This is a genomic window from Corallococcus exercitus (assembly GCF_003611585.1).
GTDB classification, from domain to species: domain Bacteria; phylum Myxococcota; class Myxococcia; order Myxococcales; family Myxococcaceae; genus Corallococcus; species Corallococcus exercitus.
Map to the genome: position 1 here is coordinate 1 of NZ_RAVW01000014.1, position 49,800 is coordinate 49,800.

At 71.0% G+C, this 49,800-nt stretch carries 33 protein-coding genes and 1 other RNA gene; 14 read left to right on the forward strand and 20 right to left on the reverse strand.

What is annotated here, in order from left to right:
- The first annotated feature begins 223 nt into the window (after positions 1-223).
- The gene (locus tag D7W79_RS03175; RefSeq protein WP_120523843.1) at positions 224-724 is read left to right on the forward strand and encodes a hypothetical protein; all 501 of its coding nucleotides are present in this window, start codon (positions 224-226) and stop codon (positions 722-724) included.
- Positions 725-800: 76 nt separating this feature from the next.
- On the opposite strand, the gene ssrA is transcribed toward D7W79_RS03175, so the two are convergent.
- Positions 801-1,164, reverse strand: a transfer-messenger RNA (tmRNA) gene (ssrA, locus tag D7W79_RS03180).
- A gap of 155 nt (positions 1,165-1,319) precedes the next feature.
- Between ssrA and D7W79_RS03185 the strand changes: the two genes are divergently transcribed.
- The 3 genes from D7W79_RS03185 to D7W79_RS03195 all read left to right on the forward strand — a co-directional run bounded on the left by D7W79_RS03185 (position 1,320) and on the right by D7W79_RS03195 (position 5,392).
- Complete coding sequence (locus D7W79_RS03185) at positions 1,320-2,327, forward strand: zinc-dependent alcohol dehydrogenase family protein (RefSeq protein ID WP_120523844.1); 1,008 nt, start codon at positions 1,320-1,322, stop codon at positions 2,325-2,327.
- 105 nt (positions 2,328-2,432) lie between these two features.
- Positions 2,433-3,797, forward strand: coding sequence for a M16 family metallopeptidase (locus D7W79_RS03190; protein WP_120523845.1), 1,365 nt, complete (start codon positions 2,433-2,435; stop codon positions 3,795-3,797).
- Positions 3,797-5,392, forward strand: coding sequence for a M16 family metallopeptidase (locus D7W79_RS03195; RefSeq protein WP_120523846.1), 1,596 nt, complete (start codon positions 3,797-3,799; stop codon positions 5,390-5,392). The genes D7W79_RS03190 and D7W79_RS03195 overlap by 1 nt, the downstream gene beginning before the upstream one ends.
- 21 nt (positions 5,393-5,413) lie before the next feature.
- On the opposite strand, the gene D7W79_RS03200 is transcribed toward D7W79_RS03195, so the two are convergent.
- Positions 5,414-6,430 (reverse strand): DUF3616 domain-containing protein, encoded by a 1,017-nt coding sequence (locus D7W79_RS03200; protein WP_120523847.1) that lies wholly within the window; start codon positions 6,428-6,430, stop codon positions 5,414-5,416.
- 198 nt (positions 6,431-6,628) lie between these two features.
- Between D7W79_RS03200 and D7W79_RS03205 the strand changes: the two genes are divergently transcribed.
- Entirely contained in the window at positions 6,629-8,542 is a 1,914-nt protein-coding gene (locus D7W79_RS03205) for an OmpA family protein (protein ID WP_244221566.1), read from the forward strand.
- A gap of 255 nt (positions 8,543-8,797) precedes the next feature.
- Positions 8,798-22,606 (forward strand): non-ribosomal peptide synthetase, encoded by a 13,809-nt coding sequence (locus tag D7W79_RS03210; protein WP_158616876.1) that lies wholly within the window; start codon positions 8,798-8,800, stop codon positions 22,604-22,606.
- Between the two features lie 36 nt (positions 22,607-22,642).
- Here D7W79_RS03210 and D7W79_RS03215 read toward each other — a convergent pair whose 3' ends face one another.
- Complete coding sequence (locus tag D7W79_RS03215) at positions 22,643-23,113, reverse strand: FBP domain-containing protein (protein WP_120523849.1); 471 nt, start codon at positions 23,111-23,113, stop codon at positions 22,643-22,645.
- A gap of 135 nt (positions 23,114-23,248) precedes the next feature.
- Here D7W79_RS03215 and D7W79_RS03220 point away from each other — a divergent pair, with 135 nt between their 5' ends.
- The 3 genes from D7W79_RS03220 to trxA all read left to right on the forward strand — a co-directional run bounded on the left by D7W79_RS03220 (position 23,249) and on the right by trxA (position 25,612).
- Positions 23,249-24,223, forward strand: coding sequence for an Ig-like domain-containing protein (locus D7W79_RS03220; protein ID WP_120523850.1), 975 nt, complete (start codon positions 23,249-23,251; stop codon positions 24,221-24,223).
- A gap of 55 nt (positions 24,224-24,278) precedes the next feature.
- Positions 24,279-25,190 (forward strand): LysR family transcriptional regulator, encoded by a 912-nt coding sequence (locus D7W79_RS03225; RefSeq protein ID WP_120523851.1) that lies wholly within the window; start codon positions 24,279-24,281, stop codon positions 25,188-25,190.
- 95 nt (positions 25,191-25,285) lie between these two features.
- On the forward strand, positions 25,286-25,612 hold the full coding sequence (trxA, locus tag D7W79_RS03230; protein ID WP_120523852.1) for a thioredoxin: 327 nt from the start codon (positions 25,286-25,288) through the stop codon (positions 25,610-25,612).
- Between the two features lie 3 nt (positions 25,613-25,615).
- Here the strand turns inward: trxA and D7W79_RS45630 are convergent, their stop codons facing one another.
- The 3 genes from D7W79_RS45630 to D7W79_RS03245 are packed head-to-tail and all read right to left on the reverse strand — an operon-like array spanning position 25,616 to position 29,101.
- Entirely contained in the window at positions 25,616-27,454 is a 1,839-nt protein-coding gene (locus D7W79_RS45630) for a DHHA1 domain-containing protein (protein ID WP_120523853.1), read from the reverse strand.
- A 10-nt stretch (positions 27,455-27,464) separates the two neighbouring features.
- A complete protein-coding gene (locus D7W79_RS03240; protein ID WP_171432969.1) occupies positions 27,465-28,040 on the reverse strand; it encodes a TlpA family protein disulfide reductase in 576 nt (191 codons plus the stop codon).
- Positions 28,037-29,101 carry a CFI-box-CTERM domain-containing protein gene (locus tag D7W79_RS03245; RefSeq protein ID WP_120523854.1) on the reverse strand — a complete coding sequence of 355 codons (1,065 nt, stop codon included), beginning with the start codon at positions 29,099-29,101 and terminating at the stop codon, positions 28,037-28,039. Before D7W79_RS03245 ends, D7W79_RS03240 begins: the two co-directional genes overlap by 4 nt.
- Positions 29,102-29,214: 113 nt before the next feature.
- On the opposite strand from D7W79_RS03245, the gene D7W79_RS03250 reads away from it, so the two are divergent.
- From D7W79_RS03250 to D7W79_RS03260, 3 genes are all read left to right on the forward strand, one after another.
- Positions 29,215-29,514, forward strand: coding sequence for a hypothetical protein (locus tag D7W79_RS03250; RefSeq protein WP_120523855.1), 300 nt, complete (start codon positions 29,215-29,217; stop codon positions 29,512-29,514).
- Between the two features lie 116 nt (positions 29,515-29,630).
- Entirely contained in the window at positions 29,631-30,866 is a 1,236-nt protein-coding gene (locus D7W79_RS03255; protein WP_120523856.1) for a S1C family serine protease, read from the forward strand.
- Between the two features lie 151 nt (positions 30,867-31,017).
- Positions 31,018-31,287 carry a vegetative protein gene (locus D7W79_RS03260; RefSeq protein ID WP_120523857.1) on the forward strand — a complete coding sequence of 90 codons (270 nt, stop codon included), beginning with the start codon at positions 31,018-31,020 and terminating at the stop codon, positions 31,285-31,287.
- Between the two features lie 37 nt (positions 31,288-31,324).
- Here D7W79_RS03260 and D7W79_RS03265 read toward each other — a convergent pair whose 3' ends face one another.
- Entirely contained in the window at positions 31,325-32,065 is a 741-nt protein-coding gene (locus D7W79_RS03265) for an RNA methyltransferase (RefSeq protein WP_120523858.1), read from the reverse strand.
- 51 nt (positions 32,066-32,116) lie between these two features.
- Between D7W79_RS03265 and D7W79_RS03270 the strand changes: the two genes are divergently transcribed.
- On the forward strand, positions 32,117-32,707 hold the full coding sequence (locus D7W79_RS03270) for a hypothetical protein (RefSeq protein ID WP_120523859.1): 591 nt from the start codon (positions 32,117-32,119) through the stop codon (positions 32,705-32,707).
- Between the two features lie 78 nt (positions 32,708-32,785).
- Entirely contained in the window at positions 32,786-33,742 is a 957-nt protein-coding gene (locus D7W79_RS03275; RefSeq protein WP_120523860.1) for a phosphoribosylaminoimidazolesuccinocarboxamide synthase, read from the forward strand.
- Between the two features lie 31 nt (positions 33,743-33,773).
- Here the strand turns inward: D7W79_RS03275 and purB are convergent, their stop codons facing one another.
- From purB to infB, 13 genes are all read right to left on the reverse strand, one after another.
- A complete protein-coding gene (gene purB, locus D7W79_RS03280) occupies positions 33,774-35,087 on the reverse strand; it encodes an adenylosuccinate lyase (RefSeq protein ID WP_120523861.1) in 1,314 nt (437 codons plus the stop codon).
- Positions 35,084-36,043: an ABC transporter substrate-binding protein gene (locus D7W79_RS03285; RefSeq protein ID WP_208729625.1), complete on the reverse strand. Its 960-nt coding sequence runs from the start codon at positions 36,041-36,043 to the stop codon at positions 35,084-35,086. Before D7W79_RS03285 ends, purB begins: the two co-directional genes overlap by 4 nt.
- A complete protein-coding gene (locus D7W79_RS45635) occupies positions 36,040-39,033 on the reverse strand; it encodes a protein kinase domain-containing protein (protein ID WP_158616877.1) in 2,994 nt (997 codons plus the stop codon). Before D7W79_RS45635 ends, D7W79_RS03285 begins: the two co-directional genes overlap by 4 nt.
- Before the next feature lie 114 nt (positions 39,034-39,147).
- The gene (gene dut / locus D7W79_RS03305; protein ID WP_120523863.1) at positions 39,148-39,603 is read right to left on the reverse strand and encodes a dUTP diphosphatase; all 456 of its coding nucleotides are present in this window, start codon (positions 39,601-39,603) and stop codon (positions 39,148-39,150) included.
- A 76-nt stretch (positions 39,604-39,679) separates the two neighbouring features.
- Positions 39,680-40,690, reverse strand: a complete 1,011-nt coding sequence (locus D7W79_RS03310; protein WP_120523864.1) for a M23 family metallopeptidase — start codon at positions 40,688-40,690, stop codon at positions 39,680-39,682.
- A gap of 11 nt (positions 40,691-40,701) precedes the next feature.
- The gene (locus D7W79_RS03315; protein ID WP_120523865.1) at positions 40,702-41,499 is read right to left on the reverse strand and encodes a hypothetical protein; all 798 of its coding nucleotides are present in this window, start codon (positions 41,497-41,499) and stop codon (positions 40,702-40,704) included.
- 487 nt (positions 41,500-41,986) lie between these two features.
- Positions 41,987-44,143, reverse strand: coding sequence for a polyribonucleotide nucleotidyltransferase (gene pnp / locus D7W79_RS03320; RefSeq protein ID WP_120523866.1), 2,157 nt, complete (start codon positions 44,141-44,143; stop codon positions 41,987-41,989).
- Between the two features lie 409 nt (positions 44,144-44,552).
- On the reverse strand, positions 44,553-44,822 hold the full coding sequence (gene rpsO, locus D7W79_RS03325; protein ID WP_014398807.1) for a 30S ribosomal protein S15: 270 nt from the start codon (positions 44,820-44,822) through the stop codon (positions 44,553-44,555).
- Positions 44,823-44,947: 125 nt separating this feature from the next.
- Positions 44,948-45,277, reverse strand: coding sequence for a hypothetical protein (locus tag D7W79_RS03330; protein ID WP_120523867.1), 330 nt, complete (start codon positions 45,275-45,277; stop codon positions 44,948-44,950).
- Positions 45,278-46,141: a tRNA pseudouridine(55) synthase TruB gene (truB, locus tag D7W79_RS03335; protein WP_120523868.1), complete on the reverse strand. Its 864-nt coding sequence runs from the start codon at positions 46,139-46,141 to the stop codon at positions 45,278-45,280.
- 10 nt (positions 46,142-46,151) lie between these two features.
- Positions 46,152-46,511 carry a 30S ribosome-binding factor RbfA gene (rbfA, locus tag D7W79_RS03340; RefSeq protein ID WP_120523869.1) on the reverse strand — a complete coding sequence of 120 codons (360 nt, stop codon included), beginning with the start codon at positions 46,509-46,511 and terminating at the stop codon, positions 46,152-46,154.
- Positions 46,508-47,110, reverse strand: a complete 603-nt coding sequence (locus D7W79_RS03345) for a DUF503 domain-containing protein (RefSeq protein WP_120523870.1) — start codon at positions 47,108-47,110, stop codon at positions 46,508-46,510. Before D7W79_RS03345 ends, rbfA begins: the two co-directional genes overlap by 4 nt.
- A 151-nt stretch (positions 47,111-47,261) precedes the next feature.
- Positions 47,262-49,800, reverse strand: a 2,539-nt coding sequence (gene infB, locus D7W79_RS03350; protein ID WP_120523873.1) for a translation initiation factor IF-2, incomplete at its 5' end; no start/stop codon positions are given.

Below are 49,800 nucleotides of genomic sequence, written 5' to 3' on the forward strand. Positions count from 1 at the left end.
TCTTCCACGACCTCAAGCGCTTTCGCGCCGCCGCCACCCGCTACGACAAGACGGCGACCTGCTACCTCGCTGTCCTCCACGTCGCTTCCATGCTTCTCTGGCTGCGTTAATCAGGGACAGCCCCTAGCCAAGGCAGACGGGCGCTATGCATCCTGTGGGCATGGGACAGCCCACAGACAGCGCTCTCGAAGTAGGTGGCGGTGGACCTGAAATCAGTGCCCGCATGCTGGGTAGCGGCACGATGACTTTTGGCATCACCGATGAGTCCATCGCGCGTGGAAGAGCCGTGTTGGCACTCATCGAGGAGCACGCGCGCAAACTGCCGGGACGAGAGGCCGTCCGGGAGCTCGCTCGACTGGCCAAGGAATTTCCAGGTATTTCCACGAGAGCCCCCGCCTTCCACGAGGCCGTGCGCTTCCTCCGGCGGCATGAGGCGTTTTCTGCCCTCAACCAGCTGATTGGCGAAGGGCGCCGGGGGCGGAAGTTCGCCTCCCCCTTCTACCTGGTCATGCTCATGGAGCAGGTCATGGAAGAGGAGGGATGCCGGGCCCCCAAGGCAGCTCGCATCCTCGCGGAGCGGCACATGGCGGACTTCATGAAAAGCTCGCGTGCCATCGAGAACGACTACAGCCGCTACCGGGAACTGTATCGGGTCTGGCGCGGTGGCACCTACGTGGATGAAGCAGAGCTCACCCGGATGCCGCTGCAGCCGTTCTACTGGTAGCTCGCGCAAGTGGAACGGGGCTCCACACCCCAAAGAAAAAGCCTGGCAACCCGTACTGGATTGCCAGGCTCTTTCACTGTGGAGGCGGAGGGAATCGAACCCTCGTCCGAAAGCCGTCGGCTCTTCGACCCTACGTGCGTAGTCCGCGATTTGCTACGTCACCTGGACTCCCACGGACGGGATTCCCGATGCCGGTCCTGGAAAGATCTCGTCACCTCGGGCCCAGGCACCCTTGGCGACCAGTCCGCATTATGACGGCCCATCCCCACCCCACGGACCGAGAGCAGGGGGACCGCGCACTAGAGACTGCTAGTTAGGCAGCCAGCGCGAGCTCAACGTTGTCGTTGGCTTTTGTGTTGTTGTCGGAAGTTTTACGAGCACCCAACAAGCTCGGCACGCGTCTCGAACGTCATTGCCCCCGTCGAAGCCAGGTCGCCCCCGGTTCGATGTACGTCATGCGGCCACCGCTGCTCCGCACTCGACCTACATTAACCGCTGAACGCCCTCCGTCAATCCTCCTGATTGCTCGCAGGTCGCTCCGGCAACATCTCCTTCCCTGCTTGCCTCTCGGGCAAGCCCCCGGAGGCACTCCCCCATGCAGGCGTACGAGCTCCAGCACACCACCGGCTCCTCCAGCTGGTCCCTCGTGGAGAAGCCCCAGCCTCAGCCGGGCCCCGGCCAGGCGCTCGTCCGCATCCACGCCGTCTCCCTCAACTACCGCGACCTCATCATCACCCGCGGCACCTACCCCGGCCTGAAGCTCCCCCTCATCCCCTGCTCGGACGGGGCCGGCCAGGTCGTCGCCGTGGGCCCCGGCGTCACCCGCGTGAAGCCGGGCGACCGCGTGGCCCCCACCTTCTTCCAGGTCTGGACCGACGGCGAGCGCACCCCGGAGCGGGTCGCCCATGCGCTCGGCGGCAGCATCCCCGGCGTGCTCTCCGAGTACGTCTGCCTGGACGCCGAGGGGCTCGCCCTCCTGCCGGACTGGCTCTCCTACGAGGAGGGCGCCACCCTGCCCTGCGCCGCCGTCACCGCCTGGAACGCGCTCGTCCCCCAGGGCGGCCTCAAGGCCGGGCAGACCGTGCTCGCCCAGGGCACCGGCGGCGTGTCCATCTTCACCCTCCAGTTCGCCCGCCTCCTCGGCGCTCGCGTCATCATCACCTCCAGCCAGGACGACAAGCTCCAGCGCGCGAAGCAGCTGGGCGCCGACGGGCTCATCAACTACTGCCAGACGCCGGACTGGGAGCAGGCCGTCCTCACGCTCACCGGCGGCCAGGGCGTGGACCACGTGCTGGAGGTGGGCGGCGCGGGCACGCTGCCCCGCTCCGTCGCGGCCACGAAGGCGGGCGGCCACATCGCGCTCATCGGCCTGCTCACCGGGGCTCCTGGCAAGCCGGACACCCGCGCCACCAGCAGCAAACACCTGCGCGTCATCAGCACCTACGTGGGCAGTCGCGAGATGTTCGAGGACATGCTCAAGGCCATGTCGCGGGAGAAGACGCGGCCCGTCATCGACCGCGTCTTCCCCTTCGCCCAGGCTCGCGAGGCCCTGCGCCACATGGAGTCCGGTGGCCACTTCGGGAAGATCGTCATCACCGTGTGAGGCCCCGCTCTGGCGCGCAGGTGACACGCGTCCAGAAAGCCGCCCACCCCCGGCCTACCTCCGGCGTAACGTCCCTCCCTTTCCCAGCACTGAAAGGGTCCGCGCATGCGCCGCCTGTTGCCCCTCCTGCTGCTGCTCCTGATGCCGGTGCTCCCGGCGTCCGCGGAGCCGCCTCCAGACGCCTCCCGCTTCTTCCCCTACACGCTGAACACCACGCGCCTGCCCAACGGGCTCACCGTGGTGCGCGTGCCGTTCAACTCGCCCGGCATCGTCGCGTACGTCACCGCCGTGCGCGTGGGTTCGCGCAACGAGGTGGAGCCCGGCCGCACCGGCTTCGCCCACTTCTTCGAACACATGATGTTCAAGGGGACGAAGGCGAACCCGGAGGGCCAGCGCGAGCGCATCCTCGGCGGCTTCGGCTTCGACGACAACGCGTTCACCACCGACGACATCACCGTGTACCAGGTGTACGGCCCCACCGCCGGCCTGGAGAAGCTCATCGCGCTGGAGGCCGACCGCTTCCAGAACCTGGAGTACTCCGAGCCGGCCTTCCAGACGGAGGCGCTCGCCGTCCTGGGCGAGTACCACAAGAACGCCGCGGGCCCGGACCTCAAGCTGGAGGAGGCCCTGGCGAAGACGGCCTTCAAGCGCCACACGTACCAGCACACCACGCTCGGCTTCTACGAAGACATCCAGGCGATGCCCAAGGCGTATGCGTACAGCCGCTCGTTCTTCGAGCGCTGGTACACCCCCGCCAACACCACCCTCTTCATCGTCGGTGACTTCAACGACGCGCAGGTGGTCGCCCAGGTCACCAAGGCCTACGGCGGATGGCAGCGCCAGCCCACCAGCGTCATCATCCCCACCGAACCCGAGCAGACGAGTGCGCGCTCCGTCCACGTGGACTGGCCGCAGCCCACGCAGCCTCGCCACGTGCTCGCGTGGCACAGTCCCGCCGCGCGCGCGGACACGCCGGACGCCGCCATCCAGTCCATCCTCGCCGAGTACCTCGTGGGCGACACCAGCCCCGCGTACAAGGAGCTGGTGCTGGAGAAGCAGTACGTCGAATCGCTGGATGCCTCCACCACGCCCCACCGCGACCCGTACCTCTTCCTCATCGACGCCACCCTCCAGGACGAACAGCACCGCGCCGCCGTGGACGCCGTGCTGCGCCGCGAGGTGACGGCCGTGACCGGCGCCCCGGTGGACCCCGTGCGCTTGAGGGCCATCCAGGACCACCTGCGCTACGGCCTCTTGATGGACATGGAGACGCCGCGCGACGTGGCCATCGACCTGGCCCTCTACGCGGGCGTGATGGGCCGCCCCGACGCGCTCGCCAGCTATCTGAAGCAACTGGGCAGCGTGACGCCCCAGCAGCTCACCCTGTTCGCGAGGAAGTACCTCAAGGACACCAACCTCACCGTCCTCACCCTCACCCCCAAGGCCGTCGCCGCCGGAGGGACGCCGTGATGAAGACCCGCGCTACCGTGTCACTCATCCTGGCCGCCGCGCTGTCCCTCGCCAGCTGCGCCCACCACAAGCCTCCTGAAACGCCGCCGGGGAACCCGCCCGGGGAGCCCCCTCCGCCACCGCCCGAGCCTGGCGACGTGCCCGCGGTGCCACTCAAGGAGCCGCCGCCGATGCAGCTCGTCGTGCAGGCCCGGGGGGACACGCCCATCGTCAGCCTGCGGCTCGTCTTCCACACGGGCTCCATCGATGACCCGAAGGGCAAGGAGGGTCTCACCGCCCTCACCGCGAAGCTGATGGCGGAGGGCGGCACGCAGCGGCTCACCGCCGCGCAGCTGCTGGAAGCGCTCTACCCCATGGCCGCCGAGCTCAAGGTCTTCACCGACAAGGAGATGACCACCCTCTCCGGCCGCGTCCACCAGGACTTCCTGCCCGCGTTCCTGCTGCTCTTCACGGACACGCTGCTCCAGCCGCGCTTCGACCCCGCGGAGTTCGAGCGCCTGCGCGCCAACGCGCTCAATGCCGTGCGCAACGGCCTGCGCAGCGAGGACGACGAGACGCTGGGCAAGGTGGGCCTGGACGCGCTGCTCTACGCGGGACACCCCTACGCCCACTTCACCGGCGGCACCGTGCAGGGGCTCCAGTCCCTCACGCTGGAGGACGTGAAGGCGCACGCGCGCCGCGTGTTCACCCAGGACCGGCTGGTCATCGGCCTGGCGGGGCCGGTGGACGCGAACCTCCAGCAGACCCTCACCTCGCGGCTGGGCGCGCTGCCCGCCAAGGGCGCGCCCCGGGTGGAGCTGCCGACCGTGAAGTCCTCCGCGGGGCGCACGCTCATCCTCCAGAAGCCCACGCTCTCCACCGCCGTGAGCATGGGCTTCGTCACGCCCATGCGCCGGGGGAACCCGGACTTCTTCCCGGTGGCGTTCGCGCTGTCGAACCTGGGCGAGCACCGCCAGTTCATCGGCGTGCTCTTCAACGAGCTGCGCGAACAGCGCGGCCTCAACTACGGCGACTACGCCTACGCCGAGCACTTCATCGAGGACCGCGGCAACGGCACGTTCAACCGCACCAACCTGGTGCGCACGCAGCAGGACGTGTCCCTCTGGCTGCGGCCCGTGGTGCCCGCCAACGGCGTGTTCGCCACGCGCGGCGCGGTGTTCTTCCTGGAGCGGATGTCGAAGGAGCCCCTCACCCAGGAGCGCTTCGACCTGGTGCGCGGCTTCCTCCAGGGCTACACGCGCCTGTGGGAGCAGACCGACCAGCGACGGCTGGGCTACGCCATCGACTCGCTCTACTACGGCACGCCGAACTTCCTGGAGGCCTACCGCGAGGCGCTGACGCAGATGACGCCGCAGTCCGTGCAGGCCGCCGTGAAACGGCAGCTGGCGCCGGAGAAGCTGGCATTCGTGTTCGTCACGGAGGACGCGCAGGGGCTGGCGCAGAAGCTGAAGTCCGGCGAGCCGTCGCCCATCACCTACGCGTCGCCCAAGCCACCGGAGCTGCTCAAGCTGGATGAGCTCATCATCCAGCAGAAGCTCCCGGTGCGCCCGGACGCCATCCAGGTCCTCCCGGCGGCGCAGTTCATGGAGCGCTGACGTCCGCGCCCGTTCCGGCGCTCAGGGGCTTTGCGGCAACGCCGTCCACACGCCGCGGAAGCGCTTGAGCGCCGGATCCTTCTGGCGCTTGCACTCCACGCCCTCCACCTCCACGGTGCCGTCGTCGCTGAGCAGCAGGATGTCGTCGGACGTGTCCGGCGTGAAGAACGCCTCCGGGTTCACGCCCGACAGGTCCACCGACGTCACCGGCACCGGCGCGTCGTCTCCGCCCTTCCAGGTGAACAGCCGCGAGCGCGCCTCGGAAGCCGTGGCCCCCGCGATGATGAGATAGCGCCCCCGCCACGACGACAGCGAACGGATGCCCAGCCCGCCCAGCTCCAGCAACCGGGGCGGCCCGAAGCGCGCGCACGCACCGTCGCGCACCACCGCCTCCGGGTTCAGCAGCGGCACCACCAGCGCCTTGTCCTGCGTCAGCGGGCTCCGGAAGCCAATGAGCATCCCGGGCGCGTCCAGCATCGCCGTCATGCCCTCGATGTTGAGCCCTCCAGGTTCCTTGGGCGGCAGCGGCTCCGCCTGCGCGAGCCCGTACGGCGCGAGCCTTGGATCCGCGAGCAGGTCCTCCAGCAGCCGCGTGTACGGCTGGCCGATGAGCTGGACGTGCTCGGGGTCTTCCACGCTCGTGGCGAAGAAGCGCAGGCGCGCGGGCTGCTTCTTGCCGGCGCTGTTGCGGCCATGCGACGTGAGCCAGAAGGCCAGGTTGCCCAGCCGCGAGCCCGCTTCGATGTCCGTCTCCGGCGGCTTCTTCTTCACCGGCAATTCCAGCGACGGCGACAGGTCCACCGTGCGCAGCGGACGGCCGCCCTTCCGTGAATCGTAGACGCGCAGGATGTTGTCCTCGTCGTCCGCCACGACGAACAGGCCCTGGCCCAATTCCACCGCGCCGGACGCGTCACAGCTTCCCTCGAAGACGACCGTGCCTTCAGGTGCCGCGGCGGGCAGCGCGTCGCGCCGCACGTTCGCCTCGCGGGCGCCGCAGCCCGCCACCAGGACACAACCCCACAGGAGCCACCGGTTCATGGCCCTTCTTGTCGCTGCTCGAACGGCGTCACGCGCGCCGCGAAACCGGAGGCCCTCCGGAAAGTGTGTCGTAACCGACAGGACGCGGCGCGGATCCACTCACGCCCGGGGTTTGTAGAAATGGCATGAGGCTGTAGCTCGCACGCCGAGGGGTGGGTTTTCTTCCGGCGAGAGTGGGTGGGTGCTAAGAGCCTCGGTATGCAATGCCCCGACTCCGAACCTTCGTGGAGCCGGTCCGCGTGCGGCGCGGCCCTGCGACTCGCGGTCCTGGGCCTGCTGCTCACCACGGCAGCGGCCCACGCCCAACCCGACCCCTTCGCCCGAGGCTTCGACGCCGTCCCGGTGAAACCGACGGCCGCGCAGTCCAGCGGCATTGCCCTGGAAGGCGCCACCGTGGAACCGGTGGGCAGCTACCGGGGCGCGCTGCTCCTGGATTTCAACTGGCGCATCCTCGCCCTGAAGCTGGGTGACGAGAAGCTGGGGGACCTCATCCCGTACCGGCTGGACGCGCACCTGCTGTTCTCCTACCAGCTGCTGGAGCGGTTGGAGCTGGGCGTGGACCTGCCGTTCACGCTCATCCAGGGCGACAACTTCTCGCTCCTGGGGGACGCGCTGAACTCGCCGGAGTTCCCCGGCGCCGCGGGCGTCAGCGGCACCACGCTGGGCGACATCCGCGTGCTGCCGCGCGTGAGCCTGCTGAACCCGGACCGCTTCCCGCTGGGGCTCGCGCTGGTGGCGGAGGTGCGGCTGCCCACCGGCAGCGCCCAGAGCTTCACGGGTGAGCGCGGCGTGGTGTTCGCCCCGCGCCTGGCCGTGGAGAAGAAGCTGGGACCCGTGCGCGTGCTGGGCAACGCGGGTGTGCTGCTGCGCCCCGCGGCGCAGTACCTCAACCTGCGCGTGGACGACGAGCTGACGCTGGGCGCGGGCGGCATCGTGGACCTGCCGGACATCAGCCGGCTGCGCGAGGTGAAGGCCACCGCGGAAATGCACCTGCGCACGCCGCTGGCGCGCCCCTTCAACTTCGACCAGGCGGATTCGCTCAAGACGCCGTGGGAGCTGCTGGTGGGCGCCCGCGCGAAGGTGTGGGGCGACTGGGGCGTGGAGCTGGACGTGGGCCGCGGCCTCAACGTCACCACCGGCTACGGCCGTGAAGCCCTGCGCGTCATGCTGGCGCTGCGCTACGACAAGACCTTCAAGGACGAGGGGCCGGACTCGGACGGCGACGGCGTGCCCGACGTGCGCGACCGCTGCCCCACGCAGCCCGAGGACAAGGACGACTTCGAGGACCAGGACGGCTGCCCGGATCCGGACAACGACGGCGACGGCGTGGCCGACGGCGACGACGCGTGCCCCAGCAAGCCCGGCCCGAAGGAGAGCAAGGGCTGCCCGCCGGAGCCGGAGAAGGACACCGACAACGACGGCATCGTCGACCCGCTGGACAAGTGCCCCACGGTGCCCGGCCCGAAGGACTTCGACGGCTGCCCGGACACGGACTTCGACGAGATTCCAGACGGCGAGGACGACTGCCCCGACGTGGCCGGCCCGCCGGAGAACAACGGCTGCCCGTACGACGCTCCGCCCTACGTCGTCGTGGAGTCGGACCGCATCCGCATCAAGGGCAACATCCTGTTCGAGACGGGCTCCGCGGTCATCCAGAAGCAGTCGTACCCGCTGCTGGACGAGGTGGCGACGGTGCTCGCGAAGAACCCCACGCTGGGGCCGGTGCAGATTGAAGGGCACACGGACAACAAGGGTTCGCGTCAGCTCAACGTGGACCTGTCCAACCGTCGCGCGAAGTCGGTGCTCGACTACCTGGTGAAGAAGGGCATCGACCGCAAGCGCCTCACGTCGCAGGGCTTCGGGTTCGACCGGCCCATCGCCACCAACGACACGGCGCTCGGCCGCGCGAAGAACCGGCGCGTGGACTTCAAGCTGGTGAAATCGGAGATCGAAACCGGCCCGAAGGAGACCATCGTCCCCAATGGCCAGCCGCCGCCGCCCGGCACCGAGCCCGTGCCTGGACCGGGCGCGCCGCCGCCCACCCCGGGCACGGCCACGCCGCCGAAGCCCCAGGCCGCGCCGGACGCGAGCAAGCCGGCCGGCAAGAAGTAACGCGTTCCGTTGGGACGGCCCGATGCGCGGGCCGTCCCAAATCGCTGCCTTTGTTTTTTTGCGGGGTGGTTGGAGGACCGGGGCAAAATGCCCCGTTTCGAGACCTCGTCACCCTGTTTCACGACGCATCTTCTCGGGTGCGCCGCGTCGAAAGAACCGGGAATAACGCCGAGGGCGGGTTCTCCCCAGCCCCCCTCACTGACGGGTTATTCTCAATACATGGGGACATTTGAGACAGAAGGTAACGGCGCGGGGATGACGCCGGAGCAGAAGCGCGCGCGTCTGGCCGAGCTGCTGCGCACCAAGGTCCGCCCCACGCAGGCGCCGGTGTCCTTCAGCCAGGAACGCATGTGGTTCCAGGACCGGCTGAGCCCGGGCAGCGCGGCCTTCAACATCCCGGTCCGCGTGCGGTTCTCCGGCGTGCTCGACGTGGCCGTGCTGCGCGCCAGCCTCCAGGCGCTGGTGCGGCGTCACGCGCCGCTGCGCACCACCTTCATCGAGCAGGACGGCCGCCCCGTGCAGCACATCGCGCCGGCGCTGGAGCTGGCGCTGCCCGTGGTGGACCTCCAGGCGCTGCCCGCCTCCGAGCGGGAGGCCGAGCTGCAGCGCCTGCTCACGGACGAGGCGCGCCAGCCGTTCGACCTGGAGAAGGGACCGCTGCTGGTCACCGTGCTGTACCGGCTGGATGCGCTGGAGCACGTGCTGCTGCTCAAGCTGCACCACATCATCACGGACGGCTGGTCCATGGGCGTGCTGGTGCGTGAGCTGAGCGCCCTGTACCTGGCGCTCGCGGAAGGGAAGCCTTCACCGCTGTCGCCGCTGCCCATGCAGTACGCGGACTATGCCGCCTGGCAGCGGGAGTACTTGCGCGGCGAGGTGCTGGAGTCGCACCTGGGCTGGTGGCGCGAGCGGTTGGATCCGGACGCGGTGCTGGAGCTGCCCACGGACAGGCCCCGCGCCGCGGTCCTCTCCGGGCGCGGTGCGCGCATCAACGCGATGCTGCCCGTCGCGCTCGTGGAGGCAATCAAGGCGCTGGCGCTGACGGAGGGCAACACGCTCTTCGGCGTGCTGCTGTCCGCGTTCCAGGTGCTGCTGTCGCGCTACAGCGGCCAGCAGGACGTGGTGGTGGGCACCTCCGTGGCCGGCCGTGGCCGCGTGGAGCTGGAAGGGCTCATCGGCCTGTTCACCAACTACCTCGCCTTCCGCACGGACCTGTCCGGCCAGCCGTCCTTCCGGGAGCTGCTCGCCCGCGTGCGGGAGACGACGCTGGAGGCCTACGCGCACCAGGACGTGCCCTTCGAGAAGCTGGTGGACGCGCTGAAGCCGGAGCGCCAGCTGAGCGTCAATCCCCTCTTCCAGGTCGCGCTGACGCTCCAGAACGCGCCCCTGCCTCCGCTGCGACTGCCGGGGCTCGTCCTGGACGCGCAGCCGGTGGACAACCGCACCAGCAAGACGGACCTGTCGCTCATCGCCATGGAGCTGCCCCAGCAGGGCATGCGCCTCACGGCGGAGTACAGCACGGACCTCTTCGACCCCGGCTCCATCCAGCGGCTGCTCGCGCACCTGCGCACGCTGCTGGAGGGCGCGGTCGCGGATCCGGACCGGCGCGTCTCGGAGCTGCCGCTGATGGACGCGGCCGAGGCGATGCGGATCCAGCGCGAGTGGGCCGGGAACGCCGCGCCCTTCCCGGAGGACCGCTGCCTGCACTCGCTCTTCGAGACGCAGGCGCAGCGGACGCCCGGGGCGGTGGCCGTCCAGTTCCAGGGACAGGCACTCACGTACGCGCAACTGGACGCTCGGGCCAACCAGCTCGCGCATTCGCTGCGACGGCGGGGGGTGGGACCGGAGTCCCGGGTGGCCCTGAGCGTGGAGCGCTCGCTGGACGTCGCGGTGGGGCTGCTGGGCATCCTCAAGGCGGGCGGCGCGTGGGTGCCCGTGGATCCGCTGCTGCCGCGTGAGCGCCTGGCCTTCATGCTGGAGGACAGCGGGGCCTCCGTGCTGGTGACGCAGGCTCCGCTGCTGGAGCGCTTTCCGGAAGGGATGCGCGCCCGGGCGCTGTGCCTCGACGCGGAGCGGGACGGGCTCGCGGGGGAGAGCGTCCTGGCTCCGGCCTCCGGCGTGGGGCCCCGGAATCTGGCCTACGTGCTCTACACCTCCGGCAGCACGGGCACGCCCAAGGGGACCGCCATCGAGCACCGTGGCGTCTGCAACCTGGTTGCACATGAGGCCACGGCCTACGGCATCGGGCCGGGCAGCCGCGTCCTCCAGTTCGCCAGCCTGTCGTTCGACCTGTCGGTGGAGGAGATCTTCACCACGCTGTGCAATGGCGCGACGCTGGTGCTGGCGCCGCTGGAAGACCTGATGCCCGGCGAGCCGCTGCGCAAGCTGCTGCGCGACGAGGCCCTCACCGTCATCAGCCTCACGCCCGCGACGCTCGCGGCCACGGCTCCGGAAGGGCTGCCCGCGCTGCGGACCGTCATCTCGGGGGGTGAAGCGCTGCCCCCGGAGGTGGTGGCGCGATGGGCTCCGGGCCGCACGTTCCTGAACACATACGGCCCCACGGAAGCCACGGTCATGGCCACGCTCACCGAGTGCACGGCGGACGGACGCGTGCCCTCCATCGGCCGGCCGCTGGCCAACGTGCGTGCGTACGTGCTGGATGCCCGGGGCGGGCTCGTGCCCGTGGGCGTGAAGGGCGAGCTGCACCTGGGCGGCGTGGGCGTGGCTCGTGGCTACGCGGGCAGGCCCGCGCTGACGGCCGAGCGCTTCGTGCCGGATGCCTTCTCCGGCGAGGCGGGTGCGCGGCTGTACCGCACGGGCGACGTGGTGCGCTGGCGTGAGGACGGCACGCTGGAGTTCGTGGGCCGCGCGGACGCGCAGGTGAAGGTGCGTGGCTTCCGCATCGAGCTGGGTGAAGTGGAGGCCGCGCTGGCGAAGCTGCCCCCGGTGAGGGACGCGGTGGTGGTGGCGCGCGAGGACGGGCCCGGTGGCAAGCGGCTGGTGGGCTACGTCGTGCTTCGCGACGGCGTCACCGCCCAGGGCCCCGGGCTGCGGGCGGACCTCAAGAACGCGCTGCCCGAGTACATGGTCCCGTCGGCCGTGGTGGTGCTGCCCGCGCTCCCGCTCACGACCAACGGCAAGGTGGACCGCAAGGCGCTGCCCGCTCCGGACCTGGCGGGGAGTGACCCTCGGGAGTACGTCGCGCCACGCACGCCCACCGAGCAGCGGCTGGCGGGGCTGTGGCAGGAGTTGCTCGGCGTCACGCGCGTCGGAGCGCATGATCACTTCTTCGACCTGGGAGGCCATTCGCTGCTGGCCACGCAGGCGCTCAGCCGGATCCGGCAGGCGTTCACGGTGGAGCTGCCTCTCCGGCGCCTGTTCGAATCTCCCACGCTGGATGCCGTGGCCCGCCTCATCGACGAGGCACTCGCGGGGAAGGGACAACCGGTCCCGGCACCGCGTAGGTCGCAGGAGTCCCGCACGCGGTCCGTGCCAACGATTCCGCTGGAGGACGTCGCGCGTGAGTGGAAGGAGCAGCCACAAGACACCGTGGCACCCTTCACGGCCGAGCTGCGTCAGCGGGTGCTGGTGGAATGGAACGCGACGGAGGCTGAGTACCCGCGCGGCGCCACGCTGCCGGAGGTCTTCGCGCGGGTGGTGGCCCGTTTCCCGGAGAAGGTCGCCGTCGAATTTGGTGATGCACGGCTGACGTACCGGCAGCTGGAGGAGCGCGCGAATCGACTCGCGTGGCACCTGCGCTCGCTGGGCGTGGATACCGACTCCCGTGTAGCGGTGGCCCTGGAGCGCTCGCTGGAGCTGGTCGTCTCTCTCGTCGCCATCCTCAAGGCCGGTGCGGCCTACGTGCCCCTGGATCCGGCCTATCCGCGTGAGCGGCTGGCCGCCATGGTGGAAGACGCCCGTCCCCGTGTCCTCCTCACGTCTCGCGCGCTTCTGCCGAAGCTGCCTCACGCGGACCTGCTGCCCGTGGTGCTGGAGGAGGTGTCGCTCGACGCGCTGCCAGTGCATGCGCCGCCTTCCAGCGCCCTGCCCCTGAGCCTCGCGTATATCGACTTCACCTCCGGCTCCACCGGCAGGCCCAAGGGTGTCGGCACGCCTCACTCCGCCGTGCTCCGCACCGTCTTCGGAGTCGACTACGCCCGCTTCGGCCCTGACGAGACGCTGCTGCTCATGGCCCCCCTCGCCTTCGATGCCTCCACCCTCGAAGTCTGGGGCGCGCTGCTGCACGGCGCGAAGCTGGCCGTCTTCCCCGCCCACCCTCCGACGGATCCGCACGAGTTGGAGAAGGTGCTGGTGCACCACGGCGTGACGACGCTGTGGCTCACCTCGGGCCTCTTCACCCAGGTGGTGGATTCACACCTGCCTGCGCTGCGCTCGCTGCGCCAGGTGCTCACTGGCGGCGACGTCGTCTCCGCGCCTCACGTGCGCAAGGTGCTGGAACAGTTGAGCATCCCTGTCACCGCTGGCTATGGCCCGACGGAGACCACCGTCTTCGCCACCAGTCACCGCTTCACGCAGGCCTCTCAAGTGGGCGCTGCCGTTCCGCTGGGCCGCCCGCTGGGCAACACGCAGGTGTACGTGCTGGATGCTTCCGGCCAGCCCGTTCCTCCGGGCGTGCAGGGCGAAATCTTCGTGGGTGGAGATGGCCTCGCTCGCGGCTACGTGGGCCAGCCCGCGCTGACGGCCGAGCGCTTCGTGCCCGATGCTTTCTCCGGTGAGGCGGGTGCGCGCCTCTACCGCACCGGCGACCTCGGCCGTTGGCGGGACGACGGCGTGCTGGAGTTCCTCGGCCGCGCGGATGCGCAGGTGAAGGTGCGTGGCTTCCGCATCGAATTGGCTGAAATCGAAGCCGCGCTCCTGGCCCACTCCGACGTGCGTGAGGCCGTCGTCATCGCCCGGGAGGACGTGCCCGGCGACAAGCGCCTCGTCGCCTACGTTGTCGCTCCCGCGTCCCTGGACGTGACGGAGCTGCGCGCGTTCCTCAAGCAGCGGCTGCCCGATTACATGGTGCCGTCCTTGCTGGGACGGCTGGACGTGCTGCCCCTCACCTCCAACGGCAAGGTCGACCGCAAGGCCCTGCCCCATCCCTCCACGTTCCAGACCCGCACCCCGACGCGCCCGCCTCGCACGGACACGGAGCGGCTGCTCGCCACGCTCTGGGAGGAGGTCCTCCAGACCGGCACGGTCGGCGCCGAGGACCACTTCTTCGAGCTGGGCGGCAGCTCCCTGAGCGCCACGCAGGTCCTCTCTCGCATCCGGCGCACGTTCCAGACGGAGCTGTCCATCGCGGACTTCTTCGCGGCCCCCACCGTGGAAGCCATCGCGCGCCGCCTGGAGTCCCAGGGCCCGGTGCGCCCTGCCCTGTCCGTGCCCGCGCTCAAGCCGGTGCCTCGCGACGGCGACCTGCCCCTGTCCTTCGCCCAGCAGCGGCTGTGGTTCTTCTCGAAGCTGGAGCCCGAGAGCGCCGCGTACAACCTGCCGTTCGTCATGCGGCTCGAAGGGGCGCTCGACGTGCCCGCGCTCGCGGCGGGCCTGCGCGACCTGCTCCAACGCCACGAGTCCCTGCGCACCACCTTCCGTGAGCAGGCGTCCGGCCCCGTCCAGGTCATCACCGCCGCACCCACGCTGCCCGCGGCCTGGATGGACCTGAGCGCCCTGCCCGATGCCGAGCACGCCCTGCGCTCCATCCTCGACGATGAGGCACGGCAGGTCTTCGACCTGGAAGCCGGCCCGCTCTGGCGCGTCCTCGTGGTGCGCATGAGCGCTCGGCACCACCTGCTGCTGCTGACCATGCACCACGTCATCTCCGACGCCTGGTCCATGGGCGTGCTCCTCCAGGAGCTGACCACGCTGTATGCCGCCCACTCCGAGGGCCAGGCGCCTCGGCTGAAGCCGCTGCCCGTGCAGTACGCGGACTTCTCCGTGTGGCAGCGCGACTGGCTGCGCGACGCCGCACTGGAGGCCCAGCTCGGCTGGTGGCGCGCGCAGCTCCACGGCGCACCGAAGGCGCTGGAGCTGCCCACGGATCGGCCTCGCCCCGCGGCGCAGACCTTCCGGGGCGCGGTGGTGCCCTTCCAGTTCCCGCGCGAGCTGTCGGACGCGATGCAGGCGCTCTGCCGGAGCGAGGGCGTCACGCCCTCCATGGTGGTGCTGGCGACGTTCCAGGTGCTGCTCTCGCGCTACAGCGGCCAGGAGGACGTCTGCGTGGGCTCGCCCATCGCGGGCCGCCACCACGCGGAGCTGGAGGGGCTCATCGGCTTCTTCGTCAACACGCTGGTGCTGCGCACGAAGCTGGACGGCGACCCGAGCTTCCGGGAGCTGCTCTCCCGCGTGCGCGACGTGGCCCTCGGTGCGTACGCGCACCAGGACGTGCCCTTCGAGAAGCTGGTGGAGGCCCTGCGGCCGGAGCGGGATCCGCGCCGCACGCCGCTCTTCCAGGTGATGCTCGCGTACCAGAACGCGCCCATGCCGGAGACGCTGACGACGGGCCTGCGCCTCCACCCGCTGGAGCCCCGGGGCGGCACGGCGAAGTTCGACCTCACCCTGGCCCTGAACGACACCGCCGACGGGCTGAAGGGCCTGCTCGAATACAACACCGACCTCTTCGACGCCGCGACCGCGAGCCGCATGGTGGGCCACCTGCGCGCGCTGCTGGACAGCGCCGTCCACGCGCCGGAGCGCCGCCTCTCCGCGCTGCCCATGCTCACCCTCGAGGAGCGCGAGCTGCTGTCGCACTCCTGGAGCAAGCCTGGCGTCGCCACCGCGGAGGACGCGTCCCTGCACGGACTCCTCCAGGCGCAGGCCCGGCTCCATCCGGACCTCACCGCCTTCGAGCACGAGGGCACCCCGCTGACCTGGGCGGAGGCGTACCAGCGGGCCCGGGAGGTCCTCCGGGCACTGCGCGGAAGGGGCGTGGTGGCGCTGCCGCCCCCGCCGCCCCTCGTCCCCGTCGCGCGCACGGGGCCGCTGCCTTTGTCGTTCGCGCAGCAGCGGCTGTGGCTCGTCGACCAGCTGGAACCGGGCAGCGCCGCCTACAACCTCTTCCTCGCCCTGCGCGTGGAAGGCGCGCTGGACGTGGGCGCGCTGGAGAGGTCCTTCGCCGCGCTCATCGCCCGCCACGAATCCCTGCGCACCGTCTTCGTCTTGAGGGAGGGCGAGCCCGTGCAGGTCATCCTCCCCACGGTGCCCTTCGCGCTGGAGACGGTGGACCTGGGCGAAGTCTCCGACGAGGTCGTGACGCAGCGGCTGCAAGCGGAAGCCCTGCGCCCGTTCGACCTGGAGCGCGGGCCCCTGCTGCGCGCGGCACTGCTGCGCCTGGCCCCCAGGACGCACGTGCTGTGGCTGAACATGCACCACATCGTCTCCGACGGTTGGTCCATGGGCGTGCTCGTGCGGGAGTTGTCCGCGCTCTACAGCGCCCAGGTCTCGCGCCAGCCTTCGCCACTGCCTCCCCTTCCCGTCCAATACGTCGACTACGCGGCGTGGCAGCGCGCGTGGCTGAAGGACGAGGTGCTGGAGCACCACCTGGCGTACTGGCGTCGTCAGCTGGCCGGGGTGCCGCCGCTGCTGGAGCTGCCCACCGACAAGCCCCGCCCGCGCGTCCAGTCCCAGCGTGGCGCGCAGGTGCCCGTGCACCTGTCGGGTGCGCTGACGGAGGCCCTTCAGGCGCTGTGCCAGCGCGAACGCGCCACGCTCTTCATGGGACTGGTGACGGCGTGGCAGGTGCTGCTCTCGCGCTACTCCGGCCAGGAGGACATCCCCCTCGGCTCGCCCATCGCGGGCCGCACGCGCGAGGACACGGAGGGGCTCATCGGCTTCTTCGTCAACACGCTGGTCCTGCGCACGCACGTCGACGCGAGGGCCCCCTTCCGCGAGCTGCTGGGCCAGGTGCGCGCCACCACGCTCGCCGCCTATGAGCACCAGGATGCGCCCTTCGAGAAGCTGGTGGAGGAGCTGCAGCCCCGGCGCAGCCTGAGCCACTCGCCGCTGTTCCAGGTGCTGCTCGCGCTGCAGAACGCTCCGGTGCAAGCGCTGTCCCTGCCCGGCGACTCCGCGCCGCTGCGGCTGCTGCCCCTGGAGCAGGCCGAGCAGACGACCCAGTTCGACCTCACGCTCGCCCTGGCGCGGACGCCCCAGGGTCTGCAGGGCGCGCTGAGCTACCGCACGGACCTGTTCGAAGCCTCCACCGCCGCCCGGATGGTGGAGCACCTGCGCACGCTGCTGGAGGCCGCGGTGGCGAAGCCGGACGAAGCCGTGGGTCGGCTGCCCCTGCTGACGGCCAGCGAGCGTCACCACCTGCTGGTGACGTGGAACCAGACGCAGGCGGAGTACCCGCGCGACGCGACGATTCCGCGCCTCTTCGAAGCGCAGGCGCGGCGCACGCCGGAGGCCATCGCGGTCGTGAGCGGCGCGCAGCGGCTGACGTACCGGGAGCTGGACGCGAGGGCGAACCAGCTGGCCCACCGGCTGCGCAAGCTGGGCGTGGGGCCGGAGTCGCGCGTGGGCCTGTGCGTCGAGCGCACGACGGACGTGGTGGTGGGGACGCTGGGCATCCTCAAGGCGGGCGGCGCGTACGTGCCGCTGGATCCGCGCTACCCGAAGGATCGCCTGGGCTGGCTGCTGGAGGACGCGAACGGCCCGGCCCTGGTGGCGCATTCGCACCTGCTGCCGTCCCTGCCCGCCTTCACGGCGCAGGCGGTGTGCCTGGACCGGGGAGCGGACCTCGACCGTGAACCCGCGACGGCGCCCCCGGCGGGAGTGCACCCGGAGAACGTGGCGTATCTCATCTACACATCCGGGAGCACGGGCCGTCCCAAGGGCGTGGCGGTGACGCACCGGAACGCGGTGGCGTTCCTCGCGTGGGCGACGGAGACGTTCACGGAGGAAGAGACGAAGGCGGTGCTCGCGGCGACGAGCCTCAACTTCGACCTGTCGGTCTTCGAGCTGTTCGCGCCGCTGGTCCGGGGCGGCAGCGTGGTGGTGGTGCGCGACGCGCTGTCCCTGGCCGAAGCGAGGCCGGACGCGGAGGTCACGCTCATCAACACGGTGCCGTCGGCGATGGCGCAGCTGGTGAGGATGGGCGCGGTGCCGCCGTCCGTGCGCGTGGTGAACCTGGCGGGCGAAGCCCTGCCGGAGACGCTGGCGAAGGCTGTGTACGCGGTACCGACGGTGCGCAAGCTGTACAACCTGTACGGCCCGTCGGAGGACACGACGTACTCCACGGTGTCGCGGGTGGAGCGCGACGAGGTGCCGAACATCGGCCGGCCGCTGACGAACACGCGGGCGTACGTCCTGGACGCGAACCTGCAACCGGTGCCCATCGGCGTCGCGGGCGAGCTGTACCTGGCGGGAGAAGGCCAGGCCCGCGGCTACCTGGCGAGGCCGGAGCTGACGGCGGAGCGGTTCGTGCCGGAGCTCCACGGGCCCGCGGGCAGCCGGATGTACCGCACGGGGGACCGGGTCCGTTACCGGGCGGACGGGGTGCTGGAGTACCTGGGCCGCGTGGACTTCCAGGTGAAGGTGCGCGGCTTCCGCATCGAGCTGGGCGAGGTCGAATCCGCGCTGCGCCAGCATGCGGCCGTGAAGGACGCGGTGGTGGTGGCGAAGGGCGAGGGCGAGGAGAAGCGGCTCGTCGCGTACGTGGCGCCGAAGCCAGGGGCGGCGCTGGAGACGAAGGCGTTGAAGGCGGACCTGCGCCAGCGGTTGCCGGAGTACATGGTGCCGGGGACGGTGGTGGTGCTGGAGGCGCTGCCGCTCAACGCCAACGGCAAGGTGGACCGCAAGGCCCTGCCGGAGCCGGAGGCGCCCACGTCTGGCAACACGTACGAAGCACCGCGCACGCAGCTGGAAGCGACGCTGGCGGCCATCTGGGCGCAGGTGCTGCGAGTGCCCCGGGTGGGCGTGAGGGACGACTTCTTCGCGCTGGGTGGACACTCGTTGCTCGCGACGCAGGTGGTGTCGCGGGTGCGCACGGAGACGGGCGCACAGCTGCCGCTGCGCGCGTTGTTCGAGGCGCCTTCGGTGGAGTCACTGGCCTCGCGGGTCGAAGCCGCGTTGCGTTCCCGGCAAGCGGTGCCGCGTCCGCCGCTGGTGGCCGTGGCTCGCACCGGCCCGCTGCCGCTGTCCTTCGCGCAGCAGCGCCTGTGGTTCCTCGACCGGCTCCAGCCGGGAAGCGTCCATTACAACATCCCCGCCGCCTTGCGGCTCGACGGTCCGCTGGACGCCGAGGCGCTGATCCGTGGTCTGCGGGAGCTCGTCCACCGTCACGAAGCGCTGCGCACCACGTTCCATGCGCGCGAAGACGGCGAGCCCGTCCAGCACCCGCACGCGCAGGGGGAGCTGACCGTGTCGCGGGTGGAGCTGCGCCAACTGCCGGAGGCGGAGCAGGACGCGGAGGTCCGCCGGCTGGCGCTGGAGGAAGCGCGGAGGCCCTTCGACCTGACGCGTGCGCCTCTGATGCGCGCCACGCTGCTGCGCCTTTCCGAACAGCGCCACGTGCTGCTCGTCACGCTGCATCACATCGTCTCGGACGGCTGGTCCAACCGCGTCCTCGTCGAGGAACTGGGAGCGCTCTACGCGGCGTTCTCACGGGGGCAGCCGTCGCCCCTCCCGCCGCTGGCGCTCCAGTACGCGGACTTCGCGGCCTGGCAGCGGGACTGGCTGAAGGGCGAGGTGCTGGATCAGCAGGTGGGGTGGTGGAAGCGGCAGCTCGCCGGTGCGCCCCACGCGCTGGAGCTGCCCACGGACAAGCCTCGTCCCGCCGTGCAGACGTACCAGGGAGCCCAGGTGCCGGTGGTCCTTTCGCAGGAGGCTTCGCGGAGGCTCAAGGCCCTCTGCCAGCAGGAGGTCGCCACCCCGTTCATGGCACTGCTCGCGCTGTGGCAGGTGCTCCTGGCCAGCTACTCCGGGCAGGAGGACTTCGCCGTCGGCTCGCCCATCGCAGGCCGTGAGCATGGCGAGCTGGAGGGGCTCGTCGGCTTCTTCGTGAACACGTTGGTGCTGCGCGCCCAGGTGGACCGGCGGGGTTCGTTCCGCCAGTTGCTGCGCCGGGTGAAGGAGGTGGCGCTGGGGGCCTATGCCCACCAGGACCTGCCGTTCGAGCGGCTGGTGGAGGAGCTGAAGCCCGCTCGCGATCCGAGCCGTGGCCCCCTGTTCCAGGTCCTCTTCACCCTGCGGGACACCACCGCCCCACGCTCACCACGAGGGGAGGAGTTGAAGCTGCATCCCCTGGACGTAGAGGACACCACCGCCAAGTTCGACCTGGAGTTGAGCCTGGCGGAGTCGCCGGAGGGCTTCGTGGGGACCCTGGGCTACAACACCGCGCTGTTCGAGCCGCGCACGGCGGCAAGGATGGCGGAGCACTTCCGCACGTTGGCGGAAGGGCTCGTTGCCCGGCCCGAGGCACCACTGGAGTCCGTGTCCCTGCTGACGCCGACGGAGCGCCAGCAAGTGCTGGTGGAATGGAACGCGACGGAGGCTGAGTACCCGCGCGGCGCCACGCTGCCGGAGGTCTTCGCGCGGGTGGTGGCCCGCTTTCCGGAGAAGGTCGCCGTCGAGTTCGGTGATGCGCGGCTGACGTACCGGCAGCTGGAGGAGCGCGCGAATCGACTCGCGTGGCACCTGCGCTCGCTGGGCGTGGATACCGACTCGCGGGTGGCGGTGGCCCTGGAGCGCTCGCTGGAGCTGGTCGTCTCCCTCGTCGCCATCCTCAAGGCCGGTGCGGCCTACGTGCCGCTGGACCCGGCCTATCCGCGTGAGCGGCTGGCCGCCATGGTGGAAGACGCCCGTCCCCGCGTCCTCCTCACGTCTCGCGCGCTTCTGCCGAAGCTGCCTCACGCGGACCTGCTGCCCGTGGTGCTGGAGGAGGTGTCGCTCGACGCGCTGCCCGCGCATGCGCCGCCTTCCAGCGCGCTGCCCCTGAGCCTCGCGTATATCGACTTCACCTCCGGCTCCACCGGCAGGCCCAAGGGTGTCGGTACTCCTCACTCCGCCGTGCTGCGCACCGTCTTCGGCGTCGACTACGCCCGCTTCGGCCCGGACGAGACGCTGCTGCTCATGGCCCCTCTCGCCTTCGATGCCTCCACCCTCGAAGTCTGGGGCGCGCTGCTGCATGGCGCGAAGCTGGCCGTCTTCCCTGCCCACCCTCCGACGGATCCGCACGAGTTGGAGAAGGTGCTGGTGCACCACGGAGTGACGACGCTGTGGCTCACCTCCGGCCTCTTCACGCAGGTGGTGGATTCACACCTGCCTGCGCTGCGCTCGCTGCGCCAGGTGCTCACTGGCGGCGACGTCGTCTCCGCGCCCCACGTGCGCAAGGTGCTGGAGCAGTTGAGCATCCCCGTCACCGCTGGCTATGGCCCGACGGAGACCACCGTCTTCGCCACCAGTCACCGCTTCACGCAGGCCTCTCAGGTGGGGGCCTCCGTCCCGCTGGGCCGCCCGTTGGGCAACACGCAGGTGTACGTGCTGGATGCTTCCGGCCAGCCCGTTCCTCCGGGCGTGCAGGGCGAAATCTTCGTCGGTGGTGACGGCCTTGCTCGCGGCTACGTGGGCCAGCCCGCGCTCACCGCGGAGCGCTTCCTCCCCGACCCCTTCGCCACAACTCCAGGCGCGCGCCTCTACCGCACCGGAGACCTCGGCCGCTGGCGGAACGACGGCGTGCTGGAGTTCCTCGGCCGCGCGGATGTCCAGGTGAAGGTGCGTGGCTTCCGCATCGAGCTGGCTGAAATCGAAGCCGCGCTCCTGGCCCACTCCGCCGTGCGTGAGGCCGTCGTCATCGCCCGGGAGGATGTGCCCGGCGACAAGCGCCTCATCGCCTACGTCGTCGCGCCCGCATCCCTGGACGTGACGGAGCTGCGCGCGTTCCTCAAGCAGCGGCTGCCCGACTACATGGTGCCTTCCACCGTGGTCCGTCTGGACGCGCTGCCCCTCACCTCCAACGGCAAGGTCGACCGCAAGGCCCTGCCCGCTCCCGACTCCGCGACCTCGGCCGGCGACTACGTCGCGCCCCGCACGGTCCTGGAGGAACAGCTGGCGCGGTCCTTCGCGGAGGTGCTGCGCGTGCCTCGCGTCAGCGTCACCGACAGCTTCTTCGACCTCGGTGGCCACTCGCTGCTCGCCCTGCGGCTGATGGCGGCCATCCGCGAACACACGGGCCAGGTGATCCCCATGGCCGCCCTCTTCCAGCACTCCACCGTGGAGCAGCTGGCGCGCCGGGTGCGGCAGGAAGCCACCGCGCTTCCCCCCAACCTCGTGCGACTGGACGCGGGCACCTCCAGCGCTCGCGCCCTCTTCCTCGTCCATGGCGGCGGCGGCAGTGTGCTGGGCTACGCGGAGCTGGTCCGACAGCTCGGCGACGACCGGCCCGTCTACGGTCTGTCCGCATCGGGGCTGGACGGCGGCGCCTTGCCTCCCGCGTCCATCGAAGCGCTGGCACGCGACTACCTCGCCCAGGTCCGCGCCGTGCAGCCGCAAGGGCCGTACCTGCTGGGAGGCTGGTCCTTCGGTGGGCTCGTCGCGCTGGAGATGTCACGACAGCTCCAGCTCACAGGTGAGCAGGTGGAGCTGCTGGCCCTCATGGACTCCACCGTGCCCACGCCCCAGCCGCGTCCCGCGGCCGACCCGCTCGGCATGCTGGCCCTCTTCGCGCGGACGCTCGGGCTGCCCTGGCAGGAGCTGCCCCTGGAGCTGGACCGCCTGCGGCGTCTGGAGGGACGCGAGCAACTCGCCTACGTCCTGGAGCAGCTCCGGAACGCGCCGGCGAAGGACCTCGGTCTGGACCTGGATGGCGCGGAGCACCTGTTCGCCCTGCACTCGCGGCTCTACGACGCGCAGCGCGGCTACGTGCCCGGCGGTGGCTACTCGGGGCCCACGCTGCTCTTCCAGGCCGCCACGGCGCGGACCGAGTCCGGGGAGCCAGACTGGAGCACGTGGCTCACGGGGCCCCTCACCCGGTACGAGGTCCCGGGAGACCACTACACGATGCTGAGCGCCCCCCACGCCGCCACCGTGGCAGAGCGGCTCCGCCACCACCTGCGAGCGCTGTAGCGCGAACGAGCGCGGGCCCGGATGCGGGCCCGCGCATCACTCGTCCGCCCCGGGCTCGTGACCCAACGCCTCGGCCGCGAAGCGCGCCATGCGCTGAATCAGCTGGGCGTTCTCGTCCAGGGTGCTGCGCCCGGCCCGGTCCGCCAGGGCCTCCAGCCGCTCACCGCAGCGCAGGTCCAGGCAGAGGTTCACGCCCACCCGGCGCTTCGAGTCGACATCCGTGGTGAGCAGGCCGATCTCCGCGTCCGTGGACGTCCAGCACCAGTCACACATCTTGGGCGCCAGGGTGGGGTCCCCCTGTTGATCCCTGCGGAAGGCGATGCCCGTGGGGTGCTTGCTCCCGGGCGCGACGAACACGAGGAAGACGCGCACCCCATAGGGATCCACCCACGCGAGGTAGTCCCGGACGAAGAGCGGGAGCCGGGTGCCCTTGGGCAGCTCGACGTACTTGCGATCCCTGGAGCGGAATGCGCGCAGCAACTCTTTCTCTGACTCGATTCGGAACATGGCGTTCTCTTCCCTGCCTGCCTTCCAGCGCACCCTCAACGTGCGTCAGCCTGCCTTGTCCATCCCCCCAGGACACTGGGTGGAAATGACCACCGCATACCAGCTTGGAAGGCACCCGTGTTCCGAGGTTCCCCCATGCACCTTCCCTTACGACTCGTGCTGCCCGTGCTGGTCATCGGGCTGGGAGGCATCGCCTGTGGCGATGAGGCTTCCCCCATCCCCAACACCGCTCCGACCGTCAGTGGTCCCACGGTGCAAGCGGCGAGCGTGACGTCCGGCACACCCGTCGCGATGACGCTGGAGGCGTCGGACGCGGACGGAGACGCGCTCACCTACACCTGGACGCAGCTGCCTGCCTCCCCAGCGGGCACCTTCGACGACCCCTCCGCGGCCCAGCCCTCCTGGACCGCGCCTGACGTGGACAGCACCCAGAGCTTCACGCTGAAGGTGAGCGTGAGCGACGGCAGGGGCGGCTCCAGCGAGGGCGCCATCGACGTCACCGTGCGCAAGACCAACCAGCCGCCCACCGTGAGCGTCACCGCGCCCACGTCGCTGGTGGCCGGAGCGATCGGCATGTTCAGCGTCACCGCGAGCGACCCGGATGGCGACCCGCTGACCTACGCGTGGACTCAGAGCGCTCCGAGCACACCGGGTACCTGGCTGGGCAGCACCACCGGCGAGAGCGCGCAGTGGTACTCGCCCGTCGTCGCGACCCAGACCGCGTTCACCTTCTCCGTGAGCGTCTCGGATGGCGTGGGCCTGCCCGTGGTGCGGACCGTCACCCTGCCCGTGTCGGTGCCCCGCTACGGCGCGGACGTCCAGGCCCTGTGGAACTCCGTGGAGTGCACGAAGTGTCACGGCAAGGCCGGCAACCTGAGCCTCGCGGCGGGCAGCAGCCACGCAAGCCTGATCAACGTCGCCGCCAGGGCTTGCGGCAGCCTCCAGCGCGTCACGCCCGGAGACCCGGACCACTCGGCGCTCATCCAGAAGATGGAGGGCACCGGGTGCGGAGACCGCATGCCGGCCAGCAAGCCGGAGTACTTCGATCAGCACCCGGGCCTGAACATCCTGGTCCGCTCGTGGATCCTCGCGGGTGCGGCCAACGACTGACGGCCTCGCGCGAGAGGCTCGCGCCCCTTCCGGCAGGGGCATAGGCTCAGCCCTCGTGGCCGCCCACCCGCCCCTGCTGGATGACATGGTCCTCTTCGCGGAGGTGGTGGCGACGGCCAGCATCACCTCCGCGGCGGAGCGCCTGGGCCTGCGCAAGTCCACGGTGAGCCGCCGGCTGGCGGCCCTGGAGGAGCGCCTGGGCATCCGGCTGCTCGAGCGCAACACGCGCAGACTCCGCCTCACCGAGGCGGGCCGCGAGTACCACGCGCACTGCGCACGGCTCGTCGCCGAGGCCCGCGAGGTGAACGCGGCCGTCAGCGAGTCGCGCGGCACGCCCCAGGGGACGCTGCGCATCGCCACGCTGTCCCTGCTGGGCGAATTGCTCACGCCCGTCATCGCCGAGCTGCTGCTGCACCAGCCCCGGCTGCGCGTGGAGGTGTCGCTCGCGCAGACGCACGTGGACCTCATCGCGGAGGAGTACGACCTGGCGCTGCGCACCGGCCCGCTCGCGGACTCGTCGCTGATGGCGCGCAGGCTGGGACGCCTGCGCACGGGCTACTACGCCAGCCCCAGCTACCTGAGCCGCCACGGCACGCCCCGGACACCCGAGGCGCTGACGGGCCACGAGTGCATCCTCCTGGCCGAGTCCGGCACCGACGAGGTGTGGTTCTTCGGCGAGGGCAGGAGCGCGCGCACGGTGCCGGTGACGGGCCGCCTGCGCGTGCCGAGCGAGCGCGCGGGCCAGGCGGCGGCGCGCGCGGGCCTGGGCATCGTGCGGCTCGCGGCCTCGCTGGTGGCGGACGACGTGCGCACGGGGCTGCTCGTCCCGGTGCTCGCGGCGGACACGCCCCCGGGCCTGCCCATCTTCGCCGTCTACCCGAGCCGCCGGCAGCTGCCCCTCAAGGTGCGCGCCTTCCTGAAGCTCCTGTCCGCGCGCGGCGCCGCGCTCCCGTGGGAAGAGGAATAGGGCTCCTGGCGGAACAATGCGTCCCGCGCGGGGTGCTCCTCCCCGCCCCCGCCCGCGGTTACATCCCCTGGACACGCAGCGCAGGGAGGATGGACATGGCTGGCAACGTCATTGAATTGGGCGACGCGGAGTTCCAACGCGAGGTGCTGGAGTCGCAGGAGCCGGTGCTGGTGGACTTCACCGCCACCTGGTGCCCGCCGTGCCGGGTCATCGCGCCGGTCATCGACACGCTGGCCGCCGAGTACAAGGGCCGGATGAAGATGGTGAAGCTCAACGTGGATGACCACCCGAGGACGCCCGAGCAGTACGGCATCCGGGCCATGCCCACCCTGCTGTTCTTCAAGGGCGGGAAGGTGGTGAAGCAGGTCGTGGGCGCCGTGCCGAAGGCGAAGCTGGAGGAGGCCGTGCGCCAGGTGCTCTGACGCTCAGCCGACGCCGCCGGACGGCACCGGCCCGGCCAGCCGCGACTCCACGAAGCGCCGGGTCGCGGTGAGCGCCGCGTCGATGCCGTCCGCGCGCGACCCGCCACCCCAGGCCACCTCCGGGGAGCCGCCGCCCTTGCCGTCCACGCAGGGTGCCGCCTGGGCCATGAGCTGGCCCGCGTCCACGCCCCGGCCCCGGAGCGCCTCGCTCGCGGCCGTCACCAGCACCACCTTGCCGCCGCGCGTGGCGGTGAGCACCACGCCCACGCTGCCCGCCGCCTGCCGCAGCGCCTCCACCAGCGCCTTGAGGTGCGGGGCCGGAGCCTCGCCCAGGTGCGCGGCGACGAGCGACGTGTCCCCCCAGCGCGCCGCGTCCTGGAGCAGCTGGCGGGCCTGGTCCTCGGGCGGCACGCTCATGGGCGCCGCGGCCTGCACGGGCTTGCGGCGCGCCTCCTGCTCCAGCCGCGTCAGCCGCTCGCGCAGGGCCACCACGCGGGGCATGGGCTGCGGCCAGTTGTGCAGCGTCTGCGACAGCGGCGAAAGCGCCTGCAGCCGGACCTCGCCCTCCAGCCGGGCCGCGGCCTCCACCGCCGCCTCCAGCCCGTCCACCTGCTCGCGCAGGGCCCGGGCCGCTTCGCGCGGCGTCTGGCCCGTGGGCGGCGTGAAGGGCAGCGTCAGCGGGCCGAAGCCGACGGCCGCATCCCCGTCGATCTTCTTCAGCATCGCGTTCGCGGCGGGCCGCACCCCGCCGTTGACGTAGCGCTGCAGCGTGCGCCACGCGTACTGGCGGAAGCCCGACAGGTGCTTCACGTGGAAGGCCGACCACCGGGGCACCGGCTGCGAGCCGCGCAGGCTCTTGAACGGATCCGAGCCCGGCCCCAGCTCGATGGTGAGCCCCACCTCCAGCGCGTCCTGCATCAGCCGGTGCACCAGTCCGCGGTACAGCCCCAGCTCCTGTGGCAGCGCCAGGTCGTAGCCGAACATGGGGGACCAGACGACGTCCTGGCTGGTGTGGGTGGCGTAGAAGCCATCCACGCGCCCGTCCTTCACCGCGAGCTTGTACTGGAAGATCCCCTCGCGCAGCGTCCACGCGAAGAGCTCCTCCGTGTAGTCCAGCGTGGAGTGGTACTTGTCCGCGTTGAGCGACCGGTACAGCTCCCGCAGCCGCGGCGCGCAGTCCGGCATCTCCCGCCCGTCCACGATGCGGTAGCCCGCGGCCTCCAGCAGCCGCCCGTCGCGGCGCCGGTTCTCGCGCACCTGCCGGCTGACGTCCTGCGTGGGCAGCGTCATGCGCGTGTGCGCCGCGTACACGAAGCCGTAGTCCCGCGCGGCCAGCGTGTTGAGCAGGGGCGACGCGCTCGCCGGGTTGATGGCGGGGAACACGATGGCGTGTCCGGGGAACTGCTCCACCAGGAAGGCGGTGAGGCGCTCCACCTGCGCTTCATCAAGGCTCACGTGCAGGTTGCGCAGCACCAGCCAGTGGTCCACGTAGACGCACTTGTCGATGCGCGCCGCCTTCAGCATCGCGCCCAGCGTCCGCATGACCCCGCGCATCACCACCGCGCGCGCCGCGCCATACGTCTCCGCCGTCACCGCCGCCACCGGCAGGCCGATGTAGCGCACCCACGTCGAGTGCAGCGGCGAGTTGTCGTACTCCGCGTCGTTGATGGCCAGCGGGATGCGCAGGTCGTCCATCGCCACCAGCCGCAGGGTGGTGCGGTCGCTGAGGAAGGTGGTGCTGCCGCGCTTCATCAGCGGGACGAAGTAGTCGCGCGCGAGCCGCGCTTGCGGCGTCTCCGGCCAGGAGCACGCGTCGACGGTGTCCGCGTCGTAGAGGGTCATGCCCTCCAGTCTAGCGCTTGAGGGCGCGCTCGATGCGGCGGCGAAGGCCGTCCTCGGACAGCATGCCGCGCTGCGCGTCGATGACCTTGCCGTCCCGGTCCAGGAAGTAGAGCGTGGGCAGCGCGTTCACCTGGAAGGCCCGCGCCACGGTGTCGTCCGCGTACACGACGTAGGGCCGCAGCTCCGGCTGGAAGCGCTGGAGGAAGTAGTCCACCTCCTGCGGGGCCGTCGCGCCGTCGTCCCGGCTGGCCGCCACGAAGACGAGCCCCTGGGACTCGTACTCCTTGGCCAGCTTCACCAGCGAGGGCATCTCCTCGCGGCACGGCGGACACCAGGTCGCCCAGAAGTCGAGCATCACCACCCGACCCTTCAGGTCCGACAGCGCCAGCGACCCGCCCGCGTGCTTCGTCATCTCGAAGGACGGCGGCGCGGCCCCGTCCGGCACCAGCCGTGCCCGCTGCGCCTCGCGCACGCCCAGGAACGCCAGCGCCGCCAGGCCCAGCACCGCCACCACCGCCAACGCCGTCTTGGCCTTGTCCCCGCGCGCGCCCGGCGGCGTGCCTTCCGTCCCAGCCTGCAGTGTCATCCGCGTTCCCTTCGTGTCAGGCGGCCGTGCACCCGCGTCAGGGCCCAGCGCACCCCGGCCTTCACCCGCGGCCGGCGCACCACCCACGCCGCCAGCGGAGGGCCCCAGTGATAGTACCCGTCGATGAACCCCTGGCCGAGCCGGCTCTTCCTGAGCACGTCGTCCCGGAAGGCCCGGAAGGCCACCAGCTCCGGCGCCCCCTCGCCAAAGGCGGCCGTCACCACGAAGCACGACGACGCGGGGCTCACCCACATCAGCTTCCCGTTGGTGAGGTTCACCACGGCCTTCAGCTCGCGCTGCTCCGTGTAGAGGAAGGCCAGCAGGTCGCGCCGGGCCGCGGGGAACTCCTGCCCGGACGCCTCCTCGAAGTCGATGCGCGTGGTGACGGCGCTGCCCACCTCGTCCACCGTGAAGCGGTAGCGCTTGGAGCTGCGCCGGTGCTCCACCTCCAGCGCCCGCAGCTCCCCGAAGTAGGCCAGGAAGGGCACCCGGCACGCCGGGCAGACGAAGCGGTGGTAGGCGTGCGTCGGGATGAAGGCGTAGTCCCCCATGCGCTTGCAGCCCGTGTTGGGGCAGACGAGCTTCACCGTCGCCTGGGGCGCGTTGCGCGGGTCGTAGCGGGACTGGCCGCTTCCCTTGTCGAACACCGGCGGCGGCCGCGACGGCTGCCCCACCATCTGCCGGGTGGGGTGCGCGGCCCGCTCCAGTTCCTGGGCCCGGCGCCACGCCAGCTCCGCCGCCTCCAGCCGGCCGTCCGCGGTGTGCACCAGCGCCTCCGCGTGCGCGCGCAGGGCCGCCACCAGCCGGTCCACCAGCGGCGACACCGCCGGCTCCCGGGCCACCGCGAAGGCCTCCGCCAGCACCCGCTCCATCTCCGGCAGCAGCGCCTGGGCCGCCTTGCGCGACGGGTCCTCCGCGCGCCGGTACACCGGGGGCTCCGGCAGTTTCGCGAACAAGGCCGAGGCCTGGGCCCGCACGCGCTCCAGCGCCGCGTCCCCCCGCCCCACGTCCAATCCCGCCGCCCGCGTCTGGGCGGCCCTGATGAGTTCTTCGGGCTGCAAGCCCGTGGACCTTAAGGGTCCCCAGGCCCCCTGTCAGCGACTCCCGAACCCCGTGTCAGGAAACTCGCCATGCGACCGGGGTCGATGTAAGACGACGTAGGAGGATGTGAATCATGGGCGTGTTGAAGTTCCTGGTCTGGACGACCTGCGCGGTGGGTCTGGGCGTCTTCCTGGCGCGGGGCAACGTGGATGGCCGCTCCCCGCTGGAGCACCTGGAGCGCACCTGGAAGCGTTCGGTGAACCCTTCCGCGATGGACAGGGTGAAGGGCAGCGTGGAGGGCGCGCTGGAGGACGCGAAGGATGCCGTGTCCCAGAAGTCCGCCAACGCCCCGGGCAACACCCCGGGCCCGCGCGAGCGCATCACCGCCGAGGACCGGGCGGCCATCAACAACATCATCGCCAAGAAGAAGTAGGCGACGTCGCGCCACGGGGCCGGTTGCTGATCGCAGGCCTCCCCCTTCCGCCCGCCGTGCCCCGTGCCTAGGTTGCGCCGGGGCGTTGGGTTGGACGGTGGTGGAGAGGCGGGCCCATGGGTTGGACGCAGGTCGGGGGCGTCATCAGGGTGGCGGTGCTGGCGTGCGCGCTGGGAGCAGCAGGCAGCGCCGGAGCACGGACACCCGACAAGCTGTGGCTGGAGGCGCGCAACCGCGCCGTCTCCCGGCAGCACTCCAACATCAGTGACGTGGCCCGCAAGGCCATGCCGGCCGTGGTGTCCATCACCACGCGCCAGGACAGCGCGGAGGTGGCCCCCGGCGAGGAGCCCCAGCGCGGCATCGGCTCCGGGTTCATCATCCATCCGGACGGCTACATCCTCACCAGCGCGCACGTGGTGGACGGGGCCTCGGAGGTCTCCATCTCCATCCGCAGCGCGAACGGCTACGTGGAGGAGTTCCCCGCCACGGTGGTGGGTGAGGACGAGCGCACGGACTGCGCGCTCCTCAAGGTGGACGCGCCCCGGAAGCTGCCGGTGCTGAAGCTGGCGTCCGCGTCCCACGTGGGCATCGCGGACTGGGTGGTCGTCATCGGCAACCCGTTCGGGCTGGCGCACTCCGTGACGGTGGGCGTGGTGAGCTACCTGGGCCGCACGGACGTGACGCCCAACGGCCGCGACGGCGACTTCGACTACGTGCAGATTGACGCCTCCATCAACCCGGGCAACTCCGGCGGGCCGGTGCTGGACCTGCACGGCGACGTGGTGGCGGTGGCCAACGCCGTCAACGTGTCCGGCCAGGGCATCGGGTTCGCCATCCCCATCGACATCGCGAAGACGGTGATTCCGCAGCTGAAGACGCACGGGCGCATGCGCCGGGGGTGGATGGGCATCAGCGTGCAGGACTTCTCCCCGGAGGTGGCGCAGGCGTTCAACCTGAACCCGCGCGGCCGGGGCGTGGTGGTGACGGACGTGGTGGACGACGGCCCCGCGGCCCGCGCCGGCCTGCGCACGGGCGACATCATCCTGAACATGGACCGGCTGTCCGTGGAGCGGGCGCACACCCTGCGCTGGCAGGTGGCCGCGCGCGGCGTGGGCCAGCACATCCGGCTCAACCTGCGCCGGCTGGGCCGCCCCATGACGGTGAAGGTGAAGCTGGAGGACCTGCCCCTGGTGGAGGCCCCGCCCTCCACGCTGGCGGCCGGAAGCGCGCCGGGCGAGCGCGCCGCCGGGGCCCGCTCCGTCCTGGAGGAGCTGCTCTCCCCGGTGCCTCGAACCCCGGCCAGCCAGTCGGGCGGCATTCCCAAGGCCGATGACGGCCTGGCCGCCCCCTGACGGCTGGGCCCTCCGGGGCCCCGCAGGGTCTCCAGGCTCCTTGCGTTCCGCGAAACCCGGCGATACACCGTCCGCCTTCACATCGTGGCGGATCCACCCCCAGGTGGCGCCGCGGGTCTTCCAAGCATCGATTCGCAGGAGAGTCCGTACCATGGCCGAGGCCACCCAGACGACGAAGCTCACCCATTGGCCGCGTACCGCCAAGGGCAGCGGCAAGAAGGCGTGCACCGTGGAGGGCTGCAAGCGCCCCTACCGCGCGAAGAGCTACTGCTTCTTCCACTTCAAGAAGTGGCGCCAGGGCGAGCTGCCCCACTCGCGCTACCGCGTGTGCTCCAAGCCGGAGTGCCGCATCAAGGTGCTGAAGGGCGGCCTGTGCGAGAAGCACTACGCCGAGACCTACAAGAAGGACGCGGCGGCCTAAGTCGCCCCGGCTGTTCCGTGTGGCGCCGGCCCCCCGCCTACCCGCGGGAGGTCCCCGGCGCCACCGCGCGGCCCAGATGCTTGAAGGCGTTGAGCCACAGCTCCGCCTCCCGCTGGGTCAGCCGCGCACGCATCAACGTCCGCTCCAGCTCATGCAGCACGTGCTCCGGCGCCTGCGGGTTGAGGAAGTCCGCCGCCAGCATCGCCGCGCGCATGCGCCCGCTCAGCGCGTTGAGCGTCCCCAGCCGCGCGCCGGGCTCCTCCTCCGGGGGCGGCACTGGCGCGTCCGTCAGCCCCTGCCGGTGGCAGAGGTACAGGAGCACCGCGGAGGACTGCGCCAGGTTCATGGACGGCTGCACGTCCGACGTGGGGATGACCAGCAGGTCCTGGCAGTGGGTGAGGTCCTCGTCGGACAGCCCCCGCTGCTCACCGCCGAACAAGAGCGCCACCCGCCCCCGCGTGCTCTCCTCCGCCAGCCGACGCGCTGCGTCCTCCGGGGTCAGCGGGGTGCGCTTCTCCACCTGGGTGCGCGACGTGGTGCCCACCACGTACACGCAGTCCTCCAGGGCCTCCGCCAGGGTGGGGACGACGCGCATGCCCGAAAGGATGTGGCCGCCCTTCACGGCCATCTTCTCCGCGGCACTGAAGTCCTGGACCACGGGTTCCGAGAGGATGAGTCGCTCGAAACCGAAGTTCGCCATGACCCGGCAGACCGCCCCCAGGTTGTCGGGTGAACGGGTCTGATGAAGGACGACAGTCAGCTCCGCACCTGGACGCATGCCCCGGAGTTTAGCTGGTGGTGCGTCCGCGTGATCGGTATATTCCCGCTGATGCGTCGCTGGGTCCCTGGCTTGCTTCTGTCGCTGTCGCTCCTCACCACCGCGTGCGGTGGCGCGGGCACGCCCGTGCGTCCGTCGCTCACGGCGCGGCAGGCGCTGAGCAGCTCGCCGGAAGTGGTGGAGTTCGAGTCCCCGGCCGTCCGGCTGGAGCTCTTCCGGGACATCGCCCGCCAGTCGGAGCAGGAGGCCGGGCAGTCCGCGCAGGGCGTCGCCCTCTTCCCCATCATCCAGGGCAACGAGTTCGTCGCGGTGCCGGGCTTCGAGTCCCGCGCGGACCTGCTCCAGCCGCCGGACGCGGGCAGCGGCCTCCAGTTCGTCTTCGACGCGCGGACGGGTGACCGTTGGCCGGAGGACCGGCGGGAGAGCCTGCAGGGCCTGTCGGAGCGCGAGGCCGCGGAGCTGGTGGCGCGCACGCTGCTGGCGCTCTGGGACATCCAGCCGGAGGGCGCGGTGCAGGTGGACCGTGCCGCGGGCGCGCCGTACGCGGTCGCCTACGTGGACGGCATCCTGCGGATCAACCCGGCGTTCCTCTATCTGGCATCCGCCTACGGTCCTGCTTCCATGGCGGCGGGCCTCCAGTAGAGTCGCGCGCCTCATGAGCTGGCCCCGCTCCCGCCGCCTTCCGGCGGTCAGTGGCCGGGGCCGCGAGGCGCCTCCGACGTGAACACCTCCGCCCTCCACGCGCAACTCACCCACACGCTTCGCCAGACGGACCTGCCGTCGCTCGGCACGCCCTACAAGGGCAAGGTTCGCGACACGTACCGCAAGGGCGACACGCTCATCCTCGTGACGAGCGACCGCCTCTCCGCGTTCGACCACGTGCTCACCACCATCCCCTTCAAGGGCGAGGTGCTGAACCGCCTGGCGGCCTTCTGGTTCGACCGCACGAAGCACATCGTCCCCAACCACGTCCTGGACGTGCCCGACGCGAACGTCACCGTGGCGCGCGCCTGCCAGCCCTTCTCCGTGGAGGTGGTGGTGCGCGGCTACCTCACGGGCAGCCTGTGGCGCGACTACGAGAAGGGCACGCACACCGCCTACGGGGTGCCCTTCGCGCAGGGCCTGCGCAAGGACAGCGCCTTCGAAGCGCCCATCCTCACCCCGTCCACCAAGGCCGAGTACGGCAAGCACGACGAGCCCATCTCCGAGGCGGAGATCCTGTCGCGCGGGCTGGCCACGCCGTGCGACTGGGCCCGCATCACGGAGGCCGCCCGGGGCCTGTTCCTGGAGGGCCAGAAGTGGGCGCGCACGCGCGGCCTCATCCTGGTGGATACGAAGTACGAGTTCGGGAAGGTGGGCGACGAGCTCTTCGTCATCGACGAGATGCACACCCCGGACTCCAGCCGCTACTGGGTGGCGGACGAGTACGAGGCGCGCTTCGCCAAGGGCGAGGACCAGAAGATGCTGGACAAGGAGAACATCCGCCAGTGGCTCATCCGCGAGCGGAACTTCTCCGGCCACGGCGCGCTGCCCGCGATTCCCGACGACGTGCGCGTGGACCTGGCCACCAAGTACGTGGCCGCCTACGAGCGCATCACCGGCACGTCGCTCGCGCTGACGCCGGGCGACGTGCACTCGCGCATCGAACAGAACCTGCGGGCGAAGGGCTACCTCTAGCCCCCTCGCCCGTCTGAGGCCGCGCGGCGTCTCAGCTGGCGCGGCCGAAGACGCGCTGGAACACCGCGTCCATCTGGCGCGTGTGGTAGCCCGGGGAGAAGCAGTCGGAGACCTCCTCGGGCGTCATCATCTTGAGCAGGTCCGCGTCGTTGAGCAGGGCCTGCCGGAAGTCCACGCCCTCCTCGAACATCCGCATCGCGTTGCGCTGGACGACGACGTACGCGGCCTGCCGGTCCATGCCCTTGCGCGCGAGCTCCAGGAGCAGCCGCTGCGAGTTCACCACGCCGCCCAAGAGGTCCAGGTTCTTCTTCATCTGCTCCGGGTAGACGCGCATGTTCTCCACCAGGCCCGCGAAGCGGTGGAGCATGAAGTCCAGCAGGACGGTGGCGTCCGGGCCAATCACGCGCTCCACGGACGAGTGCGAGATGTCCCGCTCATGCCACAGCGCCACGTCCTCCATGGCGCTCACCGCGTAGCCGCGCAGGAGGCGCGCGAGGCCCGTGAGGTTCTCCGACAGGATGGGGTTGCGCTTGTGCGGCATGGCGCTGGAGCCCTTCTGTCCGGGCGTGAAGGGCTCCTCCGCCTCGCGCACCTCCGTGCGCTGGAGGTGGCGGATCTCCACGGCGAACTTCTCCAGGCTCGCGCCGACGAGGGCGATGGCGGTGAAGAACTCCGCGTGCCGGTCGCGCTGCACCACCTGGCTGGAGGCGGGCGCGGGCTTGAGGCCCAGCTTCTGGCAGACGTGCTCCTCCACCGACGGCGGCAGGTGCGCGAACGTGCCCACCGCGCCGGAAATCTTGCCCACGGCGATGGTGTCGCGCGCGTGCAGGAGGCGCGTGCGGCCCCGGCGCAGCTCGTCGTACCAGATGGCCAGCTTGTGCCCGAAGGTGATGGGCTCCGCGTGGATGCCGTGGCTGCGGCCCATCTGCAGCGTGTGCTTGTGCTCGAAGGCGCGCTTCTCCACCGCGGCCATCACGCGGTCCATGCCCTTCAGGAGCAGGTCCACGCTGTCGCGCAGGGTGAGCCCCAGCGACGTGTCCAGCACGTCCGAGGACGTCATGCCCAGGTGCAGCCAGCGGGCGCTGGGCCCCACGCGCTCCTCCACGAAGGTGAGGAAGGCGATGACGTCGTGCTTGGTGGTGCGCTCGATCTCCTCGATGCGCGCGGCGTCCGCCTCGGTGAAGTCACCGGCGCGGGCGAGGCAGTCCGCCAGCGCGTCCTTGGGGGCGAGGCCTTGCGCGACCATGCCCTCCAGCGCGGCGAGCTCCACGTCGCGCCAGCGGCGATAGCGGGCGACGTCGGACCAGAGGGAGGCCATTTCGGGACGGCTGTAGCGTGGAATCACTCGTAGACCTTCACGGCAAAGTCCCGGCGCGCCGCGAACCGGAGCACTTCCAGCGCGACGTCACAGGACGGACCTGACTTCTTCGCGGCGGTGAGGTTGAACGAGAGGTCCAGGCCTTCGGGCCGCGCCACCGCCAGCGCGCCGGGGTCGACCTTCTCGTGGACGATTCGATTGGCCAGCCTTCCCGCCTGCTGACCGAGCGTCAGCGGGGCCGGCGCGAGGGCCAGCGTCGCGCCCTCCTTCACCTGGCTGGCCGTGAGCGCCACCAGCGGCACCTTGCGGGAGGCACTGAAGGCGATGAGCGCCTGGACGACGGAAGCGTTGCCCACGGTCTTGTCCGCAACCATCAAGAGCCCGTCCACCTTCCCCGCCGCGCCCTCCAGCACCTCGCCCACCCGCTCCTGCGCCTCCACGGCCAGCGGGACGACGGTGAGGCCCAGGGCCGCGCCAGCGGAGCGGGCCTGCGCCACCGCGCCCGCCGAGGAGCGCGGGTCATGCAGGATGCCCACGCGCTTCGCGCCGGGAGCCACGGCCTTGAGCGCGGCCAGCTCCGGTCCGAAGTCGCTGGTGAGCGCGATGCCGGTGACGTTGGGCGCCTCCAGGCCGTACTTCTCGTGGTACGGCACCATGGCGAAGAGCACGGGCACGTCCTCGCCCAGCGAGCGTCGCGCGGCGTTGGCGGCCAGCGGTCCCAGGGCCAGCACCAGCGCGGGCTTCTGCGCGGCCAGCGACTTGAAGACGCGCGCGGCCTCCGTGGGGCTCTCCTCCAGGGTCAGCTCGGTGACATCCGCGCGGGCCTCGGACGCGAAGCCGGCGAGGAAGGAGGCGTACGGCGCCAGGCTCGAGGACTTCACGGCCACCACGCGGGGCCGCGCGGGACTTCGCGGCGTGGCCTGCGCGAGGGCGACGGCGGGCAGGAGGAGCGTGAGGAGCGCGAGCCTCCGGAGCGTCGTCATCGCAGCACGTTCTGGCAGCAGCGGAAGCCCACGTCCGGGGCCTTCAGCGACACAGCCCCCCGCCGGCGCGCGGCGCACCGGGCGGTGTCGCCGGGCGAGTTGAAGGCGCCGCCCTTGATGAGCCGGTCCTCGGTGCCTGGGTAGTTGGAGGCGGTCCACTCGGCGGCGTTGCCCGACAGGTCCAGCGCGCCGTAGCCGGAGCGGCAGGCCTGGCGGGCCCCGGAGGGCGCCAGGGCCTGCCCGCCCCCTTCAGCCGTTCCAGTGTTGCAGGCCGTCTGGGCCTGCTCGTCACCGGAGGAGAAGCGCGCGTTGCCGGGGCCCTTGCAGGACTTCTCCCACTCGTCCTCCGAGCACAGCCGCTTGCCCTTGCCTTCGCAGGCGGACTTCGCGTCGAGCCACGTCACGGAGACCTGGGGCTTGCGGCCGGCCTTGTTGGGGAACTCGAACTCGTCGACGCAGAACGAGTCCACCATGACGCTTTCCATGCGCATCTCGTCGGTGGATCCGGCCGCCTGCAGGTCCTCCGGGGACGCGCCCTTCTTGAAGCTGCCGCCGCTCACCAGCCGCATGCCGTCCGGACAGTGGTCCGCGGCCATGATGCCGCCCACCGCCGCGGATGGGCCGGGCGTGGCGGGCGTGGGGCTGTTCTTCGCGGCCTGGGCCTGACGCACGCGCAGGTAGAGGTAGCCACCGCCCGCGCCCAGCACGACGCCGGCCACCGCGAGGATGACCATCCACATCATCGAACTGGGGCCGGAACGGGCCGGCTTCGCCTGCGTGGCCCGCGTCGTGGGAAGCGTGTGCAGGCCAGAGACCGAGGGCGGCAGCCGGCGCGCAGAGGAGCGGACACCCGACACGTCGGGAGGGGGCTCGCCCTTGCGCGAGCGCCCACCCGTGGAGTTCGCATCCTGGACGCCGGAGGGACGGACCGCGCCCTGGGCCGCCGAGGCTCGCGGGGCCCGAGGAGAGGACGGCTCCGAGCCGCGACCGTTCACCGAGGACACCGCGCCCGAGGCCCGAGGGTTGCGGCCACCGCGGCTGGAGGAACGGGACTCCGAGGGCTCGTCATCGTCGGAGCCCCGGCCGGACCGTGACTCCGTGGCGGATGCATCCGCGTTGCGATTGCTGGACCGGCCGTCGGACGCGTCGGCACCGCGTCCGGAGCGTCCGTCGCTGGGTGCCGCTTCACCGCGACCATTGGAGCGAGCATCGCCCGATGAGGACTCACCGCGAGCACCCGAGCGTGCATCAGCGGAGGAGGACTCACCGCGACCCGAGCGGCCCTCGCTCAACGCGGCTTCACCGCGACCGTTCGAGCGGAGGTCGCCCGATGAGGACTCGCCGCGACCACTCGAGCGCGCATCGCTGGCCGCGGCTTCACCGCGACCATTGGAGCGCCCGTCGCTCGATGCATCACCACGGCCGGAGCGCCCGTCGCTGGACGCTTCACCACGGCCACCCGACGCCGACTCCGAAGCCCGGCCACCGCGTCCATCGCCAGCGGCATCACCGCCACGGCCCGAGGACCGGCCCTCGGCCTCCGCGGAGCGGGCCCCACGCGGATCCGCCGGGAACGACGGCTCCTCCGCCTTGGCGAAGATGCGCATCACCGGCTCGGCGGCCTTGGCCGGAGCCGCTCGCGGTTCATCCCCCGCGCGCGAGGCCGCCCGAGGCTCCTGCTGCGTCGCCGCCTCCGAGGCCTGTCCCAGCAGCCGCGGGTCCTGCGACGCCTCCGCGCCCTTGCGTCCCGTCGGGGCCACCGCGCGCATCTCCTGCATCGTCGCCGCGTCGGACACGGAGCGCGCTTCGGGGCCCGTGATGTAGTCCAGCGCCTGCGCGTTCGACCCCAGGATGGCCGCCAGCGTCGCCGCGTCCAGCGGCTGCGTCGCATCCGGCGGAGGCGAATCGTCCTGTGCCGGGATGGGCGCGGCGGGCGTGGGCGCGCTCGCCACTGGCAACATGCCCGTGGGCACCGGCGGCAGCGGCTTGCTCGCGGCCCTCGCGGCCACCACGGCCGCGGGCAACGCGCCCGACGCAGGCACCGCACGCTGCCGCGACGCCGCGGCCGGGTGCCGCTGCACCAGCGCCGCGAACTCCGCGTGCAGCTCGCCGCCCGACTTCGGACGGGCCAGCGGGTTCACATTGAGCGCGCGCCGGTAGAGGGACTCGAACGCGGGCGGCAGGTCCGGATGCCGCACCGACACCTCGGGGACCCCGCCGTCCTCCGGCAGCAACCCCGTCACCATCTCGCCCATCAACACGCCCAGCGAGTACACGTCCATGCGCGTGTCCAGCTCCGCGCCATTCACGTACTCGGGAGCGATGTACGCCGCCGCCCGGTGCCCCTTCTGCGCCTGCACGAAGGGCAGGTGCGGCACCGCGAGCCCCAGCCCGTAGTCAGACACCTTCAGCATGTCCGGCAGGACGAAGACGTTCTCCGGCTTCACGTCCGAGTGCGGCCCGAAGCGGTGCGCCCCGTCCAGCGCCGCCGCCATCTGCGCCAGCAGCGGCTCCACTTCCTTCAACGAGAACAGCTGCCCCTTCGCCGCGCGCTGCTCCATCATCCGGCGCAGCGTGAGCCCTTCCAGCAGCTGCATCGTGAAGAAGGGCCGGTCCCCGTCCACGCCCTCCTCGTACACGCGCACCAGGTTGGGGTGGTTGAGCTTCTTGCCCACCCGCATGGACAGGGCGAACTGCGTGCGCTCCTCCGGCTGCTGCACCAGCCGGGGCTGGATGACCTTCAGCGCCACCTCCACGTCGATGGCCTGGTCCTGCGCGCGGAAGACGAAGCCCAGCGGCCCCGACCCGACGACCTCCTGGATGGCGTAGCGGTCCGCGACGACGTCGCCCGGCTTGTAGGGCGCGCCCTCCGCTCCCCTCCGGCGCGCCGCCCCCACCGCCTGGCGCGCGGCCGCATCGAACTTCTGGCCACACGTGGCGCAGGTTTCACTCGTATCGGGGACATGGCTGCCGCAGCGGTAGCAGAGCAAAGCAGTGAAACTCCGGAACAGGGCCGCGGGGGGGCGGCCTTCCCGGCGGACGGCCGGGGGCCTCCATTCTGCCCGCTCCGGAGCCGTTGAGGAACGACGTTGCGCGCCGGGCCGTTAGCGACCCGTGGACCCGAAACCGCCGTCCCCCCGGGAAGTCACTTCCAGCACGTCCACCTCGCGCAGCACCGTGGCCGTCACCGGGGCCACCACCAGCTGGGCCACCCGGTCCCCCCGACGCAGGGTGAAAGGGGTGTTGGACAGGTTCACGAGCAGCACCTGCACCTCCCCCCGGTAGTCCGCGTCCACCGTTCCGGGAGAGTTGAGGCACGTCACCCCATGTCGCAGCGCCAGCCCCGAGCGGGGCCGCACCTGCCCCTCGAAGCCCGGGGGGAGCGCGAACGCCAGCCCCGTGGGCACCGCCATCCGCTCCAGGGGCTGGAGCACCCGCTCCCCGTCGATGTCGGCCCGCAGGTCCAGCCCGGCGGCCAGCTCCGTCTCGTAACGAGGCAGGGGCAGCGGGTCCGGATGCGAGCGCACCCGGCGCACGGGGACGGTCAGCGAGGGGTCCATGCCCCCTGCCGTAACACGCACCCTGCCCCCCCTCCATTTCCTGGCCCCGACGTCACGGGTCGTGTGGCCCCTGCCCTCACAGTTCGGTCGCACCGTCCGCCATGCGCAGGGCGGTGCGGAACCCGAATGGGTCCACCGGCCGCGCGGCCAGCTCCAGCTGGTAGTGCAGGTGCGGCCCGGTGGACCTGCCCGTGCTGCCCGACAGCGCGATGGCCTGTCCCTTCTCCACGCGCGTGCCCGCCTTCACCAGCAGCTCGGAGTTGTGGCAGTACGCCGTCGTCACGCCCCGCCCGTGGTCCAGCACCAGCACGCGGCCGTTGACGGAGTCCTCGCTCGCGCGGCGCACCACGCCCGCGGCCACCGCCGTCACCGTCGTGCCCGAGCGCACCGCCAGGTCCACTCCGGTGTGCATCCGGCGCGTACGCAGCGTGGGGTGGACGCGGTAGCCGAAGGGGCTCGTCACCGGAGCGCTCTCCGCCACCGGCCACCCGAGCATCAGTGCCGTGGACAAGGCCAGCGCCTGCGCCGCGCCGACGGAGGAGCCCTCGAAGCCCGGCGGAAGCTGTTTCGCCAGGCGCTCCAGGCTCAGCGCCCCACCCTCCGCGTCCACCCGCTGCAGCGCGAACCGCGCGGGCACCCGCCCCGCGAACACCGCCGTCACCCGCGCCTCTTCCGACGGGAAGTCCCCGGCGAGCGCGTCCAGCAGCCGCCGCGTCGCCGCCGGTCCGCGCACCGGATCCACCAGCGTCTCTGGGGCAATGCCCTCCTCGCGGGCCAGGGCCAGCGCGGGCTCGCGGGCCTTCGGGTCCAGGGCCTTCAGCGCCGAGTGCGTCCCCCACGCCAGCGCCTCCGCGCTCGTGGGCACGCGCGTGAGCATCGCGGCGGGCAGCGCGTCCGGCATGGGCACCGACGTGCCGCTCACGCCGTCGTAGTACGCGAGCAACGGCCGGGCCGTGGTGCGCGTATGGAAGGCCCAGGCCCCCGTGCGTCGCAGGATCGCGCCCGCGGGCGTGTGGTGGTACGCGCACCACACGCACAGGAGCGCGAAGGTGAAGTCCAAGAGGCCCCGGGCGCGTCGAGCGAACATGCGTCAGGGCCTCAGCGCAGGAAGGACAGCACCGGGGCCGCGTCCCAAACCGCCGCGAGGCCCAGGGGCGCCACCAGCAGGCACCCCACGAGTCCGCGACTCCACGCCCGCCGGGGGCCCGCCGCGTCACACGCCGCGTCCGCGTGCTGGAGGTTGCGCAGCACCGCGCGCCAGCCCAGCGACACGCTCACGCCGCACAGCGCCGCCACCGCCAGTCCCCGGGCCGCCCAGTCCGCCGGCACGTCGCCGAACAGCGGCCGCCACGACAGGTACACCGTGCCCTGGACCAACCGCGCCACCGTGCACGCGCCCGCGAGCACCACGCCCGTGGTGGCCAGGGGCCGCACCCACCGCATCGGCGTGGGCCGCCGCAGACAGCGGCGCAGCAGCGCCTTCCACGAGGAGGACGCCGAAGCGGACGCCGTCACCGGCTGCCAAGGCTCCACGGGCCGGGCGGCTTCGGTCTCGCGATAGCCGAGCGCGGGCAGTGCCAGGAGCAGGTCCGCCGCCAGCTCCCAGCACAAAGCCAGCGCCCGAGCCAAACGGGTGCGCGTCTCCAGCGATACCCAGTCCACCAGGGAGGCGGTCGCGGGGAACTGGCCCACCCACGCGTCGAACGCGGAGTCCATCCGGTCCACCGCCGTGAGTAGCCGGTCATCCAGCGTGTCCGCCGCCGCGTGCACGCCCACCGCGACGAGCGCGAGCAGCCCCAGCGGCATGAACGTCCAGCGGAAAGCCCCCAGGAACCGGGACACGTCCGTGAGGAAGCTGCTCGACGGCTCCGAGGAGCTGGATGGGTGGACCGGCATGGAGCGCCTCCGGGGCGGTCCCCCATCAACGCGGGAAGCCCTCCCAGGGTTTTAAGCCTCCAGCGCCCCAGGACGAAAACACCGCGAGCTCCGTCCGAAGCCCCGGGACAGCATCCATCCGGAGCACCTTCCACCTGAGGCGGTCCCAACCGGTCCGACTGTCGGACAGGTTTCCGCTGCGCCGATGGGGCAAGGGTCACCAGCCGCGGTTTGCCCAAACCTGTCCGACTGTCGGACAGGTTCGTGCGGTGCGCCGCTGACGGGGCGCCCCTACGAAGTTCTTACCTTCTCATCCAGGTGGACAGGGTTCTTGCCCGAGGGCTGGGTGCACGACGGCCCCTGCGGTGGTTGCCCCTCGCCGACAGCGGACGAAGTCCTTGCCCGCAACGACAACGCCCCGCCCCTTCGCGCCCGGAGGCGAGAGGAGACGGGGCGCTTTGCGGAAAGCGGCCTTCCTTCACGAAGGGCCGCTACGCGGGGGCCGGACTCAGGCCTTCGCGTCCGGCGTCGCCACCGGGGCGGCGGCCGCGGCCGGAGGCGTGCCCTGCGCGGCGGTGCGCTCGGCCATGGCCTCCTTGCGGGACAGGCGGATCTTGCCCGTCTTGTCGATGCTGACGACCTTCACCAGCACCTCGTCACCCTCGCTCAGCACGTCCGACACGCTCTTCACGCGCTTGTCGGACAGCTCGGAGATGTGGATGAGGCCGTCGGTGCCCGGGAACAGCTCCACGAAGGCGCCGAACTCGGCGATCTTCCGGACGGTGCCCGTGTAGATCTTCCCGATCTCCGCCTCGCGCGTGAGCGCCTGGATCATCGCGATGGCCGCCTTCACCGCCTCGCCGTTCGCGCTGGCGATGTCCACGCGGCCGGTGTCCTCGATGTTGATGGCCGCGCCCGTGCGCGCGATGATGTCCTTGATCACCTTGCCGCCCGGCCCGATGACGTTCTTGATGAACTCCGGACGGATCTGGATGGTGGTGATGCGCGGCGCGAACTGGCTGATCTCCTTGCGCGGAGCGCTCAGCGTCTTCGCCATCTCCGCCAGGATGTGCTCGCGGCCCTGACGCGCCTGCTCCAGCGCGCGGCTCATGATCTCCGTGGTGAGGCCGGTGATCTTGATGTCCATCTGGATGGACGTGATGCCCTTGGACGTGCCGCAGACCTTGAAGTCCATGTCGCCCAGGTGGTCCTCGTCACCCAGGATGTCGGACAGGATGGCGATCTTCTCACCCTCCTTCACCAGACCCATGGCGATGCCGGCGACCGGCGCCTTGATGGGGACGCCCGCGTCCATCAGCGCCAGCGTGCCACCGCACACGGAGGCCATGGAGGACGAGCCGTTGGACTCGAGAATCTCCGACACCAGACGCACCGTGTAGGGGAACGAGTCGCTGGCCGGAATCATGTTGCGCAGCGCGCGCTCCGCCAGGGCGCCGTGACCGACCTCGCGACGGCCGGGGCCGCGCAGGGGCTTGGTCTCGTTCACGCTGAACGGCGGGAAGTTGTAGTGCAGCATGAAGCGCTTGAAGGCCTGGCCGCTCAAGAGCTCCAGCCGCTGCTCGTCCTCGCTGGTGCCCAGCGTGACCACCACGAGCGCCTGCGTCTCGCCGCGGGTGAACACCGCGCTGCCGTGCGTGCGGGGCAGCACGCCCACTTCGTTGGTGATGGGGCGCACCACGTTGTGCGGACGATCACCGATGCGGCCACCGTTCACGGTGATTTCACGCATGTGGTCGTACTTCAGGTCCTCGATGACCTGCTTGGCGTGCTTCTCCACCTGCGGGGTGAACTCCGCGCCCATCTTCTCCTTGAGCGCCGCCACCGCCGCCTTCTTCGCCTTGGAGAGCGCGTCGTAGCGGGCCGCCTTCTCCTTGATGGCGTAGCCGGCCTTCACGCCCTCCATCGCCAGGGCGCGAACCTGGTTGCGCAGGCCCTCGTCGATGGTGGGCAGCTTCTCGTAGGAGCGGACCTGCTTCTTCAGCTCCGCGCGCATCTGGTCCTGGAGGTCCAGCACTGGCTGGGCCTGCTGACGGCCGAACTCCAGCGCCGCCACCATGTCCGCCTCGCTGACCTCCTCCGCGCCACCCTCCACCATCACGATGGCCTCGCGGCTCACCGCCATGACGAGGTCCAGGTCGCTTTGCTCGCGCTGCTTCGCGGTGGGGTTCGCCACGAACTGGCCGCCCACGCGGCCCACGCGGATGCCCGCGATGGGGCCGTTGAACGGGATGTCCGACACCCACAGCGCCGCGGAGGCGCCGGTGATGCCGTGGATGTCACCCTCGTTCTCCGGGTCCGCGGAGATGACGGACGAGATGACCTGCGTCTCGTAGGCGTAGCCTTCCGGGAACAGCGGACGGAGGGAGCGGTCCACCAGACGGGAGGCCAGCGTCTCCTTCTCCGTCAGGCGGCCCTCGCGCTTGAAGTAGCTGCCCGGGATGCGGCCCGCCGAGTACAGCTTCTCCTGGTACTCCACCGTGAGGGGCAGGAAGTCGACGTCCTTCTTCTCCCGCGCGCTCACCGCGGTGACGAGCAGCATGGTGTCGCCGTAGCGGACCACCACGGAACCGTCGGCCTGCTTGGCCAGGCGGCCCGTCTCGATGCTCAGCTCGTTCTCACCAATCTTGACGCTCTTCTTCAACATGTCGTGTGGCCTCTGTGCCTGCTTCGCGTGCGAGGACCCTTGCCAGCCGCGGCCCGCCCACGTGCGTGGGGCAGGAGCCGCCCGGAAAGGGGCCCTCTGGGATTGAGCGGTCGCCAGGGCCTGAAGCAGGCACATGCCAGACGAACGCTGCCTGTACTGCGGAAACGGGCTCCGTTGCGGAGCGCCGGAGGGATGGACCAGACCTCTTGATCCCTGATCACACCCGCCCACCCAGACTTCAGGTCGGCCGGTCTGAACGGAAACCAAAAGAGCCCGCCTCCACCTCTCCCTCGCCCACTCCTTCGCCCACGTCCGCGCTTCTGTTGTCGAACTGCTACCGCGTGAAACCGTGCTGCCCAAATGCGCGGGGCGCTGGTGGTGTGCCAGCGCCCCGGGTGCTGCTCGAGGACTACTTGCGGATGCCGAGGCCCTCAATGAGCTTCTTGTAGCGGGCCACGTCCTTGGACTTGAGGTAGTCCAGCATGCGGCGGCGCTGACCGACCAGCTTCAGCAGACCGCGGCGGGAGTGGTGGTCCTTCTTGTGGGTCTTGAAGTGCTCGGTGAGCATGTTGATGCGCTCGGACAGCAGCGCCACCTGCACCTCGGGCGAGCCGGTGTCGGACTCGTGGGTGCGGAACTTCGTGACCAGCTCGCTCTTGCGTTCCTGATGCAACGACATGGGCTTCTTCCTGAATCCCGCTCCGGGGTGACCGCTCGTGCCGCCTGGGTCCGCGGAGGGGTACAGACCCGGCCTCATGGTCCTTCTAACGAGCGGGCCGCTTATAAGCTTCACCCCCTGGGGGGTCAACCTTCGCCGCCCGTCCGTCCGCCCTTCGGGGGCCGGGACAGTGCGAAGACGTACAACCGGCAGCCGCCCGGCATTCCGCCCCCGCCCGGTGACAGCTCCCGGGCGGATGCCTCATCCATGGCCACGTGCAGGTACAGGCCCCCCGGCTCGCCGCCGTCGCCCGCCAATAGCTGCCGGGTGCGCGGGTACAGCCGCAGGAGCGCCTCCACCACGTCGCCAATGCCCGCCGCCGCGGGGACGCCCAGGGACAGCTCGCGCCGCCCGTCGAAGGCGCTCCGGAGGCCCGGGGCCACGCTCACGGCGATGTCATGGGTCCGGGTGGCCACTCAGTTGAACACCCGGAAGTAGCGCAGCCGCCCGCCCACCACCTCCGCCATGGCGAGCAGCGCGTCATCCGGGCCCAGCACCCGCACGCGGCCCGGCACGGGGGCGACCTCCACGGGGACACCGTGCAAGACGCGCCGCGCCTCGTCCGCGTTCACCCGGACGGCCGGCAGGTCCGTCAGCGAATCCGCCAGCGACACCAGCCGCCCGGCCACGGCCTCGCGCGACAGGGACGCCAGGTCCCCCAGCGGCAGCGCGCGCGCCAGGGTGAAGGGGCCGCTCATCGTGCGCCGCAGCGCCTCCAGGTGCGCTCCGCAGCCCAGCGCGCGGCCCAGGTCGTACGCCAGCGTGCGCACGTAGAAGCCCTTCGTGCACCGCACGGACAGGGTCAACCGGTCCGCGGAGAAGTCGCGCAGCACCAGCTCGTGCACGGTGACGGTGCGGCTGGCCCGCTCCACCTCTTCGCCTGCGCGCGCCAGCTCGTACAGCCGCTTCCCGGCCACCTTCACCGCCGAGTACATGGGCGGCACCTGTTCGAAGGTGCCCCGCAAGCGCGCGAGCACGGCCTCCAGCAGCGGGGCCGTCAGCGGGGGCACCGGGGCCTGGGCCGTCGGCTTGCCCTGGGCGTCCTGGGTGTCCGTCTCGATTCCAAGCCGCACCACGGCGTCGTAGGCCTTGTCGCCTTCCGTGATGATGCCGGCGACCTTGGTGGCCTCTCCCAGGCACACCGGCAGCACGCCGGTGGCCATGGGGTCCAGCGTCCCCGTGTGGCCCGCCTTCTTCACCTTCAGCAGGCCGCGCACCTGACGGACCACGTCGAAGGACGTGGGGCCCAGGGGCTTGTCGATGACGAGAACGCCGTCCATGAAGCGGGGCCTACCAGCCTTCCTTGCCGCGCACCTCGCGCAGGAGCCGGTCGATCTTATCGCCCTCGCCCACCGACGCGTCGAAGGCGAAGAAGATTTCCGGCGACACGCGCAGGTTGACCGCGGACGTCACCTCGCGGCGCACGAAGCCCTTGGCCGCCTCCAGGCCCTTCTGCGTGTCCGCCTTCTCCTGGTCCGTGCCCAGCATCGAATAGAACACCTTCGCCACCCGCAGGTCCGGCGACACCTTCACGCCGGTGATGGTGATGAAGCCGATGCGCGGGTCGCGCAACTCTCCCCGTGTCAGCAGGGCACCGATGGCCGCCTGGATTTCCTGCCCCACGCGCTCGGGTCGTGCATGCGTCGTCATTTCTTCTCCCAATCTCGCGGGTTGCGCAGCGCCCGGGCCTTCGCCCGCGCGTCGTCCAGCGTCAAGGTTCCACCGTCACCCGTGGAGCGGGACGTCCCGGGCCCGGGGCCCGCGCCCTCGTGCCGCTGGTCCCACGAGCCCAACCCCTCGGCTTCCGCCAGCGAACGGTCGCTGCGCAGGAACCGGGCGATGGCCGCCTCCGAGTGCGCGTGCGCGTCCTCGGGGGACAGGTGGGCGTCCTCGTCCTCCGGCGCCGGCACCTTCGCCGGGGCACGGAAGCCCGTCGGCCTCTTGTCGGAATAGAGCGTGTCCCCGAAGGCGAGGATCTCCGTCTCCCGGGCCATCAGCGGCGCGACGTACATCTCTTCGATGAAGTGGATGATCTTCTCCAGCTGCTCATCCACGTGCGGGCGCTCGTTGCCCACGACGGCCAGGGCCACGGACGCCTTCTGCCAGAGGTCCTGGTCGTCCACTTCCGCGACGGCCACGTTGAAGCGGGCCTTCACCCGGTCCGTCACCCGGCGGAGCACCTGCCGCTTGGACTTCAGCGAGGCGCTCTCCGGAATCTGGAGGGTGAGGCGTGCGACACCGACGAACATAAAGGTCCCCCAGGCCGGCAGCGGCCCTTGAGCGCTCCATCCGCGCCAGGGCCCCGCCGACTCGTCGTCCATCCCCCGGGAAAGGTGGGGCCTTCCCCGGGGTCCGTCGAGTGCGCCTCGCCGGATTACGAGAGGCGTTGCCTCTCCAGGATTACGAGAGGCTCTGCCGGGTCTCCTCGATCTCGTAGGCCTCGATGATGTCGCCGGCCTTGAGGTCGTTGAAGTTCTCGATGCCGATACCGCACTCGAAGCCCTGCGCGACTTCCTTCACGTCGTCCTTGAAGCGGCGCAGCGACGCCATCTTCCCGGAGAAGAGCTGCTTGTTCTCGCGCATGAGGCGCACGAACGAGCCGCGCTTCATCACGCCGTCCAGGACGGCCGCGCCGGCGATGGTGCCCAGCTTCGGCACGTTGAAGGTGTTGCGCACCTCCGCACGGCCCAGCTTGCGCTCGGTGCGGATGGGCTCCAGGAGGTTCTCCATCTCCAAGCGCACACCGTCGATGAGCTCGTAGATGATGGAGTAGCTCTGCAGCGTCACCTGCTGCGCCTTGGCGGCGGCCTCCGAGCCCGACTCCGGCTTCACGTTGAAGCCCAGCACGACGCCCTTGGAAGCGGCGGCGCGCATGACGTCGGTCTCCGTGATGGCGCCCACGCCCGCGTCGATGATGACCACCCGCACCTTGTGCGTGGTGAGCTTCTCGACCGCCTGGCGCACGGCCTCCGCGGAACCCTGCACGTCCGCCTTGATGATGACGCGCAGCTCCTTGGGCCCGCCGCCCGCCTTCGTCTTGGCGAAGAGCTGGTCCAGGGACTCGCGGCTGACCTTGCTGAGCTCGGTCTGCCGCTCCTTCATGCCGCGGTGGTCGGCGATCTGCTTGGCCGCCTTCTCGTCGGAGACGACGTTGATGGCGTCACCCGCGGTGGGCACGCCGGACAGGCCGACGACCTCCGCGCAGTAGCCCGGCTTCACTTCCTTCACCGCCTCGCCGCGGCTGTTGTTCATGGCGCGGACGCGGCCGTAGTGCGTGCCGGTGACGATGGCGTCGCCCAGCTTGAGCGTGCCCTCCTGCACCAGCACCGTGGCCACGGGACCGCGGCCACGCTCCAGCTTCGCTTCCACGATGGCGCCCACGGACGGACGGGAGGGATTCGCCGTCAGCTCGAGGACCTCCGCCTGCAGCGCCAGGTTCTCCAGGAGGAGATCCAGGTTCATCTTCGTCTTCGCGGAGACGGGCACCATGATGGTGTCGCCGCCCCACTCTTCCGGCACCAGCTCCTGGCTCGCGAGGTCCTTCTTCACGCGGTCGGGGTTGGCGCCCGGGACGTCCATCTTGTTGATGGCGACGACGATGGGCACTTCCGCCTGCTTCGCGTGCTTGATGGCCTCGATGGTCTGGGGCATCACGCCGTCGTCCGCCGCCACCACCAGCACCACGATGTCCGTCACGTTGGCGCCACGGGCGCGCATGGACGTGAAGGCCTCGTGGCCCGGGGTGTCCAGGAACGTGACGTCGCCGCGCGCGGTGGACACGCTGTACGCGCCGATGTGCTGGGTGATGCCGCCCGCCTCGCCCGCGGCCACGCTGGCCTGGCGGATGGCGTCCAGGAGGCTCGTCTTGCCGTGGTCGACGTGGCCCATGATGGTGACCACCGGCGGACGGGGACGCTCGTCCTCCGCCTTGGCCGCGACCTCCGGCAGGTAGTCCTCCACCTCGAAGCCGACGCGCTCCACCTTCCAGTGGTAGTCGGTGGCGATGAGCTCCGCGGTGTCGGCGTCCAGGATCTGGTTCGCCGTGGCCATCTTCTGCATGCCCATCAGCTTCTTGATGAGCTCCGCGGTGCGGATACCCATGCGCTGACCCAGGTCGGAGACGCTGATGCCCTCCTGGAGCTTGATGACCTTCTTCTCCTCGGCCATCTGGGTGATCTGGGTCTTGGCGCCCTTCTTCGTCGGCTTGCGCTTCTTGCCGCGGATGGGGATCTGGATGCGGCCCCAGACCATGTCCGACAGCTCCTGCTTCGAAACGCTGGTCGTCTCAGGACCCGTGCGCTTGCGCTGGCCACGCTCCTTGTTCTTGGAGACGTCCACGAGCTCGCGGCCGCGGCCCAGGTGATCCGGGACGACCTTGTACTCGCGCTTCTCCGTGCCGAGCGCCGTGCGGCCCGGGGCCATGGGGTACTGCTTGGCCTGGGTCGTGGTGGGCGTGACGCGGCGGACCTGGATGAGCGGGCGCGAAATCACCACGGCCTGGGTGGCCGTGGGGCGGGCCTGGGCACCCGGCGTGGGCGCGACCTGGGCGTGCGGGACGCCGCCGACCATGATGGTCGGGCCGCTCGGCTGCACCGGGGCACCCGTGCCACCGGCCGTGGGAGGCGAGGACGGACGCACCGGCCCCGTCTGGCCCGGACGCGCCTGCATGGGCGCTCCCGGACGGCTCTGCATGGGCGGCGAGCCCGGACGGCCCTGCATGGGCGCGCCAGGACGGCTGCCCGGCCCCGAGGGCCCACCCGGACGGCTGCCGGGACCACCCGGACCACCCGGACGGCTGCCCGGCGGCCCACCAGGGCGCCCACCCGTGGAACCCGGACGCTGCACGTAACCGGGACCTCGGGAGATGACCGTCGCGGACGTCGACGTGGAAGAAGGCGTCCGTGCGGTGGGCGGGACCGGCGAGCGCGTAGGGGGGTTG

Excerpts from the sequence above, each read along its gene's own strand:
- D7W79_RS03175 (WP_120523843.1), top strand. The coding sequence starts at position 224 with ATGCTGGGTAGCGGCACGATGACTTTTGGCATCACCGATGAGTCCATC.
- D7W79_RS03185 (WP_120523844.1), top strand. The coding sequence starts at position 1,320 with ATGCAGGCGTACGAGCTCCAGCACACCACCGGCTCCTCCAGCTGGTCC.
- D7W79_RS03190 (WP_120523845.1), top strand. The coding sequence starts at position 2,433 with ATGCGCCGCCTGTTGCCCCTCCTGCTGCTGCTCCTGATGCCGGTGCTC.
- D7W79_RS03195 (WP_120523846.1), top strand. The coding sequence starts at position 3,797 with ATGAAGACCCGCGCTACCGTGTCACTCATCCTGGCCGCCGCGCTGTCC.
- D7W79_RS03200 (WP_120523847.1), bottom strand. The coding sequence starts at position 6,430 with ATGAACCGGTGGCTCCTGTGGGGTTGTGTCCTGGTGGCGGGCTGCGGC.
- D7W79_RS03205 (WP_244221566.1), top strand. The coding sequence starts at position 6,629 with ATGCAATGCCCCGACTCCGAACCTTCGTGGAGCCGGTCCGCGTGCGGC.
- D7W79_RS03210 (WP_158616876.1), top strand. The coding sequence starts at position 8,798 with ATGACGCCGGAGCAGAAGCGCGCGCGTCTGGCCGAGCTGCTGCGCACC.
- D7W79_RS03215 (WP_120523849.1), bottom strand. The coding sequence starts at position 23,113 with ATGTTCCGAATCGAGTCAGAGAAAGAGTTGCTGCGCGCATTCCGCTCC.
- D7W79_RS03220 (WP_120523850.1), top strand. The coding sequence starts at position 23,249 with ATGCACCTTCCCTTACGACTCGTGCTGCCCGTGCTGGTCATCGGGCTG.
- trxA (WP_120523852.1), top strand. The coding sequence starts at position 25,286 with ATGGCTGGCAACGTCATTGAATTGGGCGACGCGGAGTTCCAACGCGAG.
- D7W79_RS45630 (WP_120523853.1), bottom strand. The coding sequence starts at position 27,454 with ATGACCCTCTACGACGCGGACACCGTCGACGCGTGCTCCTGGCCGGAG.
- D7W79_RS03240 (WP_171432969.1), bottom strand. The coding sequence starts at position 28,040 with ATGACACTGCAGGCTGGGACGGAAGGCACGCCGCCGGGCGCGCGCGGG.
- D7W79_RS03250 (WP_120523855.1), top strand. The coding sequence starts at position 29,215 with ATGGGCGTGTTGAAGTTCCTGGTCTGGACGACCTGCGCGGTGGGTCTG.
- D7W79_RS03255 (WP_120523856.1), top strand. The coding sequence starts at position 29,631 with ATGGGTTGGACGCAGGTCGGGGGCGTCATCAGGGTGGCGGTGCTGGCG.
- D7W79_RS03260 (WP_120523857.1), top strand. The coding sequence starts at position 31,018 with ATGGCCGAGGCCACCCAGACGACGAAGCTCACCCATTGGCCGCGTACC.
- D7W79_RS03265 (WP_120523858.1), bottom strand. The coding sequence starts at position 32,065 with ATGCGTCCAGGTGCGGAGCTGACTGTCGTCCTTCATCAGACCCGTTCA.
- D7W79_RS03270 (WP_120523859.1), top strand. The coding sequence starts at position 32,117 with ATGCGTCGCTGGGTCCCTGGCTTGCTTCTGTCGCTGTCGCTCCTCACC.
- D7W79_RS03285 (WP_208729625.1), bottom strand. The coding sequence starts at position 36,043 with ATGACGACGCTCCGGAGGCTCGCGCTCCTCACGCTCCTCCTGCCCGCC.
- dut (WP_120523863.1), bottom strand. The coding sequence starts at position 39,603 with ATGGACCCCTCGCTGACCGTCCCCGTGCGCCGGGTGCGCTCGCATCCG.
- D7W79_RS03310 (WP_120523864.1), bottom strand. The coding sequence starts at position 40,690 with ATGTTCGCTCGACGCGCCCGGGGCCTCTTGGACTTCACCTTCGCGCTC.
- D7W79_RS03315 (WP_120523865.1), bottom strand. The coding sequence starts at position 41,499 with ATGCCGGTCCACCCATCCAGCTCCTCGGAGCCGTCGAGCAGCTTCCTC.
- pnp (WP_120523866.1), bottom strand. The coding sequence starts at position 44,143 with ATGTTGAAGAAGAGCGTCAAGATTGGTGAGAACGAGCTGAGCATCGAG.
- rpsO (WP_014398807.1), bottom strand. The coding sequence starts at position 44,822 with ATGTCGTTGCATCAGGAACGCAAGAGCGAGCTGGTCACGAAGTTCCGC.
- truB (WP_120523868.1), bottom strand. The coding sequence starts at position 46,141 with ATGGACGGCGTTCTCGTCATCGACAAGCCCCTGGGCCCCACGTCCTTC.
- rbfA (WP_120523869.1), bottom strand. The coding sequence starts at position 46,511 with ATGACGACGCATGCACGACCCGAGCGCGTGGGGCAGGAAATCCAGGCG.
- D7W79_RS03345 (WP_120523870.1), bottom strand. The coding sequence starts at position 47,110 with ATGTTCGTCGGTGTCGCACGCCTCACCCTCCAGATTCCGGAGAGCGCC.